The organism is Nonomuraea sp. NPDC051941 (genome assembly GCF_044593615.1).
In genome coordinates this window covers 56,942-111,569 of record NZ_JBIUCF010000051.1, presented here as the reverse complement: position 1 = coordinate 111,569, position 54,628 = coordinate 56,942, and the positions used below count along the sequence as shown (strand labels likewise).

At 71.8% G+C, this 54,628-nt stretch carries 54 protein-coding genes and 1 pseudogene (1 of these 55 only partly in view); 26 read left to right on the top strand and 29 right to left on the bottom strand.

Annotated elements, in window-relative coordinates:
* Positions 1-455 (top strand): DUF4097 family beta strand repeat-containing protein (locus tag ACIHFD_RS54230; RefSeq protein WP_397373585.1); only part of this gene is annotated, 455 nt, incomplete at its 5' end.
* Between the two features lie 151 nt (positions 456-606).
* On the opposite strand, the gene ACIHFD_RS54225 is transcribed toward ACIHFD_RS54230, so the two are convergent.
* The gene (locus tag ACIHFD_RS54225) at positions 607-1,215 is read right to left on the bottom strand and encodes a TetR/AcrR family transcriptional regulator (protein ID WP_397373584.1); all 609 of its coding nucleotides are present in this window, start codon (positions 1,213-1,215) and stop codon (positions 607-609) included.
* A gap of 144 nt (positions 1,216-1,359) precedes the next feature.
* On the opposite strand from ACIHFD_RS54225, the gene ACIHFD_RS54220 reads away from it, so the two are divergent.
* The 3 genes from ACIHFD_RS54220 (at position 1,360) to ACIHFD_RS54210 (ending at position 4,640) form a co-directional block, all read left to right on the top strand.
* The gene (locus ACIHFD_RS54220; RefSeq protein ID WP_397373582.1) at positions 1,360-2,268 is read left to right on the top strand and encodes an NADP-dependent oxidoreductase; all 909 of its coding nucleotides are present in this window, start codon (positions 1,360-1,362) and stop codon (positions 2,266-2,268) included.
* A 236-nt stretch (positions 2,269-2,504) separates the two neighbouring features.
* Complete coding sequence (locus tag ACIHFD_RS54215; RefSeq protein WP_397373581.1) at positions 2,505-3,302, top strand: alpha/beta fold hydrolase; 798 nt, start codon at positions 2,505-2,507, stop codon at positions 3,300-3,302.
* Between the two features lie 366 nt (positions 3,303-3,668).
* Complete coding sequence (locus ACIHFD_RS54210) at positions 3,669-4,640, top strand: MASE1 domain-containing protein (RefSeq protein WP_397373580.1); 972 nt, start codon at positions 3,669-3,671, stop codon at positions 4,638-4,640.
* Positions 4,641-4,699: 59 nt separating this feature from the next.
* Here ACIHFD_RS54210 and ACIHFD_RS54205 read toward each other — a convergent pair whose 3' ends face one another.
* From ACIHFD_RS54205 to ACIHFD_RS54195, 3 genes are all read right to left on the bottom strand, one after another.
* Positions 4,700-5,533: a polysaccharide deacetylase family protein gene (locus tag ACIHFD_RS54205; RefSeq protein WP_397373579.1), complete on the bottom strand. Its 834-nt coding sequence runs from the start codon at positions 5,531-5,533 to the stop codon at positions 4,700-4,702.
* Between the two features lie 99 nt (positions 5,534-5,632).
* A complete protein-coding gene (locus ACIHFD_RS54200) occupies positions 5,633-6,100 on the bottom strand; it encodes an OsmC family protein (protein WP_397373578.1) in 468 nt (155 codons plus the stop codon).
* Positions 6,097-6,741, bottom strand: a complete 645-nt coding sequence (locus ACIHFD_RS54195; protein ID WP_397373577.1) for a GntR family transcriptional regulator — start codon at positions 6,739-6,741, stop codon at positions 6,097-6,099. The genes ACIHFD_RS54200 and ACIHFD_RS54195 overlap by 4 nt, the downstream gene beginning before the upstream one ends.
* 419 nt (positions 6,742-7,160) lie before the next feature.
* Between ACIHFD_RS54195 and ACIHFD_RS54190 the strand changes: the two genes are divergently transcribed.
* Positions 7,161-9,320: a tetratricopeptide repeat protein gene (locus tag ACIHFD_RS54190; protein ID WP_397373576.1), complete on the top strand. Its 2,160-nt coding sequence runs from the start codon at positions 7,161-7,163 to the stop codon at positions 9,318-9,320.
* A 22-nt stretch (positions 9,321-9,342) separates the two neighbouring features.
* Here the strand turns inward: ACIHFD_RS54190 and ACIHFD_RS54185 are convergent, their stop codons facing one another.
* The 6 genes from ACIHFD_RS54185 to ACIHFD_RS54160 all read right to left on the bottom strand — a co-directional run bounded on the left by ACIHFD_RS54185 (position 9,343) and on the right by ACIHFD_RS54160 (position 14,589).
* Positions 9,343-9,993 (bottom strand): MerR family transcriptional regulator, encoded by a 651-nt coding sequence (locus ACIHFD_RS54185; RefSeq protein ID WP_397373575.1) that lies wholly within the window; start codon positions 9,991-9,993, stop codon positions 9,343-9,345.
* A gap of 104 nt (positions 9,994-10,097) precedes the next feature.
* Positions 10,098-10,679 carry a TetR/AcrR family transcriptional regulator gene (locus tag ACIHFD_RS54180; RefSeq protein WP_363969562.1) on the bottom strand — a complete coding sequence of 194 codons (582 nt, stop codon included), beginning with the start codon at positions 10,677-10,679 and terminating at the stop codon, positions 10,098-10,100.
* On the bottom strand, positions 10,680-11,066 hold the full coding sequence (locus tag ACIHFD_RS54175; protein ID WP_397373574.1) for a hypothetical protein: 387 nt from the start codon (positions 11,064-11,066) through the stop codon (positions 10,680-10,682).
* Between the two features lie 32 nt (positions 11,067-11,098).
* Positions 11,099-12,295 (bottom strand): M24 family metallopeptidase, encoded by a 1,197-nt coding sequence (locus tag ACIHFD_RS54170; RefSeq protein WP_397373573.1) that lies wholly within the window; start codon positions 12,293-12,295, stop codon positions 11,099-11,101.
* A gap of 47 nt (positions 12,296-12,342) precedes the next feature.
* A complete protein-coding gene (locus ACIHFD_RS54165) occupies positions 12,343-13,920 on the bottom strand; it encodes a penicillin-binding transpeptidase domain-containing protein (RefSeq protein ID WP_397373572.1) in 1,578 nt (525 codons plus the stop codon).
* 57 nt (positions 13,921-13,977) lie between these two features.
* Complete coding sequence (locus ACIHFD_RS54160; protein ID WP_397373586.1) at positions 13,978-14,589, bottom strand: lysophospholipid acyltransferase family protein; 612 nt, start codon at positions 14,587-14,589, stop codon at positions 13,978-13,980.
* An 801-nt stretch (positions 14,590-15,390) separates the two neighbouring features.
* Between ACIHFD_RS54160 and ACIHFD_RS54155 the strand changes: the two genes are divergently transcribed.
* Entirely contained in the window at positions 15,391-17,088 is a 1,698-nt protein-coding gene (locus ACIHFD_RS54155) for a TROVE domain-containing protein (RefSeq protein WP_397373571.1), read from the top strand.
* 30 nt (positions 17,089-17,118) lie between these two features.
* Here ACIHFD_RS54155 and ACIHFD_RS54150 read toward each other — a convergent pair whose 3' ends face one another.
* Genes ACIHFD_RS54150 through ACIHFD_RS54140 form a run of 3 tightly spaced genes read right to left on the bottom strand, consistent with a single transcriptional unit; the run spans position 17,119 to position 19,586 of the window.
* Positions 17,119-17,715 carry a CoA pyrophosphatase gene (locus ACIHFD_RS54150; protein WP_363969552.1) on the bottom strand — a complete coding sequence of 199 codons (597 nt, stop codon included), beginning with the start codon at positions 17,713-17,715 and terminating at the stop codon, positions 17,119-17,121.
* Positions 17,716-17,763: 48 nt separating this feature from the next.
* Positions 17,764-18,936, bottom strand: a complete 1,173-nt coding sequence (locus ACIHFD_RS54145; RefSeq protein ID WP_397373570.1) for a sensor histidine kinase — start codon at positions 18,934-18,936, stop codon at positions 17,764-17,766.
* The gene (locus tag ACIHFD_RS54140; RefSeq protein WP_363969548.1) at positions 18,933-19,586 is read right to left on the bottom strand and encodes a response regulator transcription factor; all 654 of its coding nucleotides are present in this window, start codon (positions 19,584-19,586) and stop codon (positions 18,933-18,935) included. Before ACIHFD_RS54140 ends, ACIHFD_RS54145 begins: the two co-directional genes overlap by 4 nt.
* Positions 19,587-19,739: 153 nt before the next feature.
* On the opposite strand from ACIHFD_RS54140, the gene ACIHFD_RS54135 reads away from it, so the two are divergent.
* The 4 genes from ACIHFD_RS54135 (at position 19,740) to ACIHFD_RS54120 (ending at position 23,312) form a co-directional block, all read left to right on the top strand.
* Entirely contained in the window at positions 19,740-20,261 is a 522-nt protein-coding gene (locus tag ACIHFD_RS54135; protein WP_397373569.1) for a hypothetical protein, read from the top strand.
* A complete protein-coding gene (locus ACIHFD_RS54130) occupies positions 20,258-21,316 on the top strand; it encodes an efflux RND transporter periplasmic adaptor subunit (RefSeq protein ID WP_397373568.1) in 1,059 nt (352 codons plus the stop codon). Before ACIHFD_RS54135 ends, ACIHFD_RS54130 begins: the two co-directional genes overlap by 4 nt.
* A gap of 95 nt (positions 21,317-21,411) precedes the next feature.
* Positions 21,412-22,101, top strand: coding sequence for an ABC transporter ATP-binding protein (locus tag ACIHFD_RS54125; RefSeq protein ID WP_397373567.1), 690 nt, complete (start codon positions 21,412-21,414; stop codon positions 22,099-22,101).
* Positions 22,098-23,312: an ABC transporter permease gene (locus tag ACIHFD_RS54120; RefSeq protein WP_397373566.1), complete on the top strand. Its 1,215-nt coding sequence runs from the start codon at positions 22,098-22,100 to the stop codon at positions 23,310-23,312. The genes ACIHFD_RS54125 and ACIHFD_RS54120 overlap by 4 nt, the downstream gene beginning before the upstream one ends.
* A gap of 7 nt (positions 23,313-23,319) precedes the next feature.
* Here ACIHFD_RS54120 and ACIHFD_RS54115 read toward each other — a convergent pair whose 3' ends face one another.
* The 4 genes from ACIHFD_RS54115 to ACIHFD_RS54100 form a co-directional block, all read right to left on the bottom strand.
* Positions 23,320-24,177: an alpha/beta fold hydrolase gene (locus tag ACIHFD_RS54115; RefSeq protein WP_397373565.1), complete on the bottom strand. Its 858-nt coding sequence runs from the start codon at positions 24,175-24,177 to the stop codon at positions 23,320-23,322.
* A 175-nt stretch (positions 24,178-24,352) separates the two neighbouring features.
* Positions 24,353-25,000, bottom strand: a complete 648-nt coding sequence (locus ACIHFD_RS54110; protein ID WP_397373564.1) for a PadR family transcriptional regulator — start codon at positions 24,998-25,000, stop codon at positions 24,353-24,355.
* A gap of 408 nt (positions 25,001-25,408) precedes the next feature.
* Entirely contained in the window at positions 25,409-25,714 is a 306-nt protein-coding gene (locus ACIHFD_RS54105; protein ID WP_350732067.1) for a hypothetical protein, read from the bottom strand.
* 87 nt (positions 25,715-25,801) lie between these two features.
* The gene (locus ACIHFD_RS54100) at positions 25,802-27,850 is read right to left on the bottom strand and encodes a HelD family protein (protein ID WP_397373563.1); all 2,049 of its coding nucleotides are present in this window, start codon (positions 27,848-27,850) and stop codon (positions 25,802-25,804) included.
* A gap of 68 nt (positions 27,851-27,918) precedes the next feature.
* On the opposite strand from ACIHFD_RS54100, the gene ACIHFD_RS54095 reads away from it, so the two are divergent.
* From ACIHFD_RS54095 to ACIHFD_RS54085, 3 genes are all read left to right on the top strand, one after another.
* Entirely contained in the window at positions 27,919-28,542 is a 624-nt protein-coding gene (locus ACIHFD_RS54095; RefSeq protein WP_397373562.1) for a TetR family transcriptional regulator, read from the top strand.
* 162 nt (positions 28,543-28,704) lie between these two features.
* The gene (locus tag ACIHFD_RS54090; RefSeq protein WP_397373561.1) at positions 28,705-30,399 is read left to right on the top strand and encodes a SulP family inorganic anion transporter; all 1,695 of its coding nucleotides are present in this window, start codon (positions 28,705-28,707) and stop codon (positions 30,397-30,399) included.
* 381 nt (positions 30,400-30,780) lie between these two features.
* Positions 30,781-31,338, top strand: coding sequence for a hypothetical protein (locus ACIHFD_RS54085; RefSeq protein WP_397373559.1), 558 nt, complete (start codon positions 30,781-30,783; stop codon positions 31,336-31,338).
* Between the two features lie 56 nt (positions 31,339-31,394).
* On the opposite strand, the gene ACIHFD_RS54080 is transcribed toward ACIHFD_RS54085, so the two are convergent.
* Positions 31,395-33,050: an acetolactate synthase large subunit gene (locus tag ACIHFD_RS54080; protein WP_397373558.1), complete on the bottom strand. Its 1,656-nt coding sequence runs from the start codon at positions 33,048-33,050 to the stop codon at positions 31,395-31,397.
* Between the two features lie 139 nt (positions 33,051-33,189).
* Between ACIHFD_RS54080 and ACIHFD_RS54075 the strand changes: the two genes are divergently transcribed.
* Positions 33,190-33,906, top strand: a complete 717-nt coding sequence (locus tag ACIHFD_RS54075; RefSeq protein ID WP_397373557.1) for a BTAD domain-containing putative transcriptional regulator — start codon at positions 33,190-33,192, stop codon at positions 33,904-33,906.
* 89 nt (positions 33,907-33,995) lie between these two features.
* The gene (locus ACIHFD_RS54070; protein WP_350732075.1) at positions 33,996-34,316 is read left to right on the top strand and encodes a hypothetical protein; all 321 of its coding nucleotides are present in this window, start codon (positions 33,996-33,998) and stop codon (positions 34,314-34,316) included.
* A gap of 59 nt (positions 34,317-34,375) precedes the next feature.
* Here the strand turns inward: ACIHFD_RS54070 and ACIHFD_RS54065 are convergent, their stop codons facing one another.
* Positions 34,376-35,563: a cysteine desulfurase-like protein gene (locus ACIHFD_RS54065; RefSeq protein WP_397373556.1), complete on the bottom strand. Its 1,188-nt coding sequence runs from the start codon at positions 35,561-35,563 to the stop codon at positions 34,376-34,378.
* Positions 35,564-35,572: 9 nt separating this feature from the next.
* On the opposite strand from ACIHFD_RS54065, the gene ACIHFD_RS54060 reads away from it, so the two are divergent.
* From ACIHFD_RS54060 to ACIHFD_RS54040, 5 genes and pseudogenes are all read left to right on the top strand, one after another.
* Entirely contained in the window at positions 35,573-36,616 is a 1,044-nt protein-coding gene (locus ACIHFD_RS54060; protein ID WP_397373555.1) for a winged helix DNA-binding domain-containing protein, read from the top strand.
* A gap of 44 nt (positions 36,617-36,660) precedes the next feature.
* Positions 36,661-38,091, top strand: a complete 1,431-nt coding sequence (locus ACIHFD_RS54055) for a wax ester/triacylglycerol synthase family O-acyltransferase (protein WP_397373554.1) — start codon at positions 36,661-36,663, stop codon at positions 38,089-38,091.
* Positions 38,092-38,156: 65 nt separating this feature from the next.
* On the top strand, positions 38,157-38,477 hold the full coding sequence (locus tag ACIHFD_RS54050; protein ID WP_350732081.1) for an MmcQ/YjbR family DNA-binding protein: 321 nt from the start codon (positions 38,157-38,159) through the stop codon (positions 38,475-38,477).
* Between the two features lie 176 nt (positions 38,478-38,653).
* Positions 38,654-39,634, top strand: a pseudogene (locus ACIHFD_RS54045) (RNA polymerase sigma factor); the annotation flags it as partial.
* Between the two features lie 87 nt (positions 39,635-39,721).
* A complete protein-coding gene (locus tag ACIHFD_RS54040; RefSeq protein ID WP_363969511.1) occupies positions 39,722-40,480 on the top strand; it encodes a class I SAM-dependent methyltransferase in 759 nt (252 codons plus the stop codon).
* Here the strand turns inward: ACIHFD_RS54040 and ACIHFD_RS54035 are convergent.
* Positions 40,477-41,217 (bottom strand): alpha/beta fold hydrolase, encoded by a 741-nt coding sequence (locus tag ACIHFD_RS54035; protein WP_397373553.1) that lies wholly within the window; start codon positions 41,215-41,217, stop codon positions 40,477-40,479. The two genes, ACIHFD_RS54040 and ACIHFD_RS54035, sit on opposite strands and share 4 nt — an antisense overlap.
* Positions 41,218-41,282: 65 nt before the next feature.
* Between ACIHFD_RS54035 and add the strand changes: the two genes are divergently transcribed.
* Positions 41,283-42,230, top strand: coding sequence for an adenosine deaminase (add, locus tag ACIHFD_RS54030; RefSeq protein WP_397373552.1), 948 nt, complete (start codon positions 41,283-41,285; stop codon positions 42,228-42,230).
* A 39-nt stretch (positions 42,231-42,269) separates the two neighbouring features.
* A complete protein-coding gene (locus ACIHFD_RS54025) occupies positions 42,270-42,509 on the top strand; it encodes a hypothetical protein (protein WP_397373551.1) in 240 nt (79 codons plus the stop codon).
* Here ACIHFD_RS54025 and ACIHFD_RS54020 read toward each other — a convergent pair.
* Both ACIHFD_RS54020 and ACIHFD_RS54015 read right to left on the bottom strand, forming a co-directional pair.
* A complete protein-coding gene (locus ACIHFD_RS54020) occupies positions 42,506-42,958 on the bottom strand; it encodes an NUDIX hydrolase (protein ID WP_397373550.1) in 453 nt (150 codons plus the stop codon). The two genes, ACIHFD_RS54025 and ACIHFD_RS54020, sit on opposite strands and share 4 nt — an antisense overlap.
* Entirely contained in the window at positions 42,955-43,965 is a 1,011-nt protein-coding gene (locus tag ACIHFD_RS54015) for a LacI family DNA-binding transcriptional regulator (RefSeq protein WP_397373549.1), read from the bottom strand. Before ACIHFD_RS54015 ends, ACIHFD_RS54020 begins: the two co-directional genes overlap by 4 nt.
* A gap of 264 nt (positions 43,966-44,229) precedes the next feature.
* On the opposite strand from ACIHFD_RS54015, the gene ACIHFD_RS54010 reads away from it, so the two are divergent.
* From ACIHFD_RS54010 to ACIHFD_RS54000, 3 genes are all read left to right on the top strand, one after another.
* The gene (locus tag ACIHFD_RS54010; RefSeq protein ID WP_397373548.1) at positions 44,230-46,251 is read left to right on the top strand and encodes a beta-galactosidase; all 2,022 of its coding nucleotides are present in this window, start codon (positions 44,230-44,232) and stop codon (positions 46,249-46,251) included.
* A 322-nt stretch (positions 46,252-46,573) separates the two neighbouring features.
* The gene (locus ACIHFD_RS54005; RefSeq protein WP_397373547.1) at positions 46,574-47,125 is read left to right on the top strand and encodes a hypothetical protein; all 552 of its coding nucleotides are present in this window, start codon (positions 46,574-46,576) and stop codon (positions 47,123-47,125) included.
* A gap of 96 nt (positions 47,126-47,221) precedes the next feature.
* The gene (locus ACIHFD_RS54000) at positions 47,222-48,127 is read left to right on the top strand and encodes a hypothetical protein (RefSeq protein WP_397373546.1); all 906 of its coding nucleotides are present in this window, start codon (positions 47,222-47,224) and stop codon (positions 48,125-48,127) included.
* A 7-nt stretch (positions 48,128-48,134) separates the two neighbouring features.
* On the opposite strand, the gene ACIHFD_RS53995 is transcribed toward ACIHFD_RS54000, so the two are convergent.
* The 5 genes from ACIHFD_RS53995 to ACIHFD_RS53975 all read right to left on the bottom strand — a co-directional run bounded on the left by ACIHFD_RS53995 (position 48,135) and on the right by ACIHFD_RS53975 (position 51,221).
* Entirely contained in the window at positions 48,135-48,422 is a 288-nt protein-coding gene (locus tag ACIHFD_RS53995; RefSeq protein ID WP_397373545.1) for a hypothetical protein, read from the bottom strand.
* Between the two features lie 164 nt (positions 48,423-48,586).
* On the bottom strand, positions 48,587-49,057 hold the full coding sequence (gene rraA / locus ACIHFD_RS53990; protein ID WP_355202547.1) for a ribonuclease E activity regulator RraA: 471 nt from the start codon (positions 49,055-49,057) through the stop codon (positions 48,587-48,589).
* A gap of 12 nt (positions 49,058-49,069) precedes the next feature.
* Positions 49,070-50,227: an MFS transporter gene (locus ACIHFD_RS53985; protein ID WP_397373544.1), complete on the bottom strand. Its 1,158-nt coding sequence runs from the start codon at positions 50,225-50,227 to the stop codon at positions 49,070-49,072.
* Positions 50,220-50,924, bottom strand: a complete 705-nt coding sequence (locus tag ACIHFD_RS53980; protein ID WP_350732103.1) for a GntR family transcriptional regulator — start codon at positions 50,922-50,924, stop codon at positions 50,220-50,222. Before ACIHFD_RS53980 ends, ACIHFD_RS53985 begins: the two co-directional genes overlap by 8 nt.
* 105 nt (positions 50,925-51,029) lie before the next feature.
* Positions 51,030-51,221, bottom strand: coding sequence for a hypothetical protein (locus ACIHFD_RS53975; protein WP_397373543.1), 192 nt, complete (start codon positions 51,219-51,221; stop codon positions 51,030-51,032).
* A gap of 151 nt (positions 51,222-51,372) precedes the next feature.
* Here ACIHFD_RS53975 and ACIHFD_RS53970 point away from each other — a divergent pair, with 151 nt between their 5' ends.
* Positions 51,373-54,180, top strand: coding sequence for an ATP-binding protein (locus ACIHFD_RS53970; protein ID WP_397373542.1), 2,808 nt, complete (start codon positions 51,373-51,375; stop codon positions 54,178-54,180).
* Between the two features lie 47 nt (positions 54,181-54,227).
* On the opposite strand, the gene ACIHFD_RS53965 is transcribed toward ACIHFD_RS53970, so the two are convergent.
* On the bottom strand, positions 54,228-54,479 hold the full coding sequence (locus ACIHFD_RS53965; RefSeq protein WP_397373541.1) for a hypothetical protein: 252 nt from the start codon (positions 54,477-54,479) through the stop codon (positions 54,228-54,230).
* A 23-nt stretch (positions 54,480-54,502) separates the two neighbouring features.
* Positions 54,503-54,628: the 3' portion of a hypothetical protein gene (locus ACIHFD_RS53960; RefSeq protein ID WP_397373540.1), read on the bottom strand. 93 nt of this gene lie beyond the right edge of the window; only the last 126 of its 219 coding nucleotides appear in the window; its start codon lies beyond the right edge, outside the window — the gene reads right to left on this strand; it ends in the stop codon at positions 54,503-54,505.

Here is a 54,628-nt window from a genome sequence, read left to right as displayed (position 1 = left end):
AGTACCTCGGCCCGTCCGGATCCATCGACGTGACCGTCAAGCTGCCCACCGGCTCCCGCATCGAGGCGAAGGCGGCCGCCGCCGAACTCCGGACCGCCGGCCGCCTCGGCGAGGTCGCCTTCGACGGCGCGTACCGCCAGATCACGCTCGAGGAGACCGCGAGCCTGCGCCTGACCGCGACCGACGGCGACGTCGAGGTCGCCCGCCTGGCCGGCCCCGCGCAGATCAGCACCGCACGGGGCGACATCCGCATCGCCGAGGCCACCGGCGGCAAGGTCGTGCTCCGCACCCAGTCCGGCGACATCGCGATCACCGCCGCCGCCGGCGTCTCGGCCGCGCTGGACGCCGGCACCACCTACGGCCGCATCACCAACGCCCTCAAGAACAACGGCAGCACCGAACTCGACATCCACGCCACCACCTCCAACGGCGACATCACCGCCCGCAGCCTGTGACCCGCAGCCTCCCAAGGAGAGGCAGACCAAGCCCGCCGACGACGAACGGCCCCGGTCCATCCATGCGGACCGGGGCCGTTCCGGCTCCAAGTGACCAGCGTGCCCGTCGCGCCCCTGCACGAGGACGGCGCGGAGGGCTGTCCTGCGGCGGTCAGGTCTCCATCGGGTTCGCCTGCAGTGCGTCCGCGCGCTCCAGGGTGGTGAGCCACTGGGTCACGACGGCGTCGATGAAGGCGTCGGTGACCTGGCCGCGGTCGAGGAGGAGCCTGGCGAGGACGGGCCCGTACAGCAGGGTGTATTCGTCGTCACTGATCCGAACGCCCGAAGGCTCCAGCAGCTTGTTCAGGGCGGCGTGGCGGTCTTCGCCGATGCGGACGAGTGCCTGGGCGCTGTCGGGGTCGTGGTCGGCCTGGGCGGTGACGGCCAGCACGGCGGTGCGCATGGCCGGGACGTTGACGCCGGCGCGCAGGCTCTTCAGCCAGGCGGTGGCCACGGCGCGCACGTCGCTGCCCGGTTCGGGGTAGGTGCCGAGGTCGGGGCCTTCGAGGATGAGATCGAAGAGCAGCGCGGCTCGGTTCGGCCAGTGCCGGTAGAGGGTCTGGCGGGTGACATCTGCCCGCTCGGCCAGCAGGGCATAGGTCAATCCGGCCGGTCCGACCTCAGGTAGCAGTTCTCGCGCGATGGTCAGCACATGGTTCCGGGTGCGCTGCACGCGCGGGTTGCTCGGGGTCGGCTGACGGCGGTGGACCGGCTGCTTCATGCCATCACCCTAACAGGCAATCACACACGATGTGTGATTGACATCACAGTTCAAATCATACACAGCGTGTGATAAATAGAGAGGGTAATCACACGCAATGGATGATTCTTACGTGTGCGGTTCCCTCTCCTCAGGAAGTGCCTGATGTCCACTGCGATCACCTTCTCCGAGTACGGCGGGCCGGAGGTCCTCACCCTGTCGGAGGTTCCGCCGCCGGAGCCGGCTCCGGGTCAGATCCGTATCCGCGTACGGGCGGCCGCCGTCAACCCGATCGATGCGCGGATCCGCGCCGGGATCATGCAGGACGCCTTCCCCGTCGAGTTCCCGCACCTGCCTGGGTGGGACGTGGCAGGCGTGGTCGACAAGGTCGGCGAGGGCGCGAGCTTCGCGGTCGGCGACGAGGTCTTCGGCGTCGCTTCGGTGGGCGGCTACAGCGAGTACGCACTGCTGGACCGGCCGTTCGCCAAGCCGAAGCAGCTGTCGTACGAGACCGCGGCCGGCATGATCACGGTCGGCGAGGCCGCCTACCGGGCCTTGGAGCACCTGGGGATCGACAAGGGCCAGACCTTGCTGATCCACGGCGCGAGCGGCAACGTCGGCACCATCGCGGTGCAACTGGCCGCCGCTCGCGGCATCGCCGTGATCGGCACAGTCGCCGAGCGGGACATCGAGCGGGTCGATCGCCTCGGCGCGACCGCCGTGCGCTACGGCGAGGGCTGGGCCGAGCGGGTCAAGGGCGCGGCCCCGAGCGGCGTGGACTTTGTCTTCGATGCCTGCGGCGCGGGCGTGCTCGCCGAATCCGTCACCCTGGTCGGCGATGCGGGCAAAGTCATCACCATCGCCGACCCGTCCTTCGCCCGGCACGGCGTGCGGTTCACCGGCATGAGCCCCGAGGACCGTTTCCCCGAGGCCCTGCCGCAGCTGGCCGACCTGATCGCCACCGCCGCGTTCGATCTCCCCGTCTGGCGGGCCTACCCGCTCGGCGAAGCCGCCCAGGCCCACGTCGACATCGAAGCCCGCCGCAACGAGGGCAAGATCGTCCTCCTCCCCTGACCCCTGGTCACCGCCTCACCCGAGCTCAACGAGGCCGCGGCCCCAACGCGCTCCACCGACCGGCCACGAGCACCGGAAACCGATGGAGCCCGCACCACCCTCCCGCCGCTGAGGCGGGCGCGGACCTCGCCGCCGCATTCGAGGTCCGGGGCCAGAAGCGGAACTGCACACCCTGGCCACGCACCCGGCGTCAGCACGCAGCCGTCCGCCCCACCAGCACCAAGATCCTCTGAAAGATGGCTGACCATGTCACCTCGCACCCTGCCCGAACCCACGTTCGCACGCACTCGCCTCGGCTCCGGCCCCGGCCTGCTCCTCGCCCACGGCGCCGGCAGCAGCCTGGCCAACACCTACGGCCCCATCCTGGAAGGTCTCGCCGCCCGCCACACCGTCGTCGGCATCGACTACCCCGGCAGCGGCGACACCCCCGCTCCACCACCCCGCTGTCCGTCGACGACCTTGCCGACCAACTCGTCGCCGCCGCCGATGCGGAGGGCCTCGACCGCTTCGCTCTGTCCGGGTTCTCCCTCGGCGGCTCGGTCGCCATCCGCGCTGCCGCCCGTCACCCCGAGCGCGTCACCGCACTCGTCCTGACCGCCACCTTCCAGTACCGCGACAACCGGCTCGCTCTTGCCTCCTCGGTCTGGAGAAAGATCGCCGCGTCCGGCGACCGCGAGACGCTCGCCGAATTCCTGCTCATGATGGCCCTCGGCACCCAGGCGCTGGAGTCGATGTCGTCCGAGCAACTGCAGGAGACCCTCGGCTTCGCCGCCGCCACCGCAGCCGACGGCTCTCCCGAACAAGTCGACCTGGTCGGCCAGGTCGACGTCCGAGACGACCTGGCCGGCATCAAGGTCCCCACCTTGGTCATCTCGACCACCGACGACTGGGTCACCTCCACCGCCCTGCACCGCCGGCTCGCCGAGACCATCCCCGGTGCCCGACTCGCCGAAATCGCCGGCGGCCACCTCCCGATGCTGGAGCGAACCGACGAGTGGTTGCAGCTCATCTCCGACTTCCTCGGCAAGCACTGAAAGCACACCATCTGTGGGGCCACGCAGCGAACATCGGCGCGGCCCCACGACCTGCCTGCGCAACCCCAGCGTCGCACCGAATCAGGCGCCAAGCCACGCGTCCGCATAGCCGCGACAGGGCATTCTTTCCCTTTTCTATTGCTATATCGCTTTTGACGTATATGTCGATTACCTGGCGTTGGGTCCCATCTGGCGGATTATGACTAGTTTTGAGACAGGGCCGGTCATGCCACGCCAAAGGCCGGAACCCGAGCCTGAACAGACGAGTGTTGCCGCGGTACGCGCTAGACCGGGCGTCGATTCGGCGGGGCCGGAGGTGTTCCTATGAGGGCTGTCGCCGTCCACTATGGGCTACGGGATCATGCCATGACGGCCGTGAAGATCCTCGCCGTCGCGATCGCCTATTTCGTGGCCGCCAAGCTGGGGCTGCGACTACAGCTGGTCCGAGGGCAGGTGACGCCGTTGTGGCCCTCGACGGGAATCGGGCTGGCCGCCCTGCTCATCTTCGGCCCCCGGATCTGGCCGGGCATCACCCTCGGCGCCTTCCTGACCAACGTGTCGATCGGGCCGACGATGGCCGCCGTCCTGGGCATCTCCGCGGGGAACACGCTCGCGCCGGTCTGCGCCTACCTCCTGCTCGAGCGCGTGGGCTTCCGCATCGAACTGGACCGGCTGCGTGACGCGCTCGCCCTGGTGTTCCTCGGTGCCCTCGCCGGGATGCTGGTCAGCGCGACCGTCGGCGCCGGCTCGCTGGTGCTCGCCGGCGGGCTGCGGCCCGGCGAGTTCTGGCCCGCATGGTCGGTGTGGTGGACGGGCGACGCGATGGGCGTGCTCGTGGTCACGCCGCTCCTGCTCGCGAGCCGCACGACCCGGCTGCCGCGGGACGCCCACCCGCTCCGCTGGGTCGAAGGGGCGGCGCTGCTGCTGGGCACCTTCCTCGTGACGCTGGTGGCGACCGCGGGCCCCATCAACCTGCTCTTCCTCGTGTTCCCCTTCCTGATCTGGTCCGCGCTGCGTTTCCAACTCCTCGGGGCCGCGGCGTGCGCGCTGATCGCGTCGACGGTGGCGATCGTCTCCGCCGCGCGCCACTCCGGCCCGTTCGCCCAGCACGACCTTTTCCTCAACATGGTCGCCCTCCAGGCCTTCAACGGCTCCGCTGCGCTGACCGCGCTGCTGCTCGCCGCGATCATCGCCGAGCGCAACAAGGCCCACCAGAACATCAAGGACGTCTGCGCCCGGCTCAACGAGGTGGCGCACCGGCTTGCGCGTGACAAGAAGCTGGTCATCCGGCTGCCGCCCCCACGCGCCGGCGAGCGGAGCAGGGATCGGTCGCAGTAGCCGGAAGATCGCTCTCTCGTTTTCGGCGCCTCCGACTTCGGACTGGGAGACCAGCGGCATCATTTCACCCAGATCTCCTGCAGGACCCGGTAGTCGAGCACGACGATCCCCTCGCTCCGCAGGATCTCGCGAGCCTCGGGGGAGGTGAGGAACTCGTAGTCGGTCCGCCGCACGCGCCATCCGCCGGGCTCGATCGCCCGTGCGTCCTCGTCTCCGAGCCCCGGATGGACGGCCCATTCGCTCAGCCCGACGGGCACCTCGCGCAGCAGCCTGGCGTACGTGGCCGCCTTGCCGTCGAGTTCGAGTCGGAAGCTGTCCAGGAAGTCGTGGTCGACCACCGGCAGCCCGCGCGCCCGTACCTTCTGGCGGGCCGGGTCGAGCCAGGCCCGCACCGCCAGGCCGTACTCCTGGGCCAGCGCCACCGTCAGGTCGAAAACGTCGGCGCGTCCGCCATCGGCCAGGCAGTGCCAGTCCAGGTGGGTGGGCGCCAGCCCGCTGTCCGTCACGGCGGCGATCTGCGCGCGGAACTCGCGCTCCACCTCGTCGAGGCGGGCCTGGGCGAGCAGCTCCGGTACGCGATCGGGCGTGAACAGCTCACCCGCCGCATCGAGCAGCGACGGCACCTCCTCCTTGGCCGCCAGCGGCCCCCACCTGCGGCGAGGCGTGTCGCACACCAACGTCAGATGGATCCCGAACGGGATCTCCGGCCGGTCGCGCAGCAGCCGCATGGCGTGCTCCGCCCCCGGGCAGGGCGTCATCAGGCTGCACGAGCCCGAGATCCCCTCCTCGATCGAGCGCACGACCGCGTCGTTGATCGCCCGGTGCATTCCGAAGTCGTCGCTGTTCACGATCAGCAGGCGCGCGTCGGGCTCGAACCCGGGGAGATCGTTCATGCTCCAAGCCTGCCGGGCGCGAAGGGCGACATCCAACCGGTTTCCGGCCCGCTACGGCCGTACGGAGCAGGCGCCTGCCCACCCGGGACGAACCTACGGTTACACGGCGCGGATGGTCGGCTCGACGCGTACCGGGAAGTTCACGGAACTGGCGATGAAGCATGCCTTGTGCGCGTCTTCGTGCAGCTTGGCGGCGGCATCGGCCATCTCGGGCGACGTCACGGTGACGGAGGGGCGCAGCACCACCTCGGTGAAGTGGCCGCCGTCCGCGGTCTCGGCCATGGTCCCGACCGCGTTGTCGACGTACTCGGTGACGACGACGCCCGCCGTGGCGCACTTGTGCAGGTACGACAGCATGTGGCACTGGGACAGCGAGCCGACGAGGAACTGCTCCGGGTTCCAGCGTGTCGGGTCGCCGCGGAAGGCCGGGTCGGAGCTGGCCGCGATGGCCGGCGGGCCCTCTGCGGTCAGCTCGTGCTCGCGGCCGTAGTCACGGTAGCCGCTGGTGCCGGTGCCCTTGTCGCCGGTCCAGGTCACCACGACCGGGTATGTGTGCTCGCGGGTCATGCTTCGTCCTCCTCGCTGTGGGTGATGTTACGGGTGTCGAGTACGTGTGCGCGGGCGACCCTGGCGGCCTCCTCCGGGTGGCCCAGAACGATCGCGGCGACGAGCTCCTCGTGCTGGCCCGACACGTACGTGGGCCGCGACGGCGGCGCCAGCGAGCGCAACGTGGACACCTGGATCTGATCCCAGATGCGTTCCAGCGCGTGCAGTGCCATCGAGTTGGCCGCCAGCTCGGCGATCACCCGGTGGAAGCGGCGGTTGAGCCGCACGGCCTCGGCCAACCGCCCCTCGGCGGTGGCCGTGGCGGTTTCGATCGCGATCTCGCGGAGCGCGGCGAGGTCGGCGGGGGCGATGCGGCCCTCGCGCTGGCGGGTCGCGGCCAGCTCGGCGGTGAGCGCCTCCAGCGCCGCCCGCACCTGGTACGCCTCGTTCAGGTCGCCCTGCTCCAACGCCACGACCACCACGCCGCGCCCGGAGGGCTGCACGAGCCCGTCGGCGGTCAGCGCGCGGAGCGCTTCGCGGACGGGGGTGCGGCTCATGTCCAGGGCGGTCGCGACCTCCATCTCGGTCAACCGCGCCCCGGGCGGGTACGTGCCGTTGAGGATCAACTCCCTCAGCCGCCTCCGCGCCACATCGGTCTGCATGCGGATCAGGTTAGCGGACGGCATACATTGCATGCAATGGACACACTGTATGCAACCCGCCTCTGTTTGACGGGAGTTGCGGGTTGGCGACGGGAGTGAGGCTGGCGGTGCCGAGGGTCATCGGGTTGGCGGCGGTAGTGGGGTCGGCGGTGCCGGGGGTTGCCTGGTCGGCTCTTTTACGTTGGCCCATGAGATCAAGCTCGATGGCGACCGCGTTCGAGGTGAGGGGCGCCGCGAGTTCGGGGACGGCTTTGTCGGTCCGGGTCTCGCCCGAGGGGGACCTGGGAGCTCATGGCTTCCGGCGCCTGCGGCGAGCCCTCCCATGATCGGCCCGCGACAAGGTGATGGCGGCGTGTGACACTCGTCGAGTACGGCCTTCCGATTCATCACAGAACCGTTCTCGCGCAGAAAGGGCTGAGATGCCGCGCTGGCTCAAGGTCGTGATCGCGGCGACGTTGCCGTCGACGGCCGGGGTTCTGGCCTGGTGGATCTGTGTGGCGAACGGGCTCGGACTGGACAGCACGAGCATCGTCGTCGGTCTGGTCGTCCTGCTCCCCGGAACGCCGCTCGCCATCTGGGCCGGTCAGGCGGAACCGGGCGCCGGCCCGCCGTCCGGTTCGAAGCGGGACCTGCGCACGGTCGGTGACGTGCCGCGCGAGCCGAAGGCCTTCCAGCCGCGTTCGGATCTGAGCGAACGCATCGACAAGCTGTTCTCCGCCCGCCGCACGGCGGCGGTGTGTGCGCTGGTCGGGGGACGCGGCGTGGGCAAGACCCACCTGGCGGCCGCCTATGCCCGGCGCTGCATCGAACGCGGCATCCCGGTGGCGTGGCTGCACGCCGAGACCGTCGACCAGCTTCACGGTTCCGTGGATCAGCTGGCCACCGAAGCCGGGTTACGCAGCGACGCGGACGACCCGGCGACCGTGGCCCGCAAGGTCAGAGCCTGGCTTCAGGAGCGGCGCGGGCCGTATCTGGTCGTGTTCGACAACGGGACGGACCCCGATCTGCTCGCGCCGCTGCTCCCGTCGCACGGCCGAGCTCGCGTGCTGATCACCACCAATGATCATTCGTTCGAACGGCTCGCCACGATGGTTGCGGTGGAGCAGTTCACAGAGGCCGAGGCGGTGAAGTACCTCCGCACGCGGGTGGGCGCGGACGACGAGGGCTTCCGGTTACTCGCCGAGGAACTGGACCGCCTGCCGCTCGCCCTGGGCATCGCCGCAGCCGCCCTGGTCGGCCCGCCGCGCCTGTCGTGCGACTCCTACCTGGGGCGGCTGCACGCCACCCCCATCGAGGTGCTCCTCGCGCGGCCTCGCGGAGAGCAGTACCCCACCGGAGTCGCGCAGGCGATCATGCTGTCGGTCGGGCAGACCGGCCCGGCGGCCGCGCGCCTGCTCGGAGAGTTGTCCGTGCTGTCGACCTCCGGCGTCGGGTTCGAGCTGCTCGGCCCGCAGGCGGAACCGGCTCTGGCCGAGCTGGGCGCACGATCGCTGGTCACCTTCAGCCGGAGCGACACGACCGCGTTCGTCCACCGCCTCGTCCGGCGTGCGGTACGCGATCAGGCCGGACGCGACCGCACCCTGGCCGAGCTGATCGAGACAGCCGGGCAACGGCTGTGCGTGGCGGTCGAGGACGTCTCCGACCAGGACACCTGGCGGAAGTTCCCCACGATCATGGCGGTGTCCGAGCATGCGGCGGCCTTGTGGGAGGCCGTCGAGCAGGTCCCCGACGACGAGTTCGCGCACCTGCGCGCGGCGGCCGAGCTCGTGCTGCGGGTCCGCCACGTCGTGGCCTCCCATCTGGTCTATCTCAACGACGGGCTCCGGGCCGTCCCGGTCGCCGAAGCCGTCGTCAGGGGGCGCGAGAGGCTCCTGGGCGCTGAGCACCCGGACACCCTCGCGGCCCTGCACACGCTGGCGCACGCCTTCGAGTACGCCGGCCAGGCGATGAAAGCCGCCGCCCTCTACCAACGCGTCGCGGCCGACCGCTCCCGCGTCCTCGGTGACGATCATCCGGATACGTTGTGGTCACGCGCGTCGGTGGCCTTCTCGTACACGATGGGAGGCAGGGCACCGGAGGCGGTGCCGATGATCGAGCAGGTGGTGGCCGACCAGGAGCGGGCACTCGAACCCGGCCATCCCACCCTGCTCGCGGCGCGCTATTTCCAGGCGTACACCAACGTCGAGGGCGGCCGGCCCGAGCGCGGCATCGAGCTGTTCCAGCGGCTGATAGCCGATCACGAGCGGCTCTTCGATCACGACTATCCCGATACCTGGGTCGTCAAAGGACAGCTCGCGCGCGCTTACAAGGCGGCGGACAGGGCCGATGAGGCCGTCCAGCTGTACGAGCACGTCGCCGGGCAACAGGCGCGGCTGCTGGGCGCAGACCATCCCGACACGCTGATCACCCGGCACGGCCTGGCCACGGCGTACGAGGCAGTGGGACGGATCGCGGACGCGCTCGCCGAGTACGAATGGGTCGTGAACCGGTTCGAGGCCGTCATGGGCCCCGAGCAGACGCTGACCAAGACCGCCAGAGACGACCTGGAGCGCGCCCGCCGGAGTCTCCGGCTGAGGTGATCGGTGGCGGGGGGTGAGGTGGTCAGTGGGAGTGGGCCTCGTGGAGAGGGGATCCGGCGAGGCGGGCGGCGATGACGCGGGCGAAGGTGGGGCAGTGGAAGATGCCCTCCGGGTGCCCGCAGGCCAGGCCGTGGGCGATGGCGGTGCGCGCGGCCTGCGCCTGGGCGATCCGTTCGTCGAGCTCGGCGAGCTTGCGCTCATGGAGCTCGCGCCAGGCGTCGACGTCTTCGTAACGAGAGGTGATGAGCACCTTCAGCTCGCGCAGAGAGAAGCCCACATCCTGCAACGAAAGGATCAGGCCGACGATCGCCAATGCCGAGGCGGGGTAGCGCCGTTGGCCCGAGACCCGGGTCGGGGCGGGGAGCAGGCCGAGCTCTTCCCAGTAGCGCAACGCCGAGGTGGCCACACCGGTGGTCCTGGCCAGCTCGCCGATCGTCAACAGCTCGTCCGGCTCGGCTTCAAGGGCACTTGGAGCCGTTGACCGGCGCCCGTGAGATCGAAGACGCTCAAGCAACCCGTGATAGCCCAGGTCGTACGTCAGTTCGGCCGGCTGGCCGGATACGTCATGGCTCACCGCGTCTCCAATCGCCAACGCAACCGCTGGGTGGTGTCCCAACTCGACGTCGGACCAGGTGTCGGCCCCGGTCTGGCCATCGCCGAGCCGGCGCGCCACGCCACCCGAGGACGAATCTACGGTATCGACCGTTCCGTGGTTATGGCCCGTCGAGTCGTGGGGTCGGGCGTGAGCACGCCTGCGCTTCGCGGTGGCCCGCGAGGTCAGGTGCGCGTGGCGCGGTCGAAGATCTCGACGAGTTCGTCCGCGCACCGATCAGGGTCGAGGCCCTTGACGAGGCGGTCGGCCACCCCGTCGATGGACGCGCGCAGCGTCGTACCCATCAACACCCCGTCGAACTCCCGGAACACCCCCGCCCGCTGCCCCTCCGCGAACAGCGCCGCCAGCCTGGCGACCGCGGCGTCCTGCTCCTCACCGCCCACGGGCACCTGGTTGAACGCGATCTGCTGCACCGCCCGCACGTGCTCGGGATGGGCGGCGATGAAGGCGATGTTCGCCCTGATGAACGCCTCGAGCTGGGCGCGCGCCCCGGAGGCGGCGTCGAGCGCCGGGCGCATGAAGGCGGCCGCGTCCTCGACGACCTGGCGGACGACGGCCTCGAACAGCTGGTCCTTGCTGGAGAAGTGGTAGGAGATCAGCCGCTTGCTGCTGAGCCCCGCCTGCTCGCAGATGGCCTCGAACGTGGTCTCCGCGTAGCCGCGCCGCGCCAGCACGGCGATCGTGGCGGAGGCGATCTGTGCTTTGCGGGCCTCGGTGGCCGCCCGGCGGGGGGCAGAGCTCTGCATTCAGCCCAGCTTGCCACGCTTCGGGAACGCCTGCCGTACGGCACGTCGGTTGACGAGGAGGGCCACGGCGGCGACCAGCACGCCGACCACGGCCTGCTCCGCCTTCATCCAGCCGGGATAGCCGCTGTCCGGGGCGACGAGGATGAGCACGATCCCGATGGGGGCGGCGATGGTGACGAAGCGGATGCGTACGTAGGCCGACCTCTTGCCCCGGGAGGCCTGCCCCGCCAGGGCGACGAGCCAGACGGCGGCCACGGCCACGGCGGCGCCGCGGAGCCACACCACCCAGTTGCCGCCGATGAGGGCGGCCACGCCAAGGGTCGCGACGGAGATGACGAGCACGGCCACGAAGAGGGCCCGGACGGGAGCCCACACGTTGTTATCCATATGAGTAAATTTACACAGCCGGATAACAAGTCTCAAGGGTCGCGGGTGATGACTTCGGGGCCGGAGTCGGTGACGATGACGTCCTCCTCATGGCTGGCGCCCCCCACGGAGTGCATCGCGATCCTGCGCTCCAGCGCCAGGCACATTCCGGCCTCGATCAGGCCGTCCGAGTCGGGCCCGCCCTCGGTGATCCACGGCGGCTCCAGCGACAGGCCGAGCCCGTGGCCCCAGAGGCCGTCCGTCTCCGACCAGGGCAGCCCGTGGTGGACGGCGAACGCCGACCGTTCGAACACCTGCTGGCACCGCCGCGCCACCTCGCCGAAGCGCCGCCCGGGCCGCAGCAGCTCGATCCCGGCCAGAACGCTCTCCCGCACCGCCTCCAGCAGCCGCCGCTGCTCCGTGGTCGGCTCGCCGCCCACGACCCACGTACGGGCCAGGTCGAACAGGTAGCCGCGCACGGAGCCGTACAGGTCGATCCTGATCAGGTCACCCTCGGCCAGCCGCCGGTCGGCGGAGTAGGGCGTCGGGCCGGAGGCGGCGAAGGTGTAGGACTCGGCGCCGGAGGAGATGCCCATGCCGGAGTAGGCGCCGCCCGCCCGGACGATCTCGGCGATCGCGGCCGCCGCCACGTCGGCCTCGGTGGCGCCCGGTACGGCGGCCTCCCGGGCGGCGGACACCGCGCGCACCCCGAGCGCCCCCGAGGCGCGCAGCAGGTCAAGCTCGGCGGGGCTCTTGATCCGGCGCGCCTCCCAGGCCAGATCGTCGGCGCACACCAGCTCGTGCCCCGGCAGCACCGAACGCAGCCGGCACCACCACGGCGCGGCCATCGCCTCGTAGCCGATCAACGCGACCCGGCCCGGCCGGATCGACTCCCTGATCTGCTCGGCCAGGGCGTCCACGAGATCGGGCGTCACATGGACCCGCGCCGCCGGCCGGGGCTCCTGGAGGTCCCTGGAGTTGGTCAGCAGGACGGCGGTGTGCTCGCTGAGCGGAGGGTCGTCCACGGGCAGGACGACGGCCGCGTGGCCCCGCGCCCGCCAGTGGCCGGGGAAGTCGGGGATGAACGGCTGGTGCTGGTAGAAACCCGTCAGGTAGTAGACGTCGGCGTAATGGTCCTGCGCCGAACCGCCTCTCGACCAGGCCACCACCCCGCGGAACCCCGCCCGCGCGGCCAGCCGCCCCATAGCCGCCTGCCGCGCCGCATACTCCTTGCCACCGATCCCCAGCACAACCGAGTTCTGCCCAGGTCAGAGGCCGGTTCACCTGGTCGCGGCCGTCAGAGCCCCTTGAGGAACGACGCCGCCACCGGCGCCGCGACCTTGCCGCCCGCGCCGCCGCCCTCCACGACCACCGCGAACGCCACGTCCTCCTTGAAGCCCATGAACCAGGCATGGGTGTCCAGGTCGTCGCCGGTGCCGAACTCGGCCGTGCCGGTCTTGCCGTGCGTGCCGGCGGGCAGGCCGGCCGCCTTGGCCGTGCCCTTGGACACCACGGCCGCCATCATCGACTGCAGCGGCTCCTTGACCCCGTCGGGCAGCGGGCGCTCGGCGGCCTTCTGCTTCAACGAGGGCACCAGCGTCGGCGGCCGCCACGTGCCGTCCGCGATGGCGGCGGCCACCGAGGCCATCGTCAGCGGGCTGGCCGTGATCCTGGCCTGCCCGAACGACTCAGCGGCCAGCTCCGCGTCGGACTCGGCCCGGGGGAAGCTGGCCTTGGTGGCCGGGACCCCGATGTTCAGGGGCTGGTTGAAGCCGACGTCCTCGGCCGTCTTCAGCAGCTTGTCGGCGCCCAGCTTCTGCTCGGCCAGCGGCGCGAACGTCGTGTTGCACGAGTGGGCGAACGAGTCGAGGAACGACAGCGACCCGAACGCCTCCTTGTCGGAGTTGCGGACCTTCAGCCCGCCGATGGTCGCGTACATTGGGCACGTCACCGGGTCCGACGGCGACATCCCGGCCGCCAGCAGGCCGATCGCCGTGATCGCCTTGAACGTCGAGCCGGGCGGGTAGCGGCCGTCCAGCGCCCGGTTGAAGCCGCCCTGGTTGTTGACCACGGCCAGGATCTCGCCCGTGGACGGCTTGATCGCCACCATCGACGTGGGCTTCTTCATGTCCTTGACCGCGCCCACCGCCGCGGCCTGAGCGCGCGGGTCGAGCGTGGTCTGGACGGGCTCGCCGTCGCTGCCCTCGATGGTCTCCAGCGTCTTGTCGCCGAGCTGGATCTCGGTGGCGGGCGTGCCCGCCAGCCGCTTCTGGAACGTCTCCTGCAGCCCGCCGCGCCCAATCGCCTGGCCGACCTTGTAGGAGGAGCCCAGCTTGGCCACGTCCTTCTTGCCGGCCTTGTCGAGGTAGCCGACGAGCTGCTGCACCGACCCGCCGACCGCGCCCGTGTCGATCCGGTCGCCCTGGGCGTCGGTGATCTCGGCGCGGTCGGGCCAGCGCGTCTTGAGCTTGAACTCGGCCCCGGCGGTCATCGACGGGTACAGCGTGGCGGGCTTCCAGTCGACCTTCCAGGTGCGGTCGGCCACCATGAGGTCGATCTGGCCCTGATAGGACCACTTGCCGATGTTCTTGAGGTTCAGGGTCGCGGTGTAGGGGGCGCGGGCCCGGTTGTCGCCGGTCTCGGTGATCTTGCCGAGCTTGATGTCCGTCGACTCGACGGCGAGTGCGCTGCGTTGCTGGTCGTACGCGTTGAGCTGCTGTGGTTTGGCGAGCTCCGCCCCCATGGCGGCCCAGTTGCCGGCCTGCCATGCGGCGGAGAAGCGCTGCGCCGTCTCGGCGGGCGTCCCTCTGGTGTGCAGCAGGTAGTACGCGCCACCGGCCGCGGCCCCCACCGCGAGCACGGTGGCGCCGGACACGATCGCGATGGTACGACCACGCGCCACGCTAGATCCCCCTGATCCTCGACGACATTGTCATGACACGCCGTTGGCCGCCTTGAAGCTGGCGGCGTAGGTCGGCACGTATTCCTGTCCGGACAGCTTCTGGATGGCCGCCATGATCTCGTCGGTCACCCGCCGCCGGTCGCGGGCCTTGGTGTGGTCGCCATCGAACCGCATGGGCTCGCCGATGGCGATGCCGATCCGCGCGGGCCTGGGCACCTTCGAGCCGACCGGCAGCACCCTCTCGGTGCCGCTGAGCGCCACCGGCAGCACCGGGGCGCCCGTCTTGAGCGTCAGCCAGGCCACGCCGACCTTGCCGCGGTAGAGGCGGCCGTCGGGGGAGCGGGTGCCCTCCGGGTGGATGCCGAACAGCTCGCCGCGCTCCAGCAGGTCCGCGGCGGAGTCGAGCATGGTCTGGGCGGCGTGCGCGCTCTCCCTGTCGATCGGCAGGCTGCCGCCCAGCCGCATGAAGAAGCCGGAGACCGGGTTGCCGTCGAAGTACTCGTTCTTGGCGGTGAAGGTCACGTGCCGCGGCAGCAGCGCGGGCAGCAGGAACGAGTCGAGGATCGACAGGTGGTTGGCGGCCAGGATCGCGGGCCCGCTCCTGGGCACGTGCGCCGCGCCCGAGATGTGCGGCCGGCACATCGCGTTCGCGAGCGGCGCGGCGGCGAACTTGACCACTTCGTACAGCAACGAGCTCTCCTGATCATCGGGCCGGTCGGCCACCCCACCATAAAGCAGGCGCCCCGCCGGTGGGCGGGACGCCTGGAAAAGTCGTTAAGGCCGATGTGGCGGTCGCCTCCTCGGCGAGGTGCACAACACGGCTCCAGCCGAACGGTATTCCGTGAAGGCGGTAATTTGCGGCCCGGGGGACACAGACCACATCGGCAACTCGAGTTAAGCACACGGTCCGGGCATGGGGGTAATCGCGCCCCCCTCATGGGCGACACGTGACCTGAGCTTGGCGATCTTCGACCCCCGGAGGCCCGGTTCGTCCCGGTGACTCACGGTGAGCGCGGCCCCGCTCGCCCTCGACGAGATCGGGAAAATGATTTGAGCTCCCATTGGCATTCCGTGTTGAATCCACAATGTCAGTGAGACTCGGTGAGGGCACGGGTCGAAGTTCGTCGGTTACCACTTTTAATGGGGAGTCGCAGGTTCGAGTCCTGCCCGGGGCCAACGCTCCGGTAGCTCAGTCGGCAGAGCGCCAACGCCGGTGGACACCCCCATATCCGTGCCCTCTCCGAGCCTCGGGGGCGGGTCGAAGCAGGTCGGTTATCGCTTCAGGTGCCGGAAGCGCGGGGTTCGACTCCCCGCCGCGCGGGTGCGCCCGCGCGTCGCGTAGTGGCAGCGCGCCGTAAAAAGCCGGTCGGCATTTCCACATCCGCCCCCATTTTTTCTGCATATCCGCCATTCGGGCGGGTCGAGACGTACGAGGTGAAAACTATGGCGCGAAACCGTGACCCCCTCGCCGGCGTTTCCGCGTTCGCCACGCCGCAGACCCAGCCGCTGCCCGGCCGCACCGATCAGGTGCGCAACGCGGCGGGCGGCTTCGTCTTCGAGAAGGACCTGTGGCAGCGCGTCGAGGACTTCCTGATCCTCGGCACCACGGGCGGCACCTACTACGTGTCGCAGGAGCAGCTGACCGCCGGCAACGCCGCCGCGCTGTTCGAGGCGATCGCCGAGGACGGCCCGCGCGTCGTCGAACTGCTCACCGGCATCTCGACCGCGCGCCCGCCGCGCGCTCCCAAGCAGCGACCGGCGCTGTTCGCGCTGGCCGCCGCCTACGCCCGCGGCGACGCGGCCACCCGGCAGGCGGCCAAGCTCGCCCTGCCCAAGGTGGCCCGCACGACCGACCACCTCGCCTCCTTCTTCGGCTACTACAAGAACCTCGGCGGCAAGCCGACCGCGCGCGGCACCGCGCCGGTCACCGGCCGCTCGCTGCGTACGGCGCTCGCCTCCTGGTTCACCACCGGCAGCCCCGACGACGTCGCGTTCAAGGTGTGCAAGGCCCGCCAGCGCAGGACGCCGCAGGGTGAGACGTTCGACCTGCGCGACGTCCTGCGCATCGCCCACCCCAAGGCGGACGGCCCGCAGCGGGCGCGGCTGTTCGGCTGGATCGCCGGCAACGTCTCCGACGAGCAGGCGCGCGAGACGCTGGAGTCGGTGGACCGGTTCCTGAGCGCCAAGGCCGTCACCACGGCCCGCGAGGCGATCCAGGTGGTGACCGAGCGCAAGGTGCCGTGGGAGTTCCTGCCGGACGCCGTGCTGAGGGATCCGAAGGTGTGGGACGCGCTGGTCGACACGATCGGCATGACCGCGCTGCTGCGCAACCTGGCCCGCATGACGCGGATCGGCACGCTCACCCCGACGGGCGAGGCCACCCGGCGCGCGGTCGCCCGGCTCACCGACCGCGACGCGCTGCTGCGGGCGCGCATCCACCCGATGGACGCGTTCCTGGCGCTGCGCGTGTACGGCTCGGGCCGCGCCCAGCCCAACCCGCGCGCCGACGCGCACACGTGGGCGCCGGTCCCGGCGATCCGGGACGCGCTGGAGGAGACGTACGAGCTGGCGTTCGGCACCGTCCGGCCCACGGGCCGGCGGCTGCTGGTCGCGGTGGACTCCTCCGGGTCGATGTCGGGCGGCTGGTACGGCGGCGACGTCGTGGTCGGCGGTTCGAAGATCGGCTCGCCGTACGAGGTGGGCTGCGCGATGGCCGTCATGCTGGCCCGCATCGAGAAGGGGAACGTGCACGTCATCGACGTCGACACCAGCGTCCACGCCTCGAAGGTGACCCCGCGCACCAACCTGCGCGAGATCGGCTCCTGGCGGCCGTCCGGCGGCGGCACCGACCTGTCGCTGCCGTTCCGCTGGGCGCGCGAGCAGCGGATGGCGGTGGACGGCATCGTGGTGTTCACCGACAACGAGACGTGGGCGGGGCGCGCCCACCCCTCGCAGGAGCTCGGCGCCTACCGGCGCATCGTGGCGGCGGAGGCGCGCGTGGTCGTCGCGGCGATGACCGCCGCGGGCTACTCGATCGGCGATCCCGGCGACGAGGGCGTGCTGAACGTGGCGGGCCTGGACGCGTCGCTGCCGATGATCGTCAACGCGTTCGTCCGCGCGCAGGACGCGCAGGACGCGTAGGACGCTTTGGACCTGACCGGGAGCGCCCGGTCAGGTCCTGGTCCAGCGCGGCTGCTTCACGTCGAAGACCCGCTGCTCGCGGCCGCGCAGCGCCACCTCGGCGAACTGCCACAGGATCGCCCCCGTCGGCGCGTGGACCACGATGGACGGCCCCAGCGGCATCTGCAGCATCTTCCCGCGCCAGCGCGGCACCCCCGGCGCCAGGAACCACTCCAGCGGCACGTCGTGCACCGAGGCCACCTCGCGCGGATCGGCCACCGGCTGCTGGACGCCGCCGAACGCCACCACCGGCGTGATGACGAAGCCGGAGTCGGTGACGAAGTCGTCGAGCATCCCGGCCACCTCGACCCCGGTGACGCCCGTCTCCTCGGCGAGCTCGCGCAGCGCGGCGTCCACGGGGCGTTCCCCGTCGTCCAGGCGCCCGCCGGGCAGCGCCCACTGACCCGGGTTGCGCCCGTGGGCGGCCCGCTTGATCAGGATCGTGTACGGGACCCGCTCGGCGTCCTCCAGGACGCACACGGTGACGGCGGCCCTGCGCACCCCGCCGGTGGGCGGGACCTGCCGGCGGTCGAAGGCGGTCAAATGGGACCTGATCTGCTCCTGCAGCACGTCGATTGGCGACAGCACACTTCAAGGATGTCACGGGCGTCCGGACGGGGACGCCGGGGCCGGGTCTCACGACGGGCCGTGCGGCAGCCGTACGGTGACGCTCAGCCCGCCTTCCGGCCGGGCGGCCGCGGTGACCTGGCCGCCGTGCGCGCGCACGATGGCCCGCACGATCGACAGCCCCAGCCCCGCGCCCTTGAACGAGCGCACCCGGTCGCCGTGGAGCCGGCTGAACGGCTCGAACAGGTCGTCCACCTCGTACGGCGGCACCGCCGGCCCGGTGTTGCGCACCGTGACCACCGCATCGCCGCCCTGCCGCCGCAGCGCCAGCCAGATCTCGCCGTCGCGCACGTTGTGCTTGATCGCGTTCTCCAGCAGGTTGAACACGCACCGCTCCAGGAACAGCGGATCCCCCTCGACCAGCACCGGCCGCAGGTCCTGGTGGAGCGTGACGGGCCGCTTGCGCGACTGCAGGTCGATCTGCTCCAGCGCGGTACGCACGACCTGCTCCAGGTCCACCGGCTTGCGCACCGTGAGCTCCTGCTCCGACTGCGCGAGCAGCAGCAGGCCCTCGATGAGCCGCTCGTAGCGGGCGTTCGTGCCGAGCAACGCCCTGGCCAGCGCCTTGAGGTCCTCCGACGCGGCCGGCTCCTCCAGCGACACCTCCAGCACCGTACGGTTGATCGCCAGCGGCGTGCGCAGCTCGTGCGAGGCGTTGGCGATGAACCGCCGCTGCGCGTCGAACACCCGGTGCAGCCGCTCCAGCATCGCGTCGAACGTGTCCGCCAGCCGCCTGACCTCGTCGGGCGGGCCCCGCATCCCGATGCGCTCGTGCAGGGTGCTCTCCGACAGCCGCTGCGCCGCCTCCGTCACCCGGTCGAGCGGGCGCAGCGCCCGGTCGGCCACCACGTAGCCGAGCACGAGCGCGACCACGCCGACCAGGATCATCACGAGCATGGACGAGCGGACCATCTCGCTGAGCACGTTGCCGGCCCGGTTCTCGATGTCGCCCTGGAAGATGACGTCCCCGACCACCGGGCGCGTCGCGGCCACGTCCGCGGGCGGGTTCTGGATCTTCCGGAAGCCGGTGACGAACTGCTGGTTCAGCGCCTGGCCGGTGATGAGGTAGGTGAGCCAGAGCAGGATCGACCCGGCCACGAAGAACAGGCCGCCGTACAGCAGCGTGAGCCGCAGCCGCAGCCGCCTGCTGCTCCACCACGACCGCCCCTGCTCGACGATCAAAGCCGGTACCCCTTGCCGGGCACGTTCAGGATCGCCGACGGCACGCCAAGCTTCTTGCGCAACGATGTGATCGTGACCCGCAGCGCGCCCGTGCCCGCGTCCGCGTGCTCGTCCCAGACGCGCCTGCGCAGCTCGCCGGAGGTGACCAGCTCGCCGCCCGCGCCGAGCAGCACGCGCAGCACGTCGAACTCCTTGCGGTTCAGCGACACGGGCCGCCCGTCCCTGGTGACCGTGCGGCGGGACGGGTTGAGCACGACGCCGCCGCGTTCGAGCAGGGGCGCCGCGGAGCGGGGCGAGCGGCGGGCCAGCGCCCGGACCCGGGCCACCAGCTCGGCGAACGCGAACGGCTTGACCAGGTAGTCGTCCGCGCCCAGAGACAGCCCGTCGATCTTGTCGCGGATCTGTCCCGCCGCGGTCAGCATGAGCACCCGGCCGCCCCCGCCGCCCTCGCGCAGCCGCCGGCACACGTCGTCGCCGTGCACCTCCGGCAGGTCCCGGTCGAGCACCACCACGTCGTAGTCCACGTACGCGGCCCGCTCCAGGGCGTCCTGCCCGTCGTAGGCCACGTCCACGGCGATCGCCTGCAGCCGGAGCCCGCGCGCGACCGCGTCCGCCAGCCGTTCCTCGTCCTCGACGACAAGCACCCGCATCGCCGGCCCCTTTCCTCTGGCACCCGAGCGTGACGGATCACGTGTTAGGGCCGGATAAACGCGCCGGGCGGGCTTATCCGGTTCTAGCACCCCATGGGCTGGAGTGAGGCCGCAGCCCGGGCGAAGGACCCCAGGCGCGGAGGAGTGAATGTCATGAATATACGGCTGTTGCTGGTCGCCGTCCCGCTCGCGCTGGCGCTGGCCGCGTGCGGAGGCACGGCGCCCAAGGACGACGGCGTGGCCAGCGCCGGCACCTCGTCCGCCGGACCCACGGCCTCCCCGTCGGCGTCGATGGACCCGGAGGAGGCTCAGCTGAAGTTCGCGCAGTGCATGCGCGAGCACGGCATCGACGTCCCCGATCCGCAGAACGGCCAGTTGAAGGTAGAGGTCCCCAAGGGTGTGGGCCGCGACAAGATGGACAAGGCACACAAGGCCTGCCAGCCCATCATGGACGCCGTAGTCCGCGACCACACGCCCAGCCAGCAGGACTACGACCAGATGGTCAAGTTCGCGCAGTGCATGCGCCAGCACGGCGTGGACATGCCCGACCCCAAGCCCGGCGAGGGCCTGCGCTTCGAGATGAGGAACGGCTCGCAGCAGAAGATCGAGGCTGCGCACAAGGCCTGCGAGCAGTACGCGCCCGGCGGCGGCAAGAAGCCAGGGGAAACGTCATGAGGAAGGGGATCCTGCTGAGCGGCGGCACCGTCCTGGCCGTCGCCGCGACGTGGACCGCGGTGGCCGTCATGAACGACGGCGTCCCAGGCGCCGCCACGCCCGACAGACCCCCGGTCCCGGCCACCGCGGACATCACCCGGCAGGACCTGGTGGAGACCAAGACCGTGGACGGCGCCCTCACCTACGCGGGGGAGCGCCGGATCGCCTCGGGCGCCTCCGGCACCGTGACGTGGGTGGCCGCCCAGAGCGCCGTGGTCCGCCGCGGCCGCCCGCTGCTCAAGGTGGACCGCAGGCCGCTCGTGCTCATGTACGGCAGCCTGCCGCTGTACCGGACCCTGCAGCGCGGCGTGTCCGACGGGCCGGACGTCGAGCAACTGGAGCGCAACCTCAAGGCGCTCGGGTACGGCGACTACCTCACCGTGGACGACCACTTCAGCTACGCCACCGAGCAGGCGGTCAAGGGCTGGCAGGAGGACAGGGGACTGGAGGAGAGCGGGCGGGTGGACGCGGCCCAGGTCGCGTTCCAGCCCGCCGCCGTACGCGTGACCGACGCCAAGGCCGAGGTCGGCGCCAGGACCGCGCCGGGACAGCAGGCGCTCACGGTGAGCGGCATCCGCCGCCTGGTGCACGTGGACCTGGACACCGGCGACCAGCCGCTGGCCCGCAAGGGCGCCAAGGTCACGGTGACGCTCCCCGGCGGCGAGCGGGCCGCCGGCCGGATCACGTCGGTCGGGACGGTCGCGGAGTCCTCCGGGTCCGAACGGGACGCGACCACCACCATCGACGTGGACATCACCCTCGCCAGGCCGCCGCGGACGAAGCTGGACCAGGCGCCGGTCGAGGTGGAGATGGCCAGCGCGCGGCACGCGAACGTGCTGGCGGTGCCCGTCGAGGCGCTGCTGGCGCTGCGCGAGGGCGGCTTCGGGGTCGAGGTGGCGGAGGGCGCGGCGAGCCGGATCGTGGCGGTCGAGACCGGGGCGTTCGGCGGCGGCCTGGTCGAGATCAAGGGCGAGGGGCTGGCCGAGGGCATGAAGGTCGGGGTGCCGGTCCAGTGAACGGCCCAGTGAACGGCCCAGGGAACGGCCCAGGGAACGGCCCAGGGAACGGCCCAGGGAACGGCCCAGGGAACGGCATCGTCGAGTTGTGCGGGGTGACCAAGACGTACGCCGGAGACGTGCACGCCCTGCGCGGCGTGGACCTGACCATCGACCGGGGAGACCTGCTGGCCATCGTCGGCCCGTCCGGATCGGGCAAGTCCACCATGCTCCACATGATCGGCACCCTCGACCGCCCCACCTCCGGCACCGTGCGCGTCGCCGGCCACGACGTCGCGACCCTGTCGGACCGGGAGCTGTCCGGGCTGCGCTCGCGCACCCTGGGGTTCGTCTTCCAGCAGTTCCACCTCTCGCCCGGCGTCAGCGCGCTCGACAACGTCGCCGACGGCCTGCTCTACACCGGCACGGGCCGCCGCGCCCGCCGCGAACGAGCCGCCGCCGCGCTGGACCGGGTCGGGCTCGGCCACCGGCTCCGGCACCGGCCGTCGGAGCTGTCCGGCGGCGAACAGCAGCGGGTCGCAGTCGCCCGGGCCGTGGCGGGCGACCCGCCGCTGCTCCTGGCCGACGAGCCGACGGGCAACCTGGACTCCCACGCGGGCGCCGACGTGCTGGCCGTCCTGGCGGACCTGCACGAGGCCGGCACCACCGTCGCCGTCATCACCCACGACGCCGAGATCGCCGGCTGGTGCTCCCGCCAGGTACGCCTGCGCGACGGGCTCGTCGTCGACGGCCACGAGCACGACCACCTGAGCCCCGTCGAGCTGCTGAGAGGAGCCGGGCGTTGACCGACCACCACCACCGAGCCGGTGCGCGGCCCGCACCCGGCCGGCTCAGCCCCGGGGACGTCCTGCGCGTCGGGGCCGCCGGGCTGCGCGCCCGGCCGACGAGGGTGATCCTGTCGGCCCTCGGCATCGCCATCGGCATCGCGACGATGATCGCCGTGATCGGGATCTCGTCCTCCTCCCGCGAGCAGCTCCTGCGCCAGCTCGACAAGCTCGGCACCAACCTCCTCACGGTGGCTCCGGGGCAGACCATGTTCGGGGAGGAGGCCAAGCTGCCGACCGGCGCGCTGGCCATGGTCCAGCGCATCCGCCCGGTCCGGACGGCCGCGGCGACGGGCGGCGTGGAGGCCACCGTACGCCGGAACAACCACATCCCCGAGTCCGTCACCGGCGGCATCGCCGTCCAGGCGGCCAGCACCACTCTCCTGACCACTCTGGAGGGCTCGGTGACCAAGGGCACCTGGCTCAACGACGCCACCGCCCGCCAGCCGGCCGTCGTGCTCGGCGCGCAGGCCGCCGAACGGCTCGGCCTGGCCAGGACCGGCGTGCAGGTGTGGATGGGCGGCCGCTGGTTCACGGTCGTCGGGATCCTCGGGCCGATGCCGCTGGCTCCGGAGATCGAACGCTCGGCCCTGGTCGGCTTCCCCGCGGCGCAGGAGCTATTGGGCTTCGACGGCTACCCCACCACCATCTACGAGCGCTCCTCTGACGAGGCGGTCGAGTCGGTGCGCCAGGTGCTGCCCCGCACCGTCAACCCCGAGAACCCGGAGGAGGTCACGGTCAGCAGGCCGTCGGACGCCCTGGCCGCCAAGGCCGCCGCCGCGGGCGCCTTCACCAACCTGCTGCTCGGGCTCGGCGCGGTGGCCCTGCTCGTGGGCGGGGTCGGGGTGGCCAACACCATGGTCATCTCCGTGCTGGAGCGGCGCAAGGAGATCGGCCTGCGCCGCTCGCTCGGAGCCACCCGCGGCCAGGTACGCATCCAGTTCCTGGCCGAGTCGCTGCTGCTGTCCACCCTGGGCGGGGTGGTGGGCGCGGTCATGGGGGCCCTGGCGACCGCGGGTTACGCCCTGTCGCGGGGCTGGCCGCCGGTGGTCCCGCCGTGGGCGCTGGGCGGGGCGGTCGGGGCGACCCTGCTGATCGGGACGCTCGCCGGGCTCTACCCCGCCATGCGCGCCGCCCGCCTGTCGCCCACGGTCGCCCTCGCCACCGCCTGAGGGCCCGCTAAGAGAGGAAACCGCGGATCGCGGCCGCGACCTGCCCGGGGCGTCCGCGCTGGTCGGCGTTGCAGGTGGCGCTGTGGTCGAGGCCCTTCAGGTCCACGCGCCGGACATGGGGCAGGACGCGCTCCAGCCCCGTGAGCACGGACTTCAGGTGGGCGGGGCTGCGGGTGCCGCCGAGCAGGAGCACCTCCGCCCCGATCGGCCGGTAGACGTCCAGGCTGCCGGCCGTCTCCGCCACCACCTGCCCGTCGTAGTGCAGCGTGGGGGCCAGCTCCCGGAACGTCGGCTCCCCGTCAACCGCCGCCTTGTCCTGACTTTTCAGCATCATGCCCGTGAGCAGCTCCAGGACCGCCCGCGGCATGACGTTGAAGAACTGCGGCCCCAGCCGCGCCGCCCTCATCCCGGTGACCAGCGCCGCCGGGATCCGGCCGGCCGCGAGCTCCCGGTCGAAGCGCTCCAGCCAGCCGGCCGGGTAGAAGTCGTCGACGTCCAGCGGCGGCTCGAAGATGACGGCCTTGCGCAGCTCGGGCCTTACGAGCGCGGTGCGCAGCGTGACGATGGCGCCCGAGCTCACGCCGACGACGCGGTCCGCCCCGGTCGCGGTGAGCAGCGCGTCGAGGTCCTCGACCTCCCGATCGAGGCGGTAGTCCGGACCGTACGGGCCGCTGCGGCCCCGGCCGCGGCGGTCGGGCACGTAGCACGTGAACTCGTCGGCGAGGGCCTGGGCCAGCTCGATGTTGCTGTGGCCGCTCTGCATGACTCCGTGCAGGAGCACCAGCCCGGGGCCGCGCCCGAGCCGGCGGTAGCTGATCGTGGTGCCGTCCTTCGAGGTCACGGCGTCGAGAGTGGTCGTGGTCATGATGGCTCCCCATGGTTCGGTCCGTGAAGGGGAGCCCGGCTATTGTTGCGAGTGCCATCTCGTGTCCGGGGTCCCGCTTCGCGGGCATTTCGGTACGAAGATCTCCCGGCGGCGGTGTTCCCGCACCGCCGCCGGTCTTGCGATCGGCCACCGGGCTCTTCGCCGGTCGCCGGGGTCAATCCGCTGTGCTGCCCCTATCCGCGATGTCCGCCACCTCGGGGGGCAGGTCGCCGGTCCGGTGGAAGGCCCGCCATCCGTCCAGGCCGGGGAACGTGCCGGAGGTCAGCTCGGCCAGCAGCGCGCTCACCCAGCCGGCCTCGGCCTCCCGCATCGCCAGCGCGTACTCGGACTCGAGGAGGAACAGCCTGGGCACCTCCTCCCGGTCCCGCTCCAGCGCCCGGCGCGCGTCCTGGAGCTGCTGCTCCAGCAGCTCCAGGCGCTGCCGCAGCAGTGGCACCACCTCGTCCGGGCCGAGCCCGGCCAGCACCGACAGCCCCGCCTCGAACGCCGACGGCTCCCGCACGGGCGTGGACAGCAGCTCGCGCGTCCAGTCGTCGGCCTCCTCCCGGCCGGCTTCGGTGACGCGGTAGACGGTCCGCTCGGGGCGGGCGCCCTGCCTGCCGCTCTCCACGGCCTCGATCAGGCCGTGCTTCTCCAGGTTGCGGACGACGGTGTAGAGGGATCCCCACTTGATCGGCATGTCCTGGTCCTTGCCGCGCGCCCGTAGCACCGAGGCCATCTCGTACGGGTGCATCGGCCGCTGCCCGGCCACCGTCAGCACGGCCAGAGCCAGCAGGTTCGCGACCCTGCGCCGCTTCGTCATCCGGCTCATCTCCTCGTGGACGAATACTCGTACACGAGCATACGTGCGCGAGTATCCGCCATGCAATGGGGAATCGCTGCGCGTTCTACGTTTGGAGACAGCGTCGGATCCGCGTTCTGCGGTCGGACGCGTCGGGTCGTTGAGCCCGGTGCCTGGCCGGTGTGGCGCGTCGAGAGGGCGGCCCGGTGCGCCGCGCGTCCTGTGGTCGGAGGCGGCGAGCGGGCGCTTCGGGAAGGCGGCTCGCCGGTGGGCGGCGAGCGGGCGCGGGCGCTTGGGAAGGCGGCTCGCCGGTGGATGGCGAGCGGGCGCGGGCCGTGCCTGAAAGCGGCGGGGTGGGGCGGGAAAGGCGGCGCCGCCCCGGGAGGGGGTCACGTCAGACGGAGTCGGTGACGCCCGGGGCGGCTCGGGTCAGGACATGCTGCTTACGAGGATCACGCCGAGGGCGATGCCGATGATCATCCCGACGCCGGCGGCGACGGCGGCCCACTTGCCCAGCGGCTCGCCCCGCGTGTGGCCGACGATGCCCAGCACGATGCCGGCCAGGCCGAACAGGATCGGGATGAACAGCACGGCCACCACCGCGCAGACGAACCCGATGATCGACAGGACCTGGTTGCTCGGCGGCTGCTTGTAAGGAGGCTGCGGATACGGGGGCGGCTGCGACCACTGGGTGTTGGGATCGTCGCCCTGGGGCGGGTCCTGCGAAGAGGTCACTTGCGGGCTCCTCTCGAGACGTGAACAACATCACACACCGAAGGGCCCAGTCCTGTCGAGCCGAATGAACCAGGACATATACCGATTTCACGCTGCTTCTATGGGATGAGAAAGCTGGGGCGGCAGAGGCCTGGCGTGAACGACGTCCAGCCGGGAGACGGCCCGGGTGAGGGCGACGTACAGGCGGTTCAGGCCGCGCCGCTCGGCTTCGGCGACGGCGGCGGGCTCGGCGAGGATCACATGGTCGTACTCCAGCCCCTTGGCCAGCGAGGCGGGCAGCACGGTGAGGCGTTCGTCCACGCCCATGCCCTCGTCCCGGAGCGCGGACGTGATCGCCTCGACGTCGGCGTCCGCCGCGATCACCCCGATCGACCCCTCGAACGCCATCGCCTCGCGCGCCGCCTCCACAACGCCCTTCTCCAGCCCGCTCACGCGGGTGACCCGCAGGCGGCCGTCGGAGCGGTACGAGCGCGTCGCCGGCACCTGCGTGCCGAGCGCCGCCAGCAGCGTGTTGGCCAGCTCCACCACGGCCGCCGGGACCCTGAAGCCGGTGGTCAGGGCGATGACCTGGCCGTCCGGCTTGCCCAGGAGCGCCATGCGCTCCGGCCAGGAGGAGGCCGCCCACGGCGTGGTGCCCTGGGCCAGGTCGCCGAGCACGGTGAGCGAGCCGTGTTCGCTGCGCCTGGCCACGGCCCTGCACTCCATGGGGGACAGGTCCTGGGCCTCGTCCACGATGACGTGGCCGTAGCCGCGCGGGCGCTCGATGAGGGCGGCGATCTCGTCGAGCAGCACGAGGTCGGCCGCCGTCCACTTGGCGCTCTTGGCGCTGCGGGGCGGCTTGGCCCAGGTGATCGCCTCCCACTCGGCCCCCGTCAGCGCGCCGTCCCGCCTGCCCTTCGCCGACGCGCCATCCCGCGTGCCTCCCGCCGGGCCGCTGTCGCGCGGGGCCTCGGCCGGGCCGCGCAGGACTTCGTACAGGACCTCTTCGGGTTTGACGGCGGGCCAGACGGCGTCCAGGAACGGGGTGACGGCGCGGGCGATCTTGCGGGTCCAGGCCGCGACGGCCGTCTGCCCGCGCGCCTCGGCCTGGCGCTGGATCGCGGCGACCATCCGGGCCCGCACCCGTTCGCGGCCCACTCCGTACGGCAGGGACTCGCGGCGCGTGTCGTCCACGATGCGGCGCAGCTCCTCCTCGGGCACCCGCCACCGGTACGAGCCGTCCGCCACCGTCACCGGCTCGACCGGCTTCGCGATCCGCCCGTACAGCGCCCTGCGCAGCACCTCGGCCATCCGGACGTCGTGCTTGACCAGCGCGGCGGCCTCGCTGTCGATGGCGGTGACGGGGAGGGTGACAGTGACGGGGGCCAGCAGGCGCTCCAGGGTGGTCTGCTCGACGTCCACCTCGCCGAGCGCGGGCAGCACGGCCGAGATGTAGCCGAGGAAGGCCCGGTTCGGGCCGAGGACGAGGACGCCGGAGCGTTCGAGCCGCTGCCGGTGCGCGTACAGCAGGTACGCGGCCCGGTGCAGGCCGACCGCCGTCTTGCCGGTGCCCGGCGCGCCCTGGACGCAGATCGAGGTGTCCAGCTCGGCCCGTACGAGGTCGTCCTGCTCGGGCTGGATGGTGGCCACGATGTCGCGCATGGGGCCGACACGGGGGCGCTCGATCTCGGCGGCCAGGATGCGCGACTCGCCTTCCTCGCCCCGTTCGAGCCGTTCGTCCTCGAAGCCCGTCAGCGTCGTGCCCGACCAGCCGAAGCGGCGGCGTACCGCGACACCCTGCGGGTCGCGGGCGCCGGCCCGGTAGAAGGCCCGCGAGACCGGCGCGCGCCAGTCGATCACCACGGGCGGGCCGCCGTGCTCGCCGGTGATGTGCCGCCTGCCGATGTGGTACGCGCGCCCGCGGTGCTCGGCCGAGCTCTGGCCGAAGTCCAGCCGGCCGAAGAACGGCGGCCCCTCGGGCTCCTCGCTCAGCTCCTTGGCCAGGCTCTTGAGATGGCGGCCCAGCCGCTCGGCGCTGTAGCGGTCGCCGGCCACGGTCTCACCGATGATCACGTTGTCGCGCGCGCCTTCGAGCATCCTGCGCAGTCCGGCCTTGCAGCGTTCGACGTACTGCCTCTCGTCGTCGAGCGTGCCCATCGCGTCCCCCAAAAGCGTTAACTCGGTTAAGAATTTAACCAGGTTAACACTTTGATAGACTGGGTGCCATGACGGGACTACGGGAGATCCAGCGGCAGCGGGTCCACGAGGCCATCTCGACGGCGGCCATCTCGCTCTTCCTGGAGCGCGGCTTCGACGAGGTGCCCGTGACGGAGATCGCGGCGGCGGCGGGGGTGTCGAAGCCGACGCTGTTCAAGTACTTCCCGACCAAGGAAGACCTCGTGCTGCACCGGATCGCCGACCACCAGGGTGAGGCCGCCCGCGTCGTACGGGGGCGGGAGCCGGGGGAGCGGCCGCTGGAGGCGCTGCGCCGCCACTTCCTCGACGGGCTCGCCCGGCGTGACCCGGTCACCGGGCTCAACGACCATCCGGAGGTGGTGGCGTACCACCGGATGGTGTTCTCGACGCCGAGCCTGGCGGCGCGGCTGTTCCGGCACATGGCGCAGGACGAGGAGGCCCTGGCCGAGGCGCTCGGGGAGATCACGGACGAGCTGACCGCCGGGCTGGTCGCCGGGCAGGTGCTGGCCGCGCAGCGGGTGCTCGCCCGGCGCAACTGGGCGATGCTGGCCGAAGGCCGGCCGCTGGCGGAGGTCGAGCGGGAGGCGATCCGGGCCGCCGAGCGGGCGTTCTCGCTGCTGCCGGTGTTCACGCCTCGCGAACAGCCCGTTTAGGCAGGTGGCAAGGGGTGTACTTGATACGGAGAGCCTCTTGACCAATTGCAAAAATATGCAATTTGGTGCATTGCGGGGCGCTCTTTACTCGTAGGGAGTGATGGTGAGAGGACCTTTCACGCACCAAGACGGTTACATTTCCGGACCGGAAGGTAACAGCTCGTGACCGGCGCGCTGACCCTGGCCTGGGGGCGGCTGCGCGCCGTGCTGCCGGAACGCGAGTCGCTGGCCGCCATGTGCCGCCGCCCCCGCCAGGACCTGCTCGCCGGGCTCACGGTGGCGGTCGTCGCGCTGCCGCTGGCACTCGGATTCGGCGTCTCCTCAGGGCTCGGCGCCGCGTCCGGGCTGGCCACGGCGGTCGTCGCCGGGGCGCTGGCGGCCCTGCTCGGCGGCTCCGACCTGCAGGTCTCGGGCACGAGCGGCGCCATGACGGTGATGCTCATGCCGATCTTCGACGCCCACGGCCCCACCGGCGTGCTCACGGTCGGCCTGCTGGCCGGGCTCCTGCTGCTCGCGCTGGCGCTGACCGGCGCCGGGCGCTACATGGCCGTGGTCCCCGCCCCGGTCGTGGCGGGGTTCACCGTCGGCATCGCCTGCGTGATCGGCCTGCAACAGGTGCCCCAGGCACTCGGCGTCCCGCCCGAAAACAGCCACAAGGTCATGGTCGTGGCCTGGCACGCCGTCCTCGACTTCCTCGCCCACCCGCACTGGTGGGCCACCTCCGTGGCCGTGGCCGTGGCCGCGGTGGTGCTGGTGGCCGCACGCGTACGGCCGAGCCTGCCGTTCGCGCTGCCCGCCGTGGCCATCGCCACCGTCGCCGCCGAGGTGGCCGCGCTGCCGCTGGCCAGGATCGGCGACCTGCCCGCCGGGCTGCCCGCGCCGTCGCTGGGGTTCCTGGATCCGGGCGCGCTGCCGTCCCTCCTCACCCCGGCCGTCGCGGTGGCCGCCCTGGCCGCGCTGGAGTCGCTGCTGTCGGCCAACGTCGCCGACAGCATGACCACCGGACGCCGCCACGACCCCGACAGGGAGCTGTTCGGGCAGGGCGTGGCCAACCTCGTCACCCCGCTGTTCGGCGGCATGCCCGGCACGGGCGCCATCGTCCGCACCGCGGTCAACGTCCGCTCCGGCGCCCAGTCCCGGCTCGCGGCGCTGGCCCACGCGGGCATCCTGGCCGCGATCATCTACTCCGCCGCCGGGCTCGTCGCACGGATCCCGCTGGCCGCGCTGGCCGGGGTCCTGCTGGCCACGTCGGTGCGCATGGTCGACACCGACGCCGTCAAGGCCATGTTCAGGTCCACCCGGGCCGACGCCGTGGTCCTGGTGCTGACGGCCGTCGCCACTCTGACGCTCAACACGGTGGTGGCGGTCATCCTGGGCCTGGTGGTGGCGGGGGCGCTGGCCCTGCGCGCCGTGGCGCGCAACGCCCGCCTCGACGCCGAGCCGCTCCGCCACGACCTGCAGCCCCATCACACCGAGGACGAGCACGCGCTGCTCGCCGAGCACATCGTCACCTACCGGCTGGCCGGGCCGCTGTTCTTCGCCGCGGCCCACCGCTTCCTGATGGAGCTGTCGGAGGTGACGGACGTGTCCGTGGTGGTGCTGCGCCTGTCCCGCGTCACCACCATCGACGCCAGCGGCGCGCTGGTCCTGGGCGACGCGATCGAGCGGCTCGAGGGGCGGGGCATCCTGGTGTACGTCTCGGGCATCCCGGACGGCCACCACCAGCCGCTGGAGGCGCTCGGGGTGCTCGCCCGGCTGGACGAGGCGGGGCAGGTGTTCGCCACCACCGACGAGGCCATCGCGGCCGCCCGCGACCGCCTCCACCACACGGGCGTCCTCCCCCACCTGGCCGGCTGACCCCCTCCGCCCCACCCGCCTCCCCCCACCGGGGGGAGGCACCTCACCGCCAGGACATCGGGCCCGCCGACCGTTGACCGTGCGCCGGCGGTTGGTGGTAGCGCCCTGGGGACGTGGCGCGTCTCCGTCGCCGAGGGGCGCCCCGCCTCCCGCCTCCTTCGGGGGAGCCCGGCCGACGCCAGAGGGGCGTCTCGCCCGTTCTCACTCCGTGGGACCTCGGCCGAAGCCGGAGGGGCGTCTCGCCCGTTCTCCCTTCGAGGGACCTCGGCCGAAGTGCGGTGGGAGGGTGGGTGCCACGGATGGGGACCGGCTCACCAAGATTTCGGACCTGGAGCGCCCGAGCCCTGTACCCCCCATCACCGCACCGGCGACACTCGGCTCATGACACGGACCTCCGAACCTCCCCGCGCGCTCCCGGCCGTCGCGCACCGCTGGCCCACCCTGCTCGGGCTGGGCTTCGCCGTCCTCACCCTCCTGGACTTCGAGGACGGCCGCAGCCTGGGGTTCGTCGTCTTCCTGGCAGCCCTCATCTACCTAGGTACGGCGGTCCTCGGCAAGCCCGGCACCGTCTGGGCCCTGTTCGTCATCAGCACCGTGGCGTGGGTGGCGCTGGACCAGCTCGGGATCGACGGCTGGCCCGCCCTGATCGGCGGCGCGGTCTCCCTCATCGTCCTCGGCCTGGTGGGCGGGCTGTTGCGCCAGCCGTTGCTGACGGCCGCGCAGGTCCCGGCCATGCTGGTCTGCGGCGGGGCGGCACTGCTGGCGCTGACGCTGTCGCCCCAGGCCGGCGGTTTCCTGGTCGCGGGGGCGCTGATCGCCCACGGTGTGCAGGACCTGCTCGTGTGGCGGGCCAAGCAGGTCGTGGCGCGGTCGATGGCGGAGTTCTGCATGGTCCTCGACCTCCTGCTCGGCGTGGGCATCGTCGTGCTGAGCCTGTGAGGCCGCTGTCGTGCCGAGCCGGTGAAGCCCGCTCAGAAGGGGCGGGTGAAGCCCGCTCAGAAGGGACCGGTGAGCTCGCCGAGCTTGTCGGTCAGCTCCAGGTTCGCCGAGTAGTCGACCGGTACCGCGATCACCGACACCACGTCGTCCGCCAGCGCCTTGCGCAGCGTCGGCAGCAGTTCGTCCGCGTGGGTGATCCGGTAGCCGCGCGCCCCGAAGCTCTCCGCGTACTTGACGAAATCGGGGTTGCCGAACGTGACGTTGGAGTCGCGCCCCAGCTCCAAGTCCATCTTCCACTCGATCAGCCCGTACGCGCCGTCCTCCCACACCAGCACCACGAACGGGATCCGCTCCCGCACGGCGGTCTCCAGCTCCTGCGAGTTCATCAGGAACGCCCCGTCACCCGTCGCCGCGAGCACCCGGCGGCGGGGGAAGGCCAGCTTGGCCGCCAGCGCTCCCGGCACCGAGAAGCCCATGGACGACAGCCCGTTGGAGACCAGCATCGTGTTCGGCTCGTACGTCGGATACATGCGGGCCATCCACATCTTCACCGCCCCCGTGTCCGCCAGCACGATGTCCTCGCGTCCCATCGCCGCGCGGACGTCGGCCACGATCCGGCGCGGAGACAGCGGGAACCCGTCCTCCGAACGCCCCTGCTCCAGCTCCTCCCGCACCATGCGGCGGATCCTCTCGCCGGTGCCGTTGATCTCGAAACGCCGGTGCACGGCGTCCGCGAGAGCGTGGAGCGACCGCGAGATGTCTCCCTGGACGCCGACCGCCACCGGATAGTGGTCGTCCACCTCGGCGGGGAACTGGTGAATGTGGATGATCTTCTTGTCGCGATGCGGGTTGATCTTGACGGGGTCGAACTCCTGCAGCTCGTACCCCACGCTGATCAGCACGTCCGCCTCGTCGAAGCCGAAGTTCACGTAGTCGTGCCGCATGAACCCCACCGCCCCCAGCGCGTGCCGGTGGTCGTCGGGGAAGACGCCCTTGCCGTTGAACGTGGTCGCCACCGGCAGCCCGAGCCGCTCCGAGAAGCGGATCAGCGCCTGGGAGGCCCTGGCGCGCGTGGCCCCGTGCCCGGCCAGCACGATCGGCCGGCGCGCGGTGGCCAGCACGTCGGCCGCGCGGGCGATCTGCGCGGGGGAGGGGTCCTGGGTGCGTACCACGTTGACGGGGAGCGGGCGCAGGTCGTCGGGCACCGGTGCCGACTCGACGTCCTCGGGGATGGCGAGGTAGACGGCGCCGGGACGCTCGGTCTGGGCGGTCTTGAACGCCTTGCGGATCATCTCGGGCAGCGCCTGCGGCGACGGCGCGAGCTCCGACCACTTGGTGATCGGCCTGAACAGCGACACCAGGTCCACCACCTGATGCGACTCCTTGTAGATGCGGTCGAGCCCGACCTGGGCGCTGATCGCCACCACCGGGGTGCTGTTGGTGGTGGCGTCGGCCACGCCGAGCTGCAGGTTGATCGCGCCGGGGCCGAGCGTGGCCGAGGCCACCCCCGCCCTGCCGGTCAGCCTGCCGTAGATCTCGGCCATGAACGCCGCGCCCTGCTCGTGCCGTACGAGGACGTAGCGGATGGAGGAGTCCTGGAGCGCGTCGACGAAGTGGATGTTCTCCTCGCCGGGGATGCCGAAGACGTACTCGACGCCTTCCGCCTCCAGCGCCTGCACGATGAGCCGGGCCGCGACGGCCTGCGTGGTCATGGGACAAGCCTTCTTTCTGAACGACTGCGTCCGTGAAAGCGCACGAAGGCCGCCGTTCATTCCGGTGTCCCGGCCCCGCCAGCGGGTATCTAAGCAGCGGCTCCCCGGACTGATCTCGCACCAGGAGAGGACCGGGGGCATGGTGGAGCGACCTATCCGTCTCGCGCTTCTGGGCGGCTTCCGGCTGCTGGCCGGCGACGAGCAGCTCGCCGTCTCCAACGGCTCCGAGCGGCTGCTCGCGTACATCGCCATCAGCCGCAGGACGGTGCACAGGAACGTGATGGCGACCACCCTCTGGCCCGACGCGCCGGAGCGGCGCGCGCACGCCAACCTGCGCTCCGCGCTGAAACGCCTCGACGAGGTCGGGCGGGCGCTGCTGCACGTCGGGACGACCGAGATCGGGCTGGCCCCGGACACCGGCGTGGACTTCGACGACGCCCGGGCGCTGGCGCAGCGCCTCATCGACCCCACCGTCCAGGCCGAGGAGGCCACCGTCTGCGCGGGGGCCGTCGATGCGCTGGCCAACGGCCTGCTGCCCGGCTGGTACGAGGAATGGGTGCTGGCCGCCGCGGACGAATGGCACCAGCTGCGGCTGCACGCCCTGGAGGCCCTGTCGGCGATCTTCGTCAGGCAGCGGCGGTTCGCCGAGGCCGTGACGGCCGCGAGCGTGGCCGCGCATGCGGACCCGCTGCGGGAGAGCGCGTGCGCCGCGCTCATCGAGGCCCATCTCGCGGAGGGCAACCAGGCCGAGGCGATCCGCCATTTCCGGCTCTACGCGGAGGGCCTGCGGGACGAGCTCGGCATCGAGCCGACCGCCAGATTGCGGGAGCTGGTCGCCAGCTTGCGCGGCCGCTGAGCGATCCTGGTCACGCTCCGGTCACGCCGACATCACGGCGCGGTGACACGACCCCCTCCACGCTGGGTGGTGACAGAAGGGAGACCGGAATGCGCATCAAGAAAAGCCTGATTCTGGCTGGTCCAGCGCTTCTCACCGCTGTCACACTCGGACCCCTCACGACCCCGTCGGCCCAGGCCCTCGCGCAGACCTCCGCGACGAGCGCGCAGACGAGCACCCACGTCGCGAGCAAGCCACCCGAGAAGAGGAAGGCCAAGAAGCAGCAGTACAACATGGGCCGCTCGGCCGGTTACACCGACGGCCGCAGCGCCTGCATGAAGAAGGAGCCCTACAGCCTGAAGTACTCCGGTGGCGGCGCCTACCAGAGGGGCTTCGCCGACGGCTACAACTCGGGCTACCACAGCTGCTAGCGATCTCAGCCACTGAGCTGGACCCCACCCGCGCCCGCGGGGTGGGGTCCACCCCTTTTTCAGCCCAGGCGCGCCACCCCGTCGAGCAGGCGGTCCACGTCGGAACGGTCGTTGTAGTGGACCAGGCCCGCCCGCACGGCCCCGCCCGAGTCGCGGATGCCGAGCGCGCCGGTCAGCTCCCAGGCGTAGTTGTGGCCGTTCCAGACGTTCACGCCGAGCCCGGCCAGGTGTTCGGCCACCTGGCGCGGGGTGTGCCCGGCCACGTTGAAGTAGGCGGTGGCGGTGCGCCTGGCGGGTTTGCCGTACACCGTGACGTGCGCCATCGTCTCCAGCCCCTCGATCAGCACCGCGAACAGCGCCAGCTCGTGCTCCTCCGCCGCGCTCATCGAGGCCAGCAGGCGCTCGCGGCGGGTGCCCGTGCCCGGCACCATGGCGGCCAGGTGGTTCACGGCCGCCGTCACGCCGGCCAGGTCGGCGAAGGCCGCCGTCCCCGTCTCGAACCGCTCCGGCACCGTGTCGGAGGAGGAGGCCAGCTTGTCCGGCCGCAGCGTCTCCAGCAGCGCCGGGTCGGCCACGACCGCGCCGATGTGCGGGCCCGACCACTTGTACGCGCTCGTGGCGTAGAAGTCGGCGCCCAGGGCGCGCATGTCCACGGGGCCGTGCGGGGTGGCGTGCACGCCGTCCACGTACATGAGCGCGCCCGCCCGGTGCGCCAGCTCGGCGATGGCGGCCACGTCGGGACGGGTGCCGAGGATGTTGCTGGCCGCCGTCACCGCGACCAGCCGGGTGCGTTCGCCGATCAGGTCCGCGTACTGCTCCACCGGCAGTTCCCCGGTGACCGGATCCACCTCGGCCCAGCGTACGGTGGCGCCGATCTGGGTCCAGGGCCGGACGTTCGCGTCATGGTCGAGCCTGGAGAGCACGACCTCGTCGCCCGGCCCCGCGATGGCCCTGGCCAGGCGGTAGGTCAGCGTGGTCATGTTCGGGCCGAGCACCACGCCGTCCGGATGGCCGCCGACCAGGTCGGCCACGGCGGCCCGGCAGGCCGCCACGATGGCGCCGGAGCGGTCGCTGGCGGGGAAGGCGCCGCCGACGTTGCCGATCCCGGCCCGGTAGGCGGCGGAGATGGCGTCTATCACCGGCCGCGGGGTCTGGGTGCCGGCCGCGCCGTCGAGGTAGGCGAAGCCGTCGGCCAGCGCAGGGTAGGAGGAGCGTACCGATTCGATGGGGAATGTCGGATCGAGCATGATAGGTAGATGCTCACCCTCAGAGACCTCAACCGGGCCACTTTGGCCCGCCAGCACCTTCTCGACCGGCACGAGGGTGACGTGGCCGACGTCGTGCACCGGCTGGTCGGCCTGCAGGCGCAGGAGCCGCGGCCGCCGTACCTGGGGGTGTGGTCCCGGCTGGCGGGGTTCGCGCGGGACGACCTGCACGCGGCGCTGCACGCCCGCACGCTCGTGCGGGCCACCATGTGGCGGGCCACGCTGCACCTGGTGACCGCGGCGGACTTCGCCGCGTTCCGTCCGGTGGTGCGGCCCGTGCTGGCCGCCGCCGCGCGCCGCTTCGACGACGTCGACTTCGACGCGGTCGTGGCCGCCGCCGACCGGCTGCTGGCCGCGGGGCCGATGACCTTCAACGAGCTGCGGCCCAGGCTGCAGGAGGAGTTCCCCGGCGGGTACGACCGGGCGCTCGGATACGCCGTGCGCATGCTCACCCCGTTGATCATGGTGCCGACGGAGGACCGGTGGAGCTTCCCGCGCGAGTCCGCGTTCGCGCTGCCCGGCATCGCCCTGGAGCCCGCCGGCGTTGAGGCGCTGATCGAGCGCTACCTGGCCGCGTTCGGCCCGGCGACCCCCGCCGACGTGCAGACCTGGTCCGGGCTGGGCGGCCTCAAGCGCGTCATGTCCGGCATGGAGCTGGAAAGGCTCACGGACTTCACGGGAAGGGAGCTGTACGACCTGCCCGGCGCGCCGCGGCCCGGCGGCGACGTGCCCGCCCCCGTACGGTTCCTGCCCGACTTCGACACGCTGGTCCTGGGCCACGCGGACCGCACCCGGGTGCTGGCCGACGAGTTCAAGGGCCGGGTCGCCACCAAGAACCTCCGGGTGAAGGCGGTCTACCTGGTGGACGGCTTCGCGGCCGGGACGTGGCAGATCAAGCGCACCGCGAAGAAGGCCACGCTGCTCATCAGCCCGTTCACCTCGACCTCTCTCGACGTGCTGGAGGAGGAGGGGCTGCGGCTGCTGGCATTCGCCGAGCCCGACGCGGTCCCGTCCCTTGAAGTGGCCGACTCTTGAAGTGACCGGCGGAGTCTGATTGGTTCAGGGCGGAGGTGTCACCTATGGCCCAGCTGACCGCCCTGGACGCGCAGTTCCTCCATTTCGAGACCGCGACGAACATCGCCAACATCGCCGGCCTGGCCATCCTCGACGGCGACCTCAACCGCGCCGACCTCCAGGCCCTGCTCGAGCGGCGGCTGCCGTACGTGCCCGCGCTGCGGCGCAAGCTGGCCCCCGTGCCGTTCGGGCTGGACCACCCGTACTGGATGCAGGAGGACGATCTCGACCTCGACTACCACGTGCGCGAGATCGGCCTGCCGCCGCCGGGCGACGACCGGCAGCTCGCCGACCAGGTCTCGCGGCTGCACGCCCGGCGGCTGGACCGCGGCCGGCCGCTGTGGGAGATCTACCTGATCCACGGGCTGTACGGCGGGCGGATGGGCCTCTACACCAAGATCCATCACGCGGCCGTGGACGGGATCGGCGGCGCCGACGTCCTGGCCGCTCTCCTGGACATCAGCCCGACGCCCGCGCCGCCGCCCGCCGAGGAGCCCTCACGGGACGCCCCGCCTCCCGGGGCCGCGGAGATGGTGGCGCGCGGGCTGGCGAGGCTGGCCGGCAACCCGGCGCACGCCCTGCGTTTCGCCGCCAGGGCCATGCCGCACCTGGACGAGATCCCCGTCGTGTCCTGGATCCCGGGCAGCCAGGTCGTCTCCTCGCTCGCCCGGCGGCTGGCCGGGGCCGGGCAGGCGCCCGAGCTGCCGGCGCTGCCCGCGCCGAGGACGCCGTTCAGCGGCCCCGTGTCGGGGCACCGGCGCTTCGCGTTCGTGTCGCTGCCGCTGGAGGAGATCAAGCGGGTGCGCAAGGCGTTCGGGGTCACCGTCAACGACGTGGTCATGGCCGTGTGCGCGGGCGCGCTGCGCACGTGGCTGGCCGCGCACGGCGGCGTCCCGCACCAGCCGCTGGTGGCGGGGGTGCCGTTCTCGCTGCGCGCGGCCGGGGTGGAGGGCCCCGGCAACCAGGTGGCGATCATGACGGCGCCGCTGGCCGTGCACGTCGAGGACCCCGTCGCCCGGCTGCACCACGTGCGGCACGCCATGCAGCGGATCAAGGACCGCTTCTCGCTGGCGCCCGCGCGCTGGCTGCGCGAGTTCAGCGAGTCGATGCCGGCCGCGCTCATGGGGCTGGCCGCCCGCTCGGCCTTCTCGCTCGTCGGGCAGACCGCGCCGCCGATCAACGTGGGCGTCTCGAACGTGCCCGGACCCCAGTTCCCCCTGTACGTGTGCGGGGCCCGGCTGCTGACCCACTACCCGGTGTCGGTGATCACGGACGTGAGCGGCGGCGTGAACATCACCGCCTTCTCCTACGACGGCTCCCTCGACATCGGGATCGTCACCGACAGAGAGATGGTGCCGGACGCCTGGGAACTGGCCGCCGACCTGCGTGCGGCCCTCGACGAGCTGCTCCACGCGGAAGCGACCCTGCCGCACTAGCCAAGTGCCGGCGGAACTGTCGGTGGCGTGTGGCACCTTGGGAACGCCGAGGAAGGGAGCATCGCATGTCAACCGCCCGGGAGCTCTACGACGACCTGGTCACCGAGCAGCTCGTCCGTCCAGAGGTGAGCCTGGGGCGCATGTTCCACTCCGAGGGCCTCAAGGTCAACGGAAAGGTGTTCGCGTTCTTCTCCAAGGAGCAGCGGGTCGTGCTCAAGCTCCCCGCCGCGCGGGCGGCCGAGCTGGTGGACGAGGGCGCGGCCGACGAGATGATCATGGCGGCCCGGCGGATGCGGGAGTGGGTGTCCCTGCGCACGCCGGACGAGGAGGTCTGGCGCGGCCTGCTGACGGAGGCCGCCACGTACGTCGAGTCCCTGACGCGCTGACACGCCCGCCGGACGGCGGCCGGCTGGGGCCACTCGCGGGCACAGTTGGGTAGCTTGGAAGGAGGCGGCCTGCCAGGTCTCCCGACTTCGCCGTTCCCTCAGACCCCGAGGTGCCGATGGTTTCAGCCCCTACGTCATAGGTCACCACGTTTCAGCGTCGTGCGTCCAAAGCGAGCGAGGAGTGTGTTTTGTCCGAAGCAGCAGAGGTTCTCGAACTCGACGACAACGTCGCCGACGGTGGCGCGGCCGTCGGCGCCGACTCGGTCAAGGCTTATCTGAAGGAGATCGGCCGCGTGCCGCTGCTCACCGCCGAGCAGGAGATCGACCTGGCCAAGCGCATCGAGGCCGGGCTGTTCGCGCAGGAGCGGCTCGAGACCGAGCCGTGCATGCCCGCCGATCTGCGCGCCGATCTGGAGTGGATCGCCCGGGACGGCGAGATCGCCAGGCGCCGCATGCTGGAGGCCAACCTGCGGCTGGTCGTCTCCATCGCCAAGCGCTACACCGGCCGCGGCATGCTCTTCCTCGACCTGATCCAGGAGGGCAACCTGGGCCTGATCCGGACGATCGAGAAGTTCGACTACCGGCTGGGCTACAAGTTCTCCACGTACGCGACGTGGTGGATCAAGCAGGCCATCACCCGGGCCATGGCCGACCAGGCCCGGACGATCCGCATCCCCGTGCACATGGTCGAGCTGATCAACAAGGTCGCGCGGACGGAGCGCCGCCTGCAGACCGACCTCGGTCGCGAGCCCACGCCCGAGGAGCTGGCCAAGGAGTGCGAGCTCGAGGTCGATCGCGTCATCGAGGTCCAGGGATACGGCCGCGAGCCGATCTCCCTGAGCACGCCGCTGGGCGAGGAGGGCGACAGCGAGTTCGGCGACCTCATCGAGGACACCGAGGCGGTCTCCCCGGCCGACGCGGTCTCGTTCACGCTGCTCCAGCAGCAGCTGCACGCCCTGCTCGACCAGCTCTCCGAGCGCGAGGCGGGCGTGATCAGCATGCGCTACGGCCTCAACGACGGCAAGCCGATGACCCTCGACGAGATCGGCCGCATCTACGGCGTCACCCGCGAGCGCATCCGGCAGATCGAGGCCAAGACGATGTCCAAGCTCCGTCACCCCTCCCGATCCCTGGCGCTGCGCGACTATCTGAGCTGACCCGCGACTGAAAGGCTGCGCAAACGAAGACCCAAGACTGTCGCCACGGACCTGTGGAGGCAGGCGGGCTGTCCTAGATTCCCAGGCGTGAAACGCGCCCGATCGAGCCTCGTCCACCAACTCGCCTACGCCGTCAAGAACCCGGACCGGATCGCCCCCCACCTGCGGCGGCTGGCCCGCGACACCTGGTTCCGGCTGCGCACACGTGATCACGTCGCCTACTACCGGGCCGTCATGAAGTCCGACACCGCGCGGGACCCCGAGGGCGCGGTCGGCTCGCACACGCACAGACGGTGGCTGGCGCTGGGGCGCATGCAGTTCGACTACCTGGTGGAGCACGGGCTCAAGCCGGACTACCGGATGCTGGAGATCGGGTGCGGCAACCTGCGCGCCGGACGGCTGTTCATCGACTACCTGCACGCCGGAAACTACTACGGCATCGACATCTCGCCCGACATCCTCATGGCGGCCCAGCACACGATCGTCGGGCACGGGCTCAACCACAAGCTGCCCTACCTCACGCCCGTCCGCGACCTGCGCTTCGCCTTCCTGCCCGGCGAGCACTTCGACGTCGTCCACGCGCACAGCGTGTTCTCGCACTCGCCGCTGCACGTCATCGAGGAGTGCTTCGCCCACGTGGGGCGGGTGATGAAGCCGGCCGCCTGGTTCGACTTCACCTTCGACCGCACCGAGGGCAAGGAGCACCAGGTGCTGCGGGAGGACTTCTACTACCGCACCGAGACGCTGGTGGCGCTGGCTGCCGAGTACGGGCTGCGGGCCACGTTCATGGACGACTGGGAGCGCGGCCCGCACAAGCAGTCGAAGATCCGCATCACCAAGGGTTAGCGGGCCGACCCCCAGAACTCCTCCAGCCTGGCCGCGCCGGTCGCCGGATCCTGGAGCAGCCACCAGTGGCCGAGCCCCGGCAGCTCGGCCACGGTGGCGCCCGCCCGCGCCGCGCTCTCCTCCGCCACGCTCCGCGCCAGGAACGCGTCGCCCTCGGGAACGATCACCAGCCCGGGCGCGGGGATGTCCGCGAACGCGGGCGACCACTCCTCACCCACCCGCACGGCCGACCGGTAGAGGGCCAGGATGCTGCCGGCCATGACCTGGTCGACGCCGGCCGCGATCTCCAGGGCGTGCTCGAACGGCACGCCGAAGCCCTCGAACCCCTTGGCCCGCTCCTCCAGGGGCGTGGCCAGCAGCTGCTCGAAGAACTCCTCGCCGGCCCCGGGCGTCTGCCAGAGCCTGGCCAGGTCGTGCCACTCGAAGGCGGGGTGGCCGAGCCCGGCGGCGTCCGTGGCCCACGTGCGGACGAGGTCGGGGCGGGTGCTGACCAGGCGCACCACCAGGCCGCCGCCCCAGTCGTGGCCGACCAGGTCGATCCCGTCGCCCGCCATCGCCTCCAGCTCGCCGGCCAGCCACGCCACGTACTCCTCCTTCGTGGCGGAGAACCCGTCCGGCCGGGGGCAGCCGAAGCCGGGCATCCGGAGCGCCCGCACGTCCTGGCGGCTCAGGGCCGCGCGGAGGGGGTCCCAGACGGCGGCGGTCTCAGGGACGCCGTGAACCAGCACAAGGGTCATTCCCCGAACGTACGCCGCGAATATCCGGCTGCATACGTTCTGAGCCCTCCTTTAGGGTGAGGGGAGTGAGAGACGTACGTGCGTTGCCCAAGGCCCACCTGCATGTTCACCTGGAGAGCACCGTCCGGCCCGCTACCGTGCGCGACCTGGGCGGGACGCCCGAGCGCAGCGAGCTGTTCGCGAGCTTCAGGGAGTTCGGCGACGAGCGGGCGCGGGTGCGCGACCTGCTGCGCACCCCCGAGCATTTCCGGCGGATCGCGGTGGAGTTCTGCGAGGACGAGGCCGCCCAGGGCACCCGCTACGTCGAGGTGACCTTCACCGCCGCCTCCCACGGGGAGCGGGTGGGGGACCCTGAGATGCCGCTGGAGGCGGTGCTCGAAGGGCTGGAGGAGGGCTCCTCCCGCTACGGGATCGCGTACAACGTGCTGCTCGACCACTCCAGGCGGCGGCCGGTGGAGCGGCTGTGGCGCACGTTCAAGCTGGCCGGCCGGCACGACCGGGTGATCGGCATGGGGCTGGCCGGCGACGAGAGCTACCCGCTGGCGCCGTTCGCGGAGGTGCTCGACGCGGCCAGGGACGCGGGGCTGCGCCTGGTGCACCACGCGGGCGAGGCCGCCGGGGCCGCCAGCATCCGCGAGGCGCTCTCCCTGGGGCACGCCGAGCGCCTCGGGCACGGCATCCGGGTGCTGGACGACGCCGAGCTGGTGGCCGAGGTGCGCGAGCGCGGGATCCCGCTGGAGGTCTGCCCCACCTCCAACGTCCTGCTCGGGTTCGTCCCCTCCCTGCCCGAGCACCCGCTTCCCCGGCTGAGGGAGGCCGGGCTGGCGGTCACGATCAACACCGACGGGGAGACGGCCCTGGCCGACGAGTACGCCCGGCTGCGGGACGTGTTCGGCTACGGCGACGCGGACCTGGCGGACCTGGCCCGGGCCTCGATCGACGCGTCGTTCGCGCCGGAGCCCGTCAAGGCGCGGCTGCGGGCGGAGGTGGAGGCCTGGCTCGCCGCTGAGTGACGCACGGGCGTCCGTACGGTCGCATGAGAGGCTGTCGGCATGGACTTATCGAAGCCGGGCATGCCGTCCGTGGCTCACCGGCTGCCCGAGCGGGTGGTCTTCGCCGGGGTGGTCGGCGCGATCCTGCCGTTCCTCCATTTCGGATGGGCGCTGCTCGGTGCCGTGCTGGCGGACCCGTTCGCCGCCCTGGTGACCGCGCCGGGCGCCTCCTGGCAGCAGCGCGGCCTGGGCGTGGCGCTGTTCCTCTTGTTCTGCGGCGCCCTCGCCTTCGCCGGTTAGTCCACCCGGCCGTTGCCGGGCCGTACACGGTGGAGCTCCAGGCCGATGTCCACCACCTCGGCCCGTTCGAGGCCGGCCACCTCGTCGAGAGGCACCCACGCGGCCCGGTCGGTGCTGCCGCCGACCTCGTGGCGCAGGGTGCCGCCGGTGATGCGGCCCTCGTAGACGATGCGCAGGCCGTGGAAGTCCGCCTCGCGGCCCTCGCCCCGGGGGTAGCGGCAGTGCAGGGTGCTCATGCCCAGCAGGGTCTCGATCGCCACCATGTAGCCGGTCTCCTCCTCCACCTCGCGGATCGCGGCGTCCACCGGGTCCTCGGCGTGCTCGATGCCGCCGCCGGGGAGCGTCCAGTGCCGCTCGCCGGAGGGGCCGACCCAGCGCGCGAGGAGGATCCGGCCGTCGTCGACGCAGATCGCGTACGCGGCCACGCGCAGCTCCCTGGTGATGATCACGAGGCGGGAGCGGAGGTGCTGCTGCGGACGACGAGGCTGGTGGCGAGCTCTATGCGCGTCCCGACCGGCCCCCTCGGATGAGTCAGCTCCTCCGAGATGAGGCGGACCGCCTCGTTGGCCATGTCGTCGAGCGGCTGGCGGACCGTGGTGAGCGGCGGCGACATCATCTCGCACCACGTGGAGTCGTCGAAGCCGACCACGGACAGCTGGCCCGGCACCCGGATCCCGCGCTCGGTGGCCGCCTGGTAGACGCCGGCCGCCTGCAGGTCGGAGCCGGCGAAGATGGCGGTGGGCCGGTCGGGGCGGTCGAGGAGCTCGGCCCCGAACTCCCTGCCGCCGGAGATCAGGAAGTCGCCGTAACGGGTCAGCCCGGGGTCGGGGTCGATCCCGAACGTACGGTGCGCCGCCAGGTAACCCTCGTACCGGTCGAGCGTGCACTGCGTGTCGAGCGGCCCGCCGATGAAGCCGATCCTGGTGTGCCCCAGCTCCAGCAGGTGGGTCGTGGCCATGACGCCGCCCGACCAGTTGGTGGCGCCGACGGTGGACATGCGCGGATCGCGCTTGCCCACCGGGTCGAGCAGCACCAGGGGCACGTGCAGGAGCTCCTCGATGGCCGAGATCTCCTCCTGGTTGGCCCGCGACAGCACCAGCACGATGCCGTCGGTGCTGCGCTTGCGCACGATCCCGATCCAGCGCCGCAGGTCGAAGTCGGCCCGCGCGGACGAGGTCACCACGAGCGAGAACCCCCACCGCGCGGCCGCCTGCTCCGCGCCCCTGATGAGCACCTGGGCCCACGGGGAGCCGAGCCCGTCTATGAGCAGGTCGACGAGACCGGCCCGGGGAGTGCTCGGCGGGCGCGGGGCCTCGTATCCGAAGGCCCTGACCGCTTCGAGCACCTTGTCCCTGGTGGCGGTGGAGACGTGCTTCTTCCCGCTCAGGACCTTGGAGACCGTCGGCACGGACACTCCGGCAGCGGCGGCGACGTCCGCCAGCGTTGCTCGAGCCACAGGACCTCCGAGTTGCAACTTTCGGAAAAACCTCAAACCCACAGGTTGCCCGCTGACCTGGATCAGACTGCTACCCGATCGGCGCTGTTGACATCGCTGCGGGCCCGAGCCTACCGTAACCCTTCGGCAATGTCACGGTAATCTTTCGGAAAGTGTGCCAGAAACTTTCCGATGGCGAGGGGCGTATGAACCGGGTCGTCGAGCGCGGGCGCGCGGCCGCCGGGATCGCGTCGAGGATCCTCCCATCCCTACAGGAGCAGTGAAATGTCTCGCTTGGATGCTTTCAGGAACCGCATCGGGGGCTTCGCCTACGGCGGCGACTACAACCCGGAGCAATGGGACCCAGCCGTGTGGCGGGAGGACGTCCGGCTCATGCGTGAGGCCGGCGTCAACATCGTCTCCCTCGGCGTCTTCGCGTGGGCGTCCCTGGAGCCGGAGCCGGGCAAGTACGAGTTCGGCTGGCTGGACGAGATCATGGACCTCCTCCACGAGAACGGCATCAGCGTCAACCTGGCCACCCCGACGGCGGCCCCGCCCGTCTGGCTCACCCACCTGCACCCCGAGGTGTTCCCGGTGATGGCCGACGGCGAGCGGTTCGGGTTCGGCAACCGCCTGCACTACGACCCGTCGTCACCCATCTACCGTGAGTACGCGGCGAACATCACCACCAAGCTCGCCGAGCGCTACTCCTTCCACCCGGCGCTGGCGATGTGGCACATCTCCAACGAGTACGGGCCCACGGCGTACAACGAGGCCGCCTCGGTCAACTTCCGCCGCTGGCTGCAGCGCCGCTACGGCGACCTGGAGACCCTGAACGAGGCGTGGTACACCCGCTTCTGGAGCCAGCACTACACCGACTGGGACCAGGTCGAGGTGCCGCACATCCCGCGCACCTGGATGAACCCCGCCCGCCGGATCGACTTCAAGCGCTTCACCTCCGACGCCCTCCTCGAGTGCTACATCGCCGAACGGGACATCGTCCGCTCCTTCCGCGACGACATCCCGGTCCTGACGAACTTCATGCGCTTCTTCAAGCACGCCGACTACTGGAAGTGGGCGCCCGAGGAGGACGCGGTCGCGCTCGACATCTATCCCAACCCCGCCGACGCCGACTCGCACGTGTCGGCGGCCTTCCAGTACGACCTGTTCCGCTCGCTCAAGGGCGGTCAGCCGTGGCTGCTCATGGAGCAGGCGGCCAGCGCGGTCAGCCAGTGGCAGCTCAACATCGTCAAGGAGCCCGGCCGGATGCGGCTCGGCTCGCTGCAGGCGGTGTCGCGGGCGGCGGACTCGGTGATGTTCTTCCAGTGGCGGGCCGGTCGAGGCGGGCAGGAGCGCTTCCACTCGGCGATGCTGCCGCACTCCGGGCCGGACTCGCGCACGTTCAGGGAGATCGTGGACCTGGGACGGGAGATGAAGCTGCTCGCTCCCGTGGCGGGGACGACCTCGCGGGCCGAGATCGCGATCCTGTTCGACTGGGACGGCTGGTGGGGGCTGGAGGAGACCGCGGGGCTGCCGCGCCAGGACCTCAGCTACCCGGACACGGTCATGCGGCACTACACGCCGCTGTGGTCGAACAACCACCCGGTGGACGTCGTGTCCGCGTCGTCGTCGCTGGACGGGTACAAGGTGCTGGTGGTGCCGAACGCGTACCTGATCGGCGACGAGGGCGTGCGGCGGATCACCGAGTTCGCCGAGAACGGCGGGACGGTCGTCATGTCGTTCTTCTCCGGCGTGGTCGACGAGTGCAACCGGGTGCGGCCCGACGGCTACCCCGGCGCGTTCCGGCGGCTCATCGGGGCCAAGGTGGACGAGTACTGGCCGGCGCGGCCGCACGAGGTCTTCTCCGTGGAGTTCGCCGACGGGCGGCGGGCGACCTCGACGTGGTGGCGCGACGACCTGCACCTGGAGACCGGCACGGCCCTGGCCACCTACGGTGACGGCCTGCTGGCCGGCCGGGCCGCCGTGGTGGAGAACCGCTTCGGCGCGGGGCGCGTGGTGTACTTCGCGACCCTCCTGGAGCAGGCCGCCTTCGACGCCGAACTCCTCGCGGCCGTGGCGGCGGCGGGTGTCCGGTCGCCGTTTCCGCAGGCGCCCGCCCACGTGGAGTGCGCCGTGCGGGGGGACGAGGAGCACGAGTACGTGTTCCTGCTCAACCACAGCGGCGAGCTGAGCGCGTCCGTCCCGTTCGAGGGGGAGGGGACCGACCTGCTCACCGGGCAGGCGGTGTCGGGTCCGGTCGAGCTGGCCCCGCTGGGGGCGGCGGTGATCCGGCGCGCCCGCTCGTAATCCCGACGTACGCCCCGGCGGTCCCCTGCCCGCCGGGGCTTTTGACTTTAGCCTTTACCCCGAACGTAGATCTATATCCGTTTCATGGGGTTATGTTTGCCTTTGTCCGTTTCGAGGGGTAGCTTGGTAGTCGTTACCGGCGAGTGACCTGGGCCTTACCAACGTGGAAGGCACCACTCGACCGGACTCCCTCTGGTTGGATTCACGCTCCACGTGCCGCTCTTACGGCGTCATGCCCGGCTACGTGAGTGAAGAGCGTACTGCCCTGTCGCCTCACAAAGGACTGCGCCTACCCATGCCTGCTCGCCTGCACTCTATCGCCATGCTCACCGCCTCCGTGCTGACCGCCATGGCCGTCGGCTCGCCCGCGGCGCACGCTGACGCCGAGGCCGGCAGCACGATCACCCAGACGGCCGTGCTCCAGGGCTCGACCACCGCGTCCTACTTCTGGGACGACTCCTCCGGCCGCGCGGGCGACACCGGTCTGCCTGCCGCCGGCAAGCCCATGCAGAAGGGTCTGGCCGCCAGCCCGAGCTGGCCGCTCATGACCGAGGGCTACGTCGTCTACAAGGGCAAGAAGCTCCCGTTCTTCGTCGGTGACCGCGGTCCCGGCAACCCCTCGAACAGCGGTGTGATGCTCGACCTCGACGCCAAGACGTTCGCCGAGCTGACCGGCGGCACGTTCAACCCCGACACCCTGGCCGTGGACGGCGTCGCCGGCGCGGGCCACATCAAGATCGACTACGTCGTGACCAAGTGGGGCGGCGGCGTCGGCAAGAAGAACTTCCCGGTCGCCTACTCCACCGGCGCCTGGGCCGAGAAGGACGCCACCCCGGTCGTCCGGCCGGTGTCGGTGAAGCTCCCCGCGAACTGAGCTAGCTTTCCCCCGAAAGGGCGCCCCTGACCAGGGGTGCCCTTTTCGCGTGCCGGTATCGTTTGCGGACGATCTACCGCACGTGGAAGGGACCAGATGAGCTCCCGGCCGCTTTACCGCGACCCCATGCACGACGGCGCCACCGACCCCACCCTGATCTGGAACCGGGCCGAGCACGCCTGGTGGCTCGTCTACACCAGCCGCCGCGCGAGCGCCCCTGACCGGGGGGACGTGAGCTGGGTGCACGGCACCGACCTCGGCGTCGCGTCCTCGGCGGACGGCGGCGCGACCTGGCTCTACCGGGGGACGATCGAGGGTCTCGACACCGAATGGGGGCGGCACACGTACTGGGCGCCGGAGATCGTCGACGACGGCGAGACGTACCACATGTACGTCAGCGTCATCCGCGGCGTCCCCGAGGCGTGGCCGGGGCACGAGCGCCACATCCGCCACCACACCAGCCCCGACCTCGTACGGTGGACGTTCCGGTCCACCCTCGGCCTGTCCTCCCCGTACGTGATCGACGCCTGCGTGGCCGCGCTGCCCGGCGGCGGCCACCGGCTCTGGTACAAGGACGAGGCCGACGGCTCGCACACCTGGGCCGCCGACAGCTCCGACCTGCACCATTGGCAGGTCCGCGGACCCGCCGTGACGATCTCCGCGCACGAGGGGGCCAACGTGTTCACGCTCGGGGGCCGCCACTGGATGATCGTCGACGAGTGGCGCGGCCAGCGCGTGCTGGTCTCGGACGACCTCGACGTCTGGGAGCCGCGCGGCCTCATCCTCGACCAGCCGGGCACGCGCCCGGACGACGACGGGTTCGGCCACCACGCGGACGTCGTGGTGACGGGGGAGGAGGCCGTGATCTTCTACTTCACCCACCCGGGCGGTGGCCGCCGCTCGTCGGTCCAGGCCGCCCGGCTGCGGGTGCGCGACGGCGAGCTGATCTGCGACCGCGACGAGCCCCTCACCGGCCCCCTCCTGCCCGTCGAGGGCCCCTGACCTGGCCTCACCCGCGGCGTTCCCACCGGTACGACCAGAAGAGCCCCAGTACGGCGGCCGCGCACAACGCGACGGTGAGGAGCTTCGAGAGCGCTATGGCCGCCAGGCACAGCGCTCCCATCGAGGTGCCGGCCGCTAGGCCGGATCTGCGGTTCGAGGCCTCAGGGTCACGCTCGGGGCGTGGCGGCGGGGGGAGCGGCTCCCACAGCTGGCCGCAGCCGGAGCACCGCCACGGCCGGACGTCCCCACCGTGGACGCCCGGAGGAACGCACCGGTGCGTGGCCACCTTGCTCACGAACGTCTCCTGCGGCGGTACTCGCGGGCGAAGCATTCGTCGATGGCGGCCGCCGTGTCCGCGTCCAAGGTCATGAGGGAAAGGCTCGGCCATGGCGGCCGGCCGGCGCAAGATCTCTCCGCCCGTTCGATCGCCGTTTCACGCGGCGGCCGCCGGCCGATCGATCAGCGGAGCGTGACGAGGATCCCGTCGTCGTCGCTGAACAGCTCGGCGCCGGGACGGAAGGTGGCGCCGCCGAAGGTGACGGGGACGTCGCGCTCGCCGCCGCCCACCTTGGCGCTCTTGCGGGGGTTGGAGCCGAGGGCCTTGACACCCAGGTCGAGCTCGCGCAGGGCGGCGACGTCGCGTACCGCGCCGTTGATGACGACGCCGGCCCAGCCGTTGGCGACCGCCATGCCGGCGATGACGTCGCCCATGACGGCGGTGTGCAGGGAGCCCCCGCCGTCCACCACCAGGACCCGGCCCTCGCCGGGCTCGGACAGGACGGACTTGAGCAGGACGTTGTCCTCGTGGCACCGGACGGTGACGACGGGGCCGCTGAAGGCGCGCCGGCCGCCGTACTGGCGCAGCTGCAGGTCGCAGGAGTCGAGCTGGTCGCCGCGCTCGTCGTACAGGTCTGCGGTGACAACGGTCATGGTGGAACCTTCCTAGGGATCGACGGGAAGCCGCCGGGCGGCCACGCCGGCCCAGCCGAGGCTGAGCGCGGTGACGAGGAGCACGCCGCCGGCCCCGAGCCCGGCGGCCACGACCCCGGCCGCGCCGGGGATGATCAGCTGGCCGGTACGGTTGCCGACCAGGCGCAGGGACATGGCCCGGCCGCGCATCCCGGCGGGGGCGGACTCGGCCAGCCACGACATGGTCAGCGGCTGCCCCACCCCCAGCCCGAACCCCGCGACCAGCAGCAACGCGGCCAGCGCCCACAGCGGCATGGACACGGGCGTGAGCAGCATGGCGACCGCCGCCGCGAGGGTGCTGCCGACCAGCAGCCTGCGCCGGCCGACCAGGCGGGCGAGGTGGCCGAGGAAGAAGCGCGAGGCCATGGAGGCGACGCCGCGTACGGTCAGCAGCAGGCCCACGGCGCTCGCGGTCAGGCCGTGCTCGGTGCCGAGCGCGGGCAGGTACGCCAGCGTGATGTCGACCGCGGACAGCACCACGCAGCTGGTCACCAGGGCGTGCGCGAGGCCGGGCAGGCGCAGCAGCGAGCGCAGGTCCCCGCTCTCGGCCCGGGTCCGGGCGGCCGCGCCGCTCCGCGGGAGCAGCGCGGAGAGCGCGAGGAGGAGCACGCCGAGGCCGCAGGACCAGGCGAAGATGCGGCCGGTGTCGGGGATGGAGCCGTCGCCGCCGAGCAGGCTGATCATGAGCGGGCCGGCGGCCTGGCCGAGGGACGCGGCGAAGGTGTAGTGGCCGAAGGCGGTGTCGTGGCGGCCGTGCTCGGTGGTGTTGGCGACCAGGGCCTGCTGGGCGATGACGCTGCCCAGGTGGCCGGTGCCGAGCAGGACCCCCGCCGCGACCAGGCCGGGGACGGTGTGGCCGAACGCGGTGAACGCGACGGCGGCGGCGGTGAGCAGGAGCGCGCCCGCCACGGCCATGCGGCGCTCGCCGTACCGGTCGGCGGCGTGGCCGGCGGGCAGGGCCAGCAGCAGCGGCGCGATGGCGAAGCTGGCGCCGAGCAGGCCGAGCCAGGCCGTGGGCACGTCGAGCTCGATCGCGCGGTACGACATGGTGGGCCGCAGCACGAAGGTGATCACCTGGGTGCCGGTGGAGTGGGCGAGCAGGACCGCGTGCCGATGCCAGGCGTCAGGCATCTACCTCGTCCTGGCCCACGGGGTTCTGGTGCTTGCGCAGCCGCCAGGCGGCCTGGGCGCCGAGGCTGGTGTCGATGTGCTCGCGCATCACACCGGCGGCCGACTCCACGTCGCCCGCGATCACGTACTCCAGCAGGGCCTCGTGCTCGGCGGCCTTACGGTCGCGGGCGGCCTGGCCGCGTTCGACCTCCAGAGCGAGGCGGCGGTAGCGGTCGGCCTTGTCCCACAGGCTGTCGAGGGTCTGGATGAGCAGGTCGTTGTGGGAGGCGGAGTAGAGGGCGGCGTGGAACCTGCGGTGCGCGACGAGCTGCTCGTAGGCGGGGTTGCCGGGCAGGGGTTCGAGGCCCTCGTGGGCGGCGCGCATGGCGGCGATGTCGGCCTTGGTACGGCGTTCGGCGGCCAGCGCGACCGCGAGGGGGTCGAGGGAGCGGCGCAGCTCCAGCAGGTCGCGGGCCTCCTCGGCGGCCAGCGGCGCGACGCGGGCGTCGCGGTGGGCGTCCAGCTCGACCAGCCCCTCGCTCTTGAGCCGGCGCAGGGCCTCGCGCAGGGGAGTGGTGCTGATGCCGATGTCGCGGGCCAGCTGGGCCTGGGCGATGACGGAGCCGGGGGCCAGCCGGCCGGACAGGATCAGCTCCTTGACCCGCAGGTAGGCGTAGTCCGCCTTCGTCGTGTAGAGCTCGGCCGCTGATTCGCCCATTGCCGTCCTGTCTCGTGGCTGACGGTTATAACGTACACCGTCAGCCACTCTTGTCGATGAATGCCCCCTAGGATGCTCCGCTGGCGAGCGTTATAGGTTATGCGATCAGTAGGTGCAGCCGAAGAACACGGTGGGGTTGCAGCCGGGCAGGGTGCAGATGATGAACGTGGTCCCCAGCGTCGGCATCTCCTGGGTGCCGCCGTGCTCGGGGATCATGATCTCGCCCGCGGGATGGGGTACGCCGGCGTCGCGGTGGTAGGGGTCTTTCCAGAGTCGGGTGAGGTCGTCGTCGCTCATGAGAGCACGATGCGCCGGCGGGGACGCCCGCGGCATCCGTCATATTCCGGAAGCGGAAACATCGGGGAAACCACGTAATCCTTGACGGAACGGCTGAGTGGGATAGAGATGGGGGTGGGATCGACGATCTTCCTGGCGGGGAGGTTATGACGTGCTGGTGACCCGGCGCCCGTTGACGGGTCGTTCCGCCGAGCTCGATCACCTGGTGCGGCTGCTGGACAAGCCGCATGGGACGACGTTCGTGCTGATGACAGGGGACCCGGGGATCGGCAAGAGCCGGCTGCTGACGGCGGTCGCCGAGCTGGCGCGGGAGCGGGGCTTGCCGGCGATGGCGGGGCGGGCCACCGAGTTCGAGCGCAGCGCGCCGTTCGGGATCCTGTTCGACGCGCTGGCCGACGGCGACCGCCACCTCCAGCTGGCCGCCGATCTGGAGCAGATCCGCGCGCTGCTGTCCGCCGAGGCCGGCGCGGACGCCGGGGGAGTGGCCCGCGGGCTGGCGGCGCTGAACCGGCACCGGTTGTTCCGGGCGTCGCACCGCCTCGTGGAGCGCATCTCGGAGCGGGACGGCCTGGTCGTGCTGCTGGACGACGTGCAGTGGGCCGACGACGCCTCCATCGAGGCCCTCGACTACTTCATCCGGCATCCGCCGGATCGGCGCGTGATCGTCCTGCTCGCGGCGCGCACCGGCGGGCTGCCGGCCGGGCTGACGCGCTCGCTGGCCGCGGCCTCCGTGGTGGCGCTGCCCCTCGGCCCGCTGTCGGCGGGCGACGCGGACGCGCTGCTGGGTGAGGAGATGTCCGCGCCCCGCCGGCGCCGCCTGTACGAGCGCAGCGGCGGCAATCCGCTGTTCCTGGAGATCCTGGCCGCGCTGCCGGACGGCGACGATCCCGCCGAGGCCGCGAGCCCCGTCGCGGCGAACGCCCTGGACCGGCTGATCGCCGCCGAGCTGTCGGGCCTCGACCAGGTGCAGGGGCTGGTGGCGCGGGCCGCGGCGGTGGTGGGCGACGAGCTGGACGCGACGCTGGTGGCGGCGGTGTCGGAGCTGGACCTGGCCACGGTGGTGCCCGCCCTGGACGACCTCGTACACCGGAACGTCCTGTCCTCCGGCCCGCGGACCCTGGGCTTCCGGCATCCGCTGGTGCGGGCGGCGGCGTACCGGATGGCGGGTCCCGCGTGGCGGATGGCGGCGCACCGGCGCGCGGCCGAGTACTTGCGCGCGCACGGCGCGCCGGCCGTGCGGTGCGCGGTGCACATGGAGCACGCGATCGTGATCGGCGACGCGGTCGGGGCCGCACTGCTGGCCGAGGGGGCGGACGCGGTGGCCGCGACCGCCCCGGCGACGGCGGCGCGCTGGTTCCGCGCCGCCCTGCGGGCCCTGCCGGACGACGTCCCCGGCGGGCGGCGCGCCGGCCTGCTGCTGTCACTCGCGGCGGCGCTGGGCGTGTCCGGGCAGCTGGCGGAGAGCCGTACGCTGCTGCGCGAGGTCATGCAGGCGGGCGGCGACCACCGCGACCAGGCGGTGGAGCTGATGTCCATGATGGAGCGCTCGCTGGGCCGCTTCGAGGAGGCCCGGGCGATCCTGACCGCCGAGCTGGGCCACCTGGACCAGGCCCCGGGCGGCGACTCCGGCGGGCGGTGCGCGCTGCTGGTGGAGCTGGCGGCCAACGACCTGCTGGACGGGCGCTGGGACGAGGGGCGGGAGAACGCCTCGCTCGCGCTCGGGCTGGCAGGACCGCGTACCCGGCGAGGGTTGCCGGCCACGGCCGTGACGCTGCTGGCGGTCGCGGCGCTCTACCGGTGCGACTTCTGGGCGGCGTACCGGTATCTCGACCGGGCGGACGCGCTGGTGAACGGGCTGACCGACCGCGAGCTGTGCGATGACCTCGGGCTCGTGGCCGCGCTGGCGTGGGGCGAGTTCCTGGCCGACCGCAACGCCGACGCGCTGCGGCACCTGGCCCGCGGGCTGCGGGTGGCCCGTGACCACGGGCGCAGCCACGTGGTGCCGCTGCTGTACGCCGCCCGCGCCACCGTCCATGCCCGGCTGGGGGACGTCGACCGGGCGCTGGGCGACGCCGAGGAGGCCGAGGAGATCGCGCGGCATCTGGGCAGCGCGGAGATGCTGGCGTTCGTCCACGTCACGAAGTCGCGCCCGCTGCTGTGGCTGAACGGCCCGGACGCGGCGATGCCGCTGATCGAGCCGGCGCGGCGGGGGCAGGTGCTGCGCTCGGCCTGGTGGCGGACCATCTCGGACCAGGCGGTGTCGGAGGTGCTGTTCTCGGTCGGCGAGACGGAGGCGTGCGGGCGGCTGCTGGCGGCGCGGGTGCCCGCCGACCCGGCCGGTCTCGGCCCGGGCGTGGTCGGCAGTTACGCGCTGCGTTCGGAGGTGGAGGTCACCCGGGGCGATCTGACGGCGGGCAGGGAGTGGTACGAGCGCGCCGCCCGCGTCGTGGAGCTCGGCGCCCCGCCCGTGCAGGCGGGTTTCCTGGCGCGGGCCCGTGCCGTCCTCGCGCTCGCGCAGGGCCGGCAGGACGAGGCGGAGGAGGCGGCGCGCGAGGCCGTGGACCGGTTCGCGGCTGCCGGGCTGCCCATCGGGGAGGCGCTCGGCCGGATGCTGCTGGCCGGTGTGCTGCGCCGCGACGACGACTCGCGGGCCGCCAAGCAGCAGCTCGGGCAGGCGAAAGAGCTGTTCCTGTCGTGCGGCGCGCCGTGGCTGGCGGCCCAGGTGGGCGTCGAGCAGCGCCGGATGGCCGCCGGCCTGGCCCACCGGCCCGGCGCCGGGAGCTCGTTGTCGGAGCGGGAGCGGGAGATCGCCGAGCTGGTCGCGTACGGCATGACGAACCGGGAGATCGGCGAGCGCCTGTTCCTCAGCCCCAGGACGGTGGAGACGCATCTGGCCAGCGTGTTCAGGAAGCTCGGGGTGAAGACCCGGGCCGCCCTGGCGCACCGGCTCTCCGGGTGACCGGCCGCGGGCACGGATCCGGTGCCGCGCGGCCGGTCACCGGTCTGTCAGACCAGGATCCAGGGCGAGCAGTAAATGATGTACAGCGCGCTCACCGCGCAGCGCACCTCGGAGGTGTAGCCGCCGCAGCAGCCGATGGTGGCCAGGTGCTGGGTGCTGTTCAGCGGGTCCTGCTCCACGCCGCCCCCCAGCCGCGCCGTCTCCAGGTCGAGGTCGCCGGCAGGGTGCGGCAGGCCGGCGCCGTACGCGGCCCGGTGGATGGGGTCCTTCCAGGAGCGGATGAGGTCGTCGTTCGTCATGGCGTGTTCTCCTCTGTCCGTGGTCAGCAGCAGCCGAGGCTGGAGTAGCGGCAGGTCCCGACCCACATGGTCCGCTCGCAGCTCTGCCAGCAGCTGAAGAAGTTGGTGTAGTCGTCGAAGCCGGGGATCTCCTTCTCGCCGCCGCTCAG

Coding starts and splice junctions, on each gene's coding strand:
- ACIHFD_RS53980 (WP_350732103.1), bottom strand. CDS start 50,924: ATGGGCGAATCAGCGGCCGAGCTCTACACGACGAAGGCGGACTACGCC.
- ACIHFD_RS54025 (WP_397373551.1), top strand. CDS start 42,270: ATGGACTTATCGAAGCCGGGCATGCCGTCCGTGGCTCACCGGCTGCCC.
- ACIHFD_RS54190 (WP_397373576.1), top strand. CDS start 7,161: ATGCCGCGCTGGCTCAAGGTCGTGATCGCGGCGACGTTGCCGTCGACG.
- ACIHFD_RS54095 (WP_397373562.1), top strand. CDS start 27,919: ATGACGGGACTACGGGAGATCCAGCGGCAGCGGGTCCACGAGGCCATC.
- ACIHFD_RS53965 (WP_397373541.1), bottom strand. CDS start 54,479: ATGACGAACGACGACCTCATCCGCTCCTGGAAGGACCCCATCCACCGG.
- ACIHFD_RS54070 (WP_350732075.1), top strand. CDS start 33,996: ATGCGCATCAAGAAAAGCCTGATTCTGGCTGGTCCAGCGCTTCTCACC.
- ACIHFD_RS54155 (WP_397373571.1), top strand. CDS start 15,391: ATGGCGCGAAACCGTGACCCCCTCGCCGGCGTTTCCGCGTTCGCCACG.
- ACIHFD_RS54065 (WP_397373556.1), bottom strand. CDS start 35,563: ATGCTCGATCCGACATTCCCCATCGAATCGGTACGCTCCTCCTACCCT.
- ACIHFD_RS54175 (WP_397373574.1), bottom strand. CDS start 11,066: ATGGATAACAACGTGTGGGCTCCCGTCCGGGCCCTCTTCGTGGCCGTG.
- ACIHFD_RS54140 (WP_363969548.1), bottom strand. CDS start 19,586: ATGCGGGTGCTTGTCGTCGAGGACGAGGAACGGCTGGCGGACGCGGTC.
- ACIHFD_RS54110 (WP_397373564.1), bottom strand. CDS start 25,000: ATGACGAAGCGGCGCAGGGTCGCGAACCTGCTGGCTCTGGCCGTGCTG.
- ACIHFD_RS54220 (WP_397373582.1), top strand. CDS start 1,360: ATGTCCACTGCGATCACCTTCTCCGAGTACGGCGGGCCGGAGGTCCTC.
- ACIHFD_RS54080 (WP_397373558.1), bottom strand. CDS start 33,050: ATGACCACGCAGGCCGTCGCGGCCCGGCTCATCGTGCAGGCGCTGGAG.
- ACIHFD_RS53975 (WP_397373543.1), bottom strand. CDS start 51,221: ATGAGCGACGACGACCTCACCCGACTCTGGAAAGACCCCTACCACCGC.
- ACIHFD_RS54115 (WP_397373565.1), bottom strand. CDS start 24,177: ATGACCACGACCACTCTCGACGCCGTGACCTCGAAGGACGGCACCACG.
- ACIHFD_RS54055 (WP_397373554.1), top strand. CDS start 36,661: ATGGCCCAGCTGACCGCCCTGGACGCGCAGTTCCTCCATTTCGAGACC.
- ACIHFD_RS54075 (WP_397373557.1), top strand. CDS start 33,190: ATGGTGGAGCGACCTATCCGTCTCGCGCTTCTGGGCGGCTTCCGGCTG.
- ACIHFD_RS54060 (WP_397373555.1), top strand. CDS start 35,573: ATGCTCACCCTCAGAGACCTCAACCGGGCCACTTTGGCCCGCCAGCAC.
- ACIHFD_RS54180 (WP_363969562.1), bottom strand. CDS start 10,679: ATGCAGAGCTCTGCCCCCCGCCGGGCGGCCACCGAGGCCCGCAAAGCA.
- ACIHFD_RS54085 (WP_397373559.1), top strand. CDS start 30,781: ATGACACGGACCTCCGAACCTCCCCGCGCGCTCCCGGCCGTCGCGCAC.
- ACIHFD_RS54215 (WP_397373581.1), top strand. CDS start 2,505: ATGGCTGACCATGTCACCTCGCACCCTGCCCGAACCCACGTTCGCACG.
- ACIHFD_RS54205 (WP_397373579.1), bottom strand. CDS start 5,533: ATGAACGATCTCCCCGGGTTCGAGCCCGACGCGCGCCTGCTGATCGTG.
- rraA (WP_355202547.1), bottom strand. CDS start 49,057: ATGACCGTTGTCACCGCAGACCTGTACGACGAGCGCGGCGACCAGCTC.
- ACIHFD_RS53985 (WP_397373544.1), bottom strand. CDS start 50,227: ATGCCTGACGCCTGGCATCGGCACGCGGTCCTGCTCGCCCACTCCACC.
- ACIHFD_RS54195 (WP_397373577.1), bottom strand. CDS start 6,741: ATGCAGACCGATGTGGCGCGGAGGCGGCTGAGGGAGTTGATCCTCAAC.
- ACIHFD_RS54225 (WP_397373584.1), bottom strand. CDS start 1,215: ATGAAGCAGCCGGTCCACCGCCGTCAGCCGACCCCGAGCAACCCGCGC.
- ACIHFD_RS54200 (WP_397373578.1), bottom strand. CDS start 6,100: ATGACCCGCGAGCACACATACCCGGTCGTGGTGACCTGGACCGGCGAC.
- ACIHFD_RS54130 (WP_397373568.1), top strand. CDS start 20,258: ATGAGGAAGGGGATCCTGCTGAGCGGCGGCACCGTCCTGGCCGTCGCC.
- ACIHFD_RS54010 (WP_397373548.1), top strand. CDS start 44,230: ATGTCTCGCTTGGATGCTTTCAGGAACCGCATCGGGGGCTTCGCCTAC.
- ACIHFD_RS54210 (WP_397373580.1), top strand. CDS start 3,669: ATGACGGCCGTGAAGATCCTCGCCGTCGCGATCGCCTATTTCGTGGCC.
- ACIHFD_RS54100 (WP_397373563.1), bottom strand. CDS start 27,850: ATGGGCACGCTCGACGACGAGAGGCAGTACGTCGAACGCTGCAAGGCC.
- ACIHFD_RS54000 (WP_397373546.1), top strand. CDS start 47,222: ATGAGCTCCCGGCCGCTTTACCGCGACCCCATGCACGACGGCGCCACC.
- ACIHFD_RS54035 (WP_397373553.1), bottom strand. CDS start 41,217: ATGACCCTTGTGCTGGTTCACGGCGTCCCTGAGACCGCCGCCGTCTGG.
- ACIHFD_RS54050 (WP_350732081.1), top strand. CDS start 38,157: ATGTCAACCGCCCGGGAGCTCTACGACGACCTGGTCACCGAGCAGCTC.
- ACIHFD_RS54160 (WP_397373586.1), bottom strand. CDS start 14,589: ATGTGCCGGCCGCACATCTCGGGCGCGGCGCACGTGCCCAGGAGCGGG.
- ACIHFD_RS54135 (WP_397373569.1), top strand. CDS start 19,740: ATGAATATACGGCTGTTGCTGGTCGCCGTCCCGCTCGCGCTGGCGCTG.
- ACIHFD_RS54005 (WP_397373547.1), top strand. CDS start 46,574: ATGCTCACCGCCTCCGTGCTGACCGCCATGGCCGTCGGCTCGCCCGCG.